The organism is Streptomyces sp. NPDC052040, from assembly GCF_044548405.1.
GTDB lineage: Bacteria > Actinomycetota > Actinomycetes > Streptomycetales > Streptomycetaceae > Streptomyces.
The window spans coordinates 169518-225756 of sequence record NZ_JBIUBV010000009.1; the positions used below are offsets into that span (position 1 = coordinate 169518).

Genomic DNA, 56239 nt, shown 5'->3' on the forward strand with positions numbered 1-56239 from the left:
CCGGGTTCGGGGGCCCCCCCCCGCCGGGGGGGCCCCCCCCCCCCCCGGGGCGGGCCGCCGGGGGGGGGGGGGGCGCCCGCCCCCCGGCCCCCCCCCCCGCCCCCCACACCCCCACTTTTCTCGCCTCAGCGGCTGACGACCACCGTGTCTCCCGTCCTCACCTGCGAGAACAGCGCCGCGATCGCGGTCTCGTCCCGTACGTTCACACATCCGTGGGAGCCACCGGCGTATCCGCGCGCCGCGAAGTCGTAGGAGTAGTGCACCGCCTCGCCGCCGCTGAAGAACATCGCGTACGGCATGGGGGCGTCGTAGAGCGTGGACACATGGTGGCGCGACTTCCAGTAGACGTGGAACACGCCCTCGCGGGTCGGTGAGTTCTCCGTGCCGAAGCGGACCGCCATCGTCGACAGCGTCCGCCCGTCGATCATCCAGCGCAGGGTCCGGCTCCGCTTGCTGATGCACAGCACCCGGCCCGTCAGGCAGCGCGGGTCCGGTGGAGCGGCGGGCTGCCCGCCCATCAGATACAGCTCCCACGTCCCGGGCCGGTGCGTCATGCCCAGCATCCGCTGCCAGGTGACCCGGTCCACCGCGCCCGTCGGCGGCAGCCCCCGCTTGCCCTGGAAGCCCCGTACCGCGTCCTCGGTGAGATCGTCGTACGTCCCCGTCGGCCCGTCGAACAACCAGTCGAGCTGGCGCAGCCGGGCCTGGAGTTCCCGTACTCCGGCGCCCGAGTCCCCGGGCGCCCACAGGGCGGTGGACGGCCGCGCCGGGGCGGCGGGGGTGGCATCACGCCCCGGGGTCCCCGTGCCGGAGGACGCCCCCGGGAGCGAGATGTGCACCGGTGAACGGTGCTTGCCGTCGCCGTCCAGGGGCCCCGCCGTACATCCGGCCGCCGCTGCCACCACGGCGGCCGCCACGCCCACCGCCGCCAGCGACCGACCCCAGCGCTCGGTCCGCATGCCCCGCCCCCTCCGCCGCCCACCGCTCCCGGCCGCCCGCAGTGCCGTAGCGCCGCGATGTCCCCGAGATGCTCCCCCCGCATGACCGCCGCCGAACCAAGGAGCATCGTGGTGTGCAAGGAGCACGGTGGTGGCGGGCGCCCGCCCGGTGGCCGCCACCGGGCCGGGCGGCGGGGCGACGCGGAGGCGGACACCATGGCGCGCGAGTCGGAGTCGGGGCTGCCCGTCGAACCGGTGTACGGGCCGGATGCGCTGGCAGGCTGGGACCCGGCCGAACAGCTGGGCGAGCCGGGCGCCTATCCCTTCACCCGGGGCGTGTATCCGACCATGTACACCGGCCGCCCCTGGACGATGCGCCAGTACGCGGGGTTCGGCACGGCGGAGGAGTCCAACGCGCGCTACCGGCGGCTGATCGCGCACGGGACGACGGGACTGTCGGTCGCCTTCGACCTGCCGACGCAGCTGGGCCACGACTCCGACACCCCGCTCGCGCACGGCGAGGTCGGCCGGGTGGGCGTGGCCGTGGACTCGGTCGAGGACATGCGGGCGCTGTTCCGGGGGATCCCGCTGGACCGGGTGTCGACCTCGATGACGATCAACGCCCCGGCGGCACTGCTGCTCCTGCTGTACCAACTCGTCGCGGAGGAACAGGGCGTTCCGGCCGGGACGCTGACGGGCACGGTCCAGAACGACGTACTCAAGGAGTACATCGCCCGCGGGACCTATATCTTCCCGCCCCGGCCCTCGCTGCGGCTGACCGCCGACATCTTCGGCTACTGCCGGGCCGTGATGCCCCGCTGGAACACCATCTCGATCTCCGGCTACCACATGGCCGAGGCCGGGGCCTCGCCCGCGCAGGAGATCGCCTTCACCCTGGCGGACGGCATCGCCTACGTACGGACCGCGCTCGCCGCCGGGATGGACGTGGACGACTTCGCGCCGCGCCTGTCGTTCTTCTTCGTGGCGCGGACCACGCTCCTGGAGGAGGTGGCCAAGTTCCGGGCGGCACGGCGGCTCTGGGCCCGGGTGATGCGGGAGGAGTTCGGGGCGCGCGACCCGCGGTCGATGATGCTGCGGTTCCACACCCAGACGGCGGGGGTGCAGCTCACGGCGCAGCAGCCGGAGGTGAATCTCGTCCGGGTCGCGGTGCAGGCCCTCGGCGCGGTGCTGGGCGGGACGCAGTCGCTGCACACCAACGCCTTCGACGAGGCGATCGCCCTGCCGACGGAGAAGTCCGCCCGCCTCGCGCTGCGCACCCAGCAGGTGCTGGCCCATGAGACGGATGTGACGGCGACGGTCGACCCGTTCGCGGGGTCCTACGCCGTGGAGAGCCTGACGGACGGGGTGGAGGCGGCGGCGCGGGAGCTGATGGACCGGGTCGAGGAGCTGGGCGGCGCGGTCACGGCCATCGAACAGAGTTTCCAGAAGCGGGAGATCGAGCGCAATGCCTACCGGATCGCCCGGGAGACCGACGCGGGCCTGCGGACCGTGGTGGGCGTCAACCGCTTCCGGCTCGACGAGGAGGAGCCCTATGAGCCGCTGCGGGTGGACCCGGCGATCGAGGCACGGCAGGCCGGACGCCTGGCGGTGCTCCGCGCGGAACGCGACCGGCGGGCCGTGGCCACCGCCCTGGCCGACCTGCGGAGGGCCGCCGCGGGCCGGGACAATGTCCTCCCCCCGATGAAGGACGCCCTCCGGGCCCGCGCCACGGTCGGCGAGGTCTGCGACGCCCTGCGCGAGGTGTGGGGCACCTACACCCCCGCGGACACCTTCTGAACCGAGCCCGGAGTCCCGGAAGCCCCAGGTCCAGTCGCCCCACCCCGCCGACCGCCGCCCCCGGCCGTCTCACCCGCCGGAAACCCGGGCCGCGTTGTCAGACCCCCGTGCGAGACTCCTTGCCATGTTCGGTGTCATCGACCTCCCCACCTATCTGGCGGGCCTCGTCCTGATCGTGCTCCTGCCCGGGCCCAACTCGCTGTACGTGCTCTCCGTCGCGGCTCGGCGCGGTGTGCGCGCGGGCTACACGGCCGCGGCCGGAGTCTGGTGCGGGGACACCGTGCTGATGACCCTGTCCGCGGCCGGGGTCGCCTCCCTGCTCCAGGCGAACGCCCTGCTGTTCGGGATCGTGAAGTACGCCGGGGCCGGGTATCTCACCTGGCTCGCGATCGGCATGCTGCGCGCCGCGTGGGGGATGTGGCGGACCCGGCGGGAGCGGGCCGCGGAGGAGCAGGCACCGGCCGCCGCTCCGGCCGCCGGGGAGCGGCCCTTCCGCCGTGCGCTGGTGGTCAGCCTGTTCAACCCCAAGGCGATCCTGTTCTTCGTCGCCTTCTTCGTCCAGTTCGTCGACCCGGCCTACGCCTACCCGGCGCTGTCCTTCGTCGTCCTCGGCGCCTTCGCCCAGCTCGCCAGCTTCCTCTATCTGACCGCCCTGATATTCAGCGGCACCCGTCTGGCCACGGCCTTCCGCCGCCGCAAGCGCCTGGCGGCGGGCGCCACCTCGGCCGCCGGCGCCCTCTTCCTCGGCTTCGCGGTGAAGCTCACACTGGCGAGCGCCTAGCGGTCCCTCCCGGCCGTGGTCACAGCAGCCGTGGCCGGGTCAGGGCCTTGCGGAGCCTCGGGGTGAAGCGGTCCTCCACGAACCGGTTGAGCAGCCAGGCCAGCAGCAGCATCGAGGCGACCGTCAGCAGGAAGGTGCCGTAGGACGGTATGCCGAGGCCTTGGTGCAGGGCGTGTATGACGACCCAGCCCAGATGCTCATGGACGAGGTAGAAGGGGTACGTCAGCGCGCCCGCGACCGTCAGCCAGCGCCAGTTGGCCCAGTCGAGGCGGCCCAGCGCTATCGCCGCGACGGCGAGGAAGCCCAGGGTGACCACCAGGACGATGCCGGAGCTGGTGCGGTAGGAGAAGCCGTGCGCGCCCTCGGCGTGCCACAGCCCGCGCACCGCGTAGTGCTGGCCGATGAGCCAGCTCACCACGGTGATGCCCCAGCCGTAGGGGTCGCGCCGGTCGCGGTGCAGCAGATACAGGCCGATGCCGCCGATGAAGAACGGCGCGTACTCGGGCATCAGCACGACGTCGAGGAGGGGCTGCTTGGCGCTCTGGGTGACGGCCGCCGCCAGGGTCCAGCAGGCGCAGAACAGGACCACCCGCCGCCGGTTCGCGCCCGGCAGCACGATGCACAGGGCGAACAGCGCGTAGAAACGTATCTCCGCCCACAGGGTCCAGCAGACGCCGAGGACGCGGTCCACCCCGAGGGGCTGCTGCAACAGGGTCAGATTGACCAGCGCGTCGCTCGGCGAGACCGCCCGGTACGCCACCATCGGCAGGGCGAACACGCCCGTCACCAGGATGATCGCGGCCCAGTACGAGGGCATCAGCCGGGAGACCCGGGAGGCGAAGAAGGAGCGCAGCGGGCGCCCCCAGCCGCTCATGCAGATGACGAAGCCGCTGATCACAAAGAAGATCTGCACCCCCAGGCAGCCGTAGGCGAAGTAGGAGTGCAGAAAGGGGAACTGGTGCCGGGGGGAGGTGCCCCAGGCCTGGGAGACCTCGCCGTCGCGGCCGCCGTAGTGGTAGCCCGCGACCATCAGCGCGGCCACCAGCCGCAGCCCGTCGAGGGCGCGCAGCCGGGATCCGCCGCCGCGCGGCCGGGCGGGGGCGGCCGGTCCGGGCGGGACGTCGGCGGCCGGGGGCCGGGCGGGTATGGAATTCCTCAGGCCGCTGGGGGCCGTGGACTGTTCGGATGTGGTCATGCCGGACTCTCTCGGCGAGGCAGCGGATGCGGGGCGGTGCTGTCACGGGATGCTGTGCGGGGCGGGCGTGGCGCGCCCGCCCGGTGGGCTCCGGACCGTGACGCCCGGGGACACGTTCCTGCGGTGCGGCGGGCCGGTAGGGCGTCCCCGTCCCGCCGGGGAACGGGGACGGCCCGGAGCACGGGGCGCCTCAGCGCTTGGGGCCCGCGCCCCGGCGCAGCTCGCGGGCGCGGCGGGCCACCCTGCGGACGGTGGCGTTGCGCGGGATGAACGCCAGCTGGACGGGGATGCCGCCGGGCAGCGCCAGCGAGGTGAGCCGCCGCCGCTTGAAGTACCGCCAGGTGTGCGGCCCGAGACGCTTGGCCAGATAGGCTTCGGCCTCGGCGCGCAGCCCCGGGTAGATCTTCGGCTGCATCGCGAATCCCACGGCGCGCACCAGGGCGTTGAGCGAGTCGACGTCCATGCCCTGCCGTCGGCTCTCGACCGCCTTGCGGTGGGTCAGCTCGGGCAGCAGCGCGTCCACGACCGTGACGGGGATGCGGTTGCTGTTCTCGTACGGTGTCAGACGCTCCAGCAGGGCCTCGGTGCCGATGCGGGCGACCGGGAGGCCGTAGAACGCGGAGGCGGTGAGCAGGGCGGTGGAGAAGCAGCCCACGACCAGCGACGGACGCATGCGCTGGTAGAGGACCTCGGCGAGGACGGGGGTGTCGAGCACCGTCAGATCGGCACCGAGCCTGTCCGCCTCCTTCTCCAGGATGCGCGACCAGCGGGCCGGGGCCGTCGGGTGCGGTTTGAACACCACCCGGGTGTGCCCGAGCGCGACCGCGCCCTTCAGCATCCGCACATGGAGGTCCTCCTCTTCCTCGGCGGTGAGGATGCCGAGCGCGGAGAGGTACTGGCCGAGCAGCAGTGCCGGTGCCTCGATGGAGGGCAGCGAGTCGCCGGTGTTCTCCAGTTCGGTCAGGACCTTGGCGAACGCGTCCGTCGGCACGAGTTCCGGCTCGACCCCGAACTCGGTGAGCAGCAGCGGCCTCAGACCGGGCACCAGGTCCAGGTGGAGCAGGCGGTCGACGCGGGTGCCGACCAGCGGGTCGATCTTGTTGCGGGTGGGGCCGTAGCTCATCAGGCCGTCGGCGTAGACCGTGACGGGCGCGCCCAGGAAGATCTGGCAGACCCCGAGCGCCGGGTTGACCTGGATCGACTCGACGGCCAGTTCGATGTCGTCGTCGCCGAGGTTCCAGGAGAGCCGGAGGTGGCGCTCCCACAGCGGGACGTCGTCCGGGCGCGGGGCCCAGCCGCCCGGGTGGAAGGGCGAGATGGTCTCGTTCCAGGAGATGACGTCGTCGAAGCGGTCGCGCAGCTGCTCGAAGCCGGGCATCTCGTCCAGGCCGGGTGTCGTCTCGGGCGTCGCGGCGTTGTTGCAGACGAGGAGTATGCGCCGGTCGGCGGGCGCGAAGCAGTCGCTGTCCAGCGCCGCGGCCAGGGTCGCCGTGCCGTAGAGGGTCGACGCCAGGAAGATCTGCGTCGTCACGCCGCCACCCCCGAGGAGGTGGGACGGCGGCGCAGCCGTCGCAGGCGGGAGGCCCGCTGGATGTCCATGGAATCGAGGGCCTCGTCGAGGACGTCCTGCGGCATGCGCCGAAGCGCGGCAGCACTCATCGACTTCAGTTTCCGTGCCACCGCCGGCTCGAACCTTTCGATGGATCCCAGATGATGAGAAATAATTGCGCAATATGTGCGAACGGCTTTGGGGAGCAGTTTATCCGCGTCGGGGTCCTGTGCAGTTTCGGCCACCACCTGGTCGAACGCACGAATGAAGTCCAGCTGGCGCACATCACCGATCTGGGTGAGAGAGGAGGCGACACCGCGCCGGTAGTAGACGCCGAGCAGATCCACCGTGGCGAAGGATTCGGCCTCCCGGTGGAGTTTCCAGATCCAGGGCCGGTCCTCGGCCGTGCGCAGACCGTCGGTGAAGTGCAGCAGACCCCGGTCGACGAGCCTGCGGTGGTAGATACCCGCCCAGGCGTAGGCGTAGTCGACGGAGGTGGAGCGGTCGGCGGGCAGGATCGCGTCGCGGGGGTTCATCACCACCTTGCGGCGGCCCTGCGGCACCCGGTGGATGGCACGCGCCCGCGCGGTGCACTGGACATGGTCGGTGCGGATGAAGTCGCAGCCCAACTCCTCCATGGCGGAGACCAGTTGGGGGTAGTAGTCGGGGGCGAGCCAGTCGTCGCCGTCGAGAAACGTGAGGTACTCGCCGCGCGCCTTGTCGATGCCCGTGTTGCGCGCGGTCGCCAGCCCCCCGTTCTTCTCGTGGCGGACATGCACCGCGCCGGGCAGCTCGCGCTCGGCGCGCGCGAGGATGTCCGGCGTCTCGTCACGCGAGCAGTCGTCGACGAGAATGAATTCGAAGTCCTCACGTGCGTTCGCACGCAGGCTCTTCAGGGTGTCTGGCGCGTATTGCTGCACGTTGTAGAACGGCACGATGACGGAGAGCTTGACCACCCCTGTGACGTTAGGCGGCGGCCCGGCATTCGTCTTGGCCGTCGGCTGGATGTCAGGTGAACGACGCGTGGCAGAACAGTGAACCACATAGTTTCATCGGAGTTTCGCGGCCCGATTCTCCGTCCGGCGGTGTGCTGTTAACCCTTTGTTGCATTTCGGTTGGGCTGGTCCTTGGAATCGCTTCCTAGCGTCTTCGGTGTGCCAGCAAGTACCGCGAAGTCCCTTCGGGTCGCCGTCCTAGCCGATTCCGACACCCGGTGGAAATGGGGCGCGCTCACCGCGAACCGTATCTCGCCGTCGGAATTCACCGATTCCAGCGAATCCCTCGAAAGAGGTGAATCGGACATACGGCTTGACGGCTTCCTGCTCAGGGGCCGTGCCACCCCCACCGCCCGCCAGCTCGAAGAAGTCGGCGTCCGCGCGGACTCCCTCCGCGAGGTGACCGCCGTCGAGTTCCTGCGCGAGATGACGAAGGAGAGCTACGACATCCTCGTACTCGCCCTCGTCGGCGGCGGTGTCCAGGCGATGCTGCACGGGCTCGCCCACGCCTGGCAGGGGCGCGCCCGGCGTCCCGTGGTCGTCACCGGCTATGTCGGTGTCGTCTACGAGAAGCTGGCCGACGGCCTGCTGCTGCGGCACGGCGCCGACCTGGTGCTCGCCAACTCCCGCCAGGACGCCGAGCGTTTCCGCGCGGTGTACGGGGGAGTGGGCGCCGACGCCTCCTCGGTGACCGAGGTGGCGCTGCCCTTCCTCGGCGGCGCCGCCTACCGGAAGAAGGACCCCTACACGGTCGTCTTCGCCGCGCAGCCCTCCGTGCCCGAGAGCCGCAAGGACCGTGCCTACCTGCTGGACCGGCTGGTCCGCCACGCCCGCAGGCACCCGGAGCGCGAGGTGCTCCTCAAGCTCCGCTCCAAGCCGGGCGAGCACACCACCCACATCGAGGAGCTGCCGTACCAGAAGCTGGCCCAGAAGGAGGACCTCCCGGCCAACTTCCGCCTGGTGTACGGGAACATGGGCGAGGTCCTCGACCGCACCGACCTCCTGGTCACGGTCAGCTCGACGGCCGCCCTGGAGTCGCTGCACCGCCGTATCCCCACCGTCGTGCTCACCGACCTCGGGGTGCGCGAGGCGCTCGGCAACCACCACTTCGTGGGTTCCGGCTGCCTCGCCTCCTGGGACAAGCTCGACGACGGGCACGAGCCCGCCCCGGACCCGGAGTGGGTGGCCCGCCAGGGCGTCGCCGCCGAGGGCGGCTCCTACGCCACCGCCTTCGACGAGGCGCGCCGGCGCATTACCGGGCTGCTCGCCGCCGGTGAACTCCCGCCCCTCGCGCCCTACTACACCCCGGTGACCGCGCCCGGCTATCTGCCCGGCGTCCTCGCCCGGCACCACCTCGCCCCGGACGGCAGCCCGCTGCCCGGCGCGCCCGCGGCCGACCGGGCGCCCAGCCCCGTACGCCAGATTGTCCGCCGCGCCGCCCGCGGTGCCTACCGCCACGGAGTGCAGCGCGTGGCGCCCGTGATCCGACGGATGGGGGAGCTGTGAGCGAGCGGTTCCCACGCCAAGGACTCCAAGGAGCTGAACCCATGTCCAACCCGGAAGCGGGACAGGTGGCGCCGGTGCGCCGCGTGCTCGCGGTGATCCCCGCGCGCGGCGGCTCCAAGGGCGTGCCCGCGAAGAACCTCGCCCCCGTCGGCGGGATCCCGCTGGTGGCCCGCGCGGTGCGCGAGTGCCGGGCTGCCCGGCTCGTCACCGACGTCGTGGTCTCCACCGACGACCAGGCGATCGCCGCCGCCGCCCGTGAGGCGGGCGCCGAGGTCGTGCTGCGGCCCGCCGCCATCGCCGGGGACACCGCCACCTCCGAGGCCGCAGTCCTGCACGCCATGGACGCCCACGAGGCGCTGCACGGCTCGCCCGTGGACGTGGTGCTGCTGGTCCAGTGCACCAGCCCCTTCCTGGTCCGCGAGGACGTCGACGGGGTGGCCGCCGCGGTGGTCCGGAACGGCGCCGACACCGCGCTGACCGTCGCCCCCTTCCACGGCTTCATCTGGCGCGACGCCGCCGACGAGCCCGCGCCCGCCATCGGCTCCCAGCGCACCGGCGAGGCGGGCGAGGCTGCCTGGACGGCACCGCGCCCCCAGGACGGCACCGGCTCCACCCGCGTCGCCGACGCCACCGGCGGCTACGGCGTCAACCACGACAAGTCCTTCCGGCCGCGCCGCCAGGACCGCCCCCAGGACCTGCTGGAGACCGGCGCCGCCTACGCCATGGACGCGGCCGGACTGCGCGAGCACCGGCACCGCTTCTTCGGCCGCACCGAACTCGTGCGCACCGACCCGGCCCGGGTGCTGGAGATCGACGACCCGCACGACCTGGCCCGCGCCCGCGCCCTCGCACCGCACTTCGACGCCGCGCGGCCCGGCGCACTCCCGACCCGCGACGACATCGACGCGGTCGTACTCGACTTCGACGGCACCCAGACCGACGACAGGGTGCTGATCGACTCCGACGGACGCGAGTTCGTCTCCGTGCACCGCGGGGACGGCCTCGGCATCGCAGCGCTGCGCAGAAGCAGTCTCGCGATGCTCATCCTGTCCACGGAGCAGAACCCGGTCGTCGCCGCACGGGCCCGGAAGCTCAAGATCCCGGTCCTGCACGGCATCGACCGCAAAGACCTCGCACTGAAGCAGTGGTGCGAGGAGCAGGGCATCGCGCCTGAGCGCGTGCTCTACGTCGGCAACGACGTCAACGACCTCCCGTGCTTCGCCCTCGTGGGCTGGCCCGTGGCGGTCGCGAGCGCCCACGACGTCGTGCGCGGCGCCGCACGCGCGGTCACCACCGTCCCAGGCGGTGACGGCGCGATCCGAGAGATCGCCAGCTGGATCCTCGGCCCCTCTCTCGACTCCCTCGACACGTAAGGAATTTCTCTGCCATGAGCAGCAACTCCCGTCTCCGTCAGTTCGGTTCGCGCACGGCCGGTCCCGGTCGGCCCGTCTACGTCTGCGGCGAGATCGGCATCAACCACAACGGTGAGCTGGAGAACGCCTTCAAGCTGATCGACGTGGCCGCCGAGGCCGGCTGCGACGCGGTCAAGTTCCAGAAGCGCACCCCGGAGATCTGCACCCCGCGCGACCAGTGGGACATCGAGCGCGACACCCCCTGGGGCCGGATGACCTACATCGACTACCGCCACCGCGTGGAGTTCGGTGAGGACGAGTACCGCCAGATCGACGAGTACTGCAAGTCCAAGAACATCGACTGGTTCGCCTCCCCGTGGGACACCGAGGCCGTCGCCTTCCTGGAGAAGTTCGGCGTCCCGGCGCACAAGGTGGCCTCCGCCTCCCTCACCGACGACGAGCTGCTGAAGGCCCTGCGTGCCACCGGCCGCACCGTCATCCTGTCCACCGGCATGTCGACCCCGAAGCAGATCCGCCACGCGGTCGAGGTCCTCGGCTCGGACAACATCCTGCTCTGCCACGCCACCTCGACCTACCCGGCCAAGGCCGAGGAGCTCAACCTGCGCGTGATCAACACCCTCCAGCAGGAGTACCCCAACGTCCCGATCGGCTACTCCGGCCACGAGACCGGCCTCCAGACCACCCTCGCGGCGGTCGCCCTCGGCGCCACCTTCGTCGAGCGCCACATCACCCTCGACCGCGCGATGTGGGGCTCCGACCAGGCCGCCTCGGTGGAGCCGCAGGGCCTCACCCGCCTGGTCCGCGACATCCGCACCATCGAGGCCTCCCTCGGCGACGGCGTGAAGAAGGTCTACGACTCCGAGCTGGGCCCGATGAAGAAGCTGCGCCGTGTCGCCGGTGTGGTCGCCGAGGCGGAGATCGCCGCGGCCGCCGGCGAGCCGGTGTCGGTCTGAGCGCCTTACGGGACGGTCTGACGCCGATGAACCCCCGCGCCGGATCCGCCGGCCAGCGCACCCTCGCCTTCGTGGAGAGCCCCGTCCAGCTCCTGAACGTCCTGGAATGGGCGCACGCGCACACGCTCCGGACCAAGGGGAGCGGTGCGGCCGAGCGCGGGGCGGCGATCCCCGCGCAGGGCGGACCCCGGTGGTCCGGTGCGGGGCGCACGGCGGCGATAGGCGCGGGGGTCCTCGGCGCGGGGCGCACGGCGCCCGACGGTCCGGCCGGGGCCGGACCGCGGGGCACCGTCCCCGGGGGGACCGGCCTCCGACCGGCGCCCGACGGGCTCACCCTGGTGGTGCTGTCGCCCACCGACCCGATGACCCGCGGCCAGTTGCGCCGGATGGCCGAACTGGCCCGCGACGAGGGCCACGAGGTCCGCTGGGAGGAGGCCCGGGGCGGCACCACGGCGCCCTTCCGGACCGTCGGTGGCCTCGCCCCGCTGCTGCGCCGGGCGGACCGGGTGGTGATGGGGGACCCCTTCTCCCGCTACGTACAGCTGCTGCTGACCATCACCCGGGCCGAGGAGCTGGTGGTGGTCGACGACGGCACGGCCACCATGGAGTTCGTCGCCCAGCTCGCCCGCGGTGAACGCCTGGTGCGCTGGCACCGCAAGGGCGGCCGCCCGCGCCCCCGCGACCTGCTCTTCGCCCCGGTGTCCGCGGTGGCCCGGCGACGGCTGAGACCGGGCGTTCAGCGCGCCGTGGAGGTCTTCTCCTCGATGCCGATCGAAGAGGTCCCGGACGGGGTCACGGTCACCCCCAACGACTTCGCCTGGACCCGGGCGCGCTTCGGGCCGCCGCGCCTGACGAAGGGCGCGGACCTGGTGGGCACCTCCCTGGTGGAGACGGGCGTGGTGGACGGCGAACGCTATCTGGAGGCCGTCCGCGCGCTCGCCGCGGCGCACGGCGCGCGGCGCTACTTCGCCCACCGCCGGGAGAGCCCCGACAAGCTGCACCGGCTGGCGACCGAGGCGGGCCTCGAAGTGGTCCGCCCGGATCTGCCCCTGGAGCTGATCGCCCGGCGTGGCCCGATCGGGCGTACGATCCTCAGTTTTCCTTCCACGGTCGTGCACACCCTCCCGCTGGCCCTGGTCGGCACCGAGGTGCGGGTCGCGGTGTGCGACATCGACCCGGCCTGGCTGACGGACCGGGCCTCGCCCCGGGCCCAGGGCTTTCTGTCCGGCGTGACCGGGACGGCCCGCGACGTGGACCGGCTGTCGGCGATGAACCCGGCCGAATCCCCGACCTCGGCGGGCACGGCGTAGCGGACGGGGCTTGGGGGCGCCGCCCGGTGGACGGGGCTTGCGGGCACCGCCCAGCGGGCCGGAATTGGCGGACCGGCCCCGGACCCCGACGCGCGCGGGCCCCTGGCAGGCGGTACTTCCGACCGCCTGCCAGGGGCCCGCGCGGCATGCCGGTCGCCGGGGGCGGATGGGCCCGCCGGGGCGTGGACGGTCCGGCACCGGAGGAGCGCCGGGGGCGACGGGTCCGGCGCCGCCGAGGCGGCCGGGGCGTGGGCGCGGCTGGTGCCGGGAGGGGGCGCCGTGAGGGGCTGCCGGTGCGCGGGCGAGAGCGCGTCGCCCGGCGGGGTAACCCGTGGGGCGGCTGGGTACCCGTGCGGCAGCGGCGGTTCGGCCGGTCGGCGGTGTGTCCGAGGGAGGAGACGGAGGTGCGGCGCTCCAGGCGGAGAGGAACGGATCGGGGTCCTTGAGCGTTGCACTGGTCGGGACCCCCGGACGCGAGGGCGGTCCCGGCAGGGATCCACCGGGCGCCTTCGGCGGCGCCGCGACGGCACCGCCCCCACCCCGGCGGACTGCTCACGGCCTACCCAAGGATCCATCGTCCGGAAAAGGTGGACGAGTTTACCCATCGTCACAGCCGACTATGCGGCGTGCGGTCACTTTTTTCTTCCCCTGACGGGCTGAAGTTTTGTCGTTCCAGGGAGCGGTGCCGCCCGATCGCCCTACCCTTCAAAGGGTGAACCAATTGATGTCCCGAGAGTCAGAGGCCGACCACCCCGGGGACACGCTCCCCGGTTCCCTCCCCGAGCTGCTGCGTGCCGAACTCGTCGCCTTCCGCCGCGACCTGCACATGCACCCGGAGCTCGGAAACCAGGAGTTCCGCACGACCGCCGCGCTCAAGGCCCGCCTGGAGCAGGCGGGACTCGCGCCGCGCGTACTCCCGGCCGGCACCGGGCTCATCTGCGACATCGGCGAACCGGACCCCCTGCGACCGGCCCTCGCGCTGCGCGGTGACATCGACGCCCTGCCGATCCCCGACACCAAGGCCGACTGCGCCTACCGGTCCACCGTGCCCGACCGGGCGCACGCCTGCGGACACGACGTTCACACCACGGTGGTGCTCGGGGCCGGGCTCGTCCTCGCCGAGCTGCACCGCGAGGGCAGGCTGCCCCGGCCGGTCCGGCTGATCTTCCAGCCCGCCGAGGAGGTCCTGCCGGGCGGCGCCACCGACGTGATCGCCGCCGGTGCGCTCGACGGGGTCGGCCGGATCATCGCCGTGCACTGCGACCCGCGGGTCGACGCGGGGCGCATCGGGCTGCGGCACGGCCCCATCACCTCCGCCTGCGACCGGCTGGAGGTCATGCTCGCCGGGGCGGGCGGCCACACCGCCCGCCCGCATCTGACCACCGATCTGGTCACGGCCGTGGCCCGGGTAGCGGCCGACGTACCGGGCCTGGTCGCCCGGCGTGTCGACGCCCGCAGCGGGCTGTCGGTGACCTGGGGGCGCATCGAGTCCGGGCACGCCTGCAACGTCATCCCGCAACACGCGGAGCTGGCCGGGACCGTGCGCTGCCTGGACCTGGAGACCTGGCGGCACGCGCCCGACGTCGTCCATGCGGCCATCGACGAGATCGCCAACCTCTACAAGGCCAAGTCGGAGATCAACTATGTGCGGGGCGTGCCGCCGGTGGTCAACGACATGGCCGTGACCGAACTGCTGCACGACGCCATGGCCGCACGCCGCGGCGTCCACTCCGTCGAGGACACCCAGCAGAGCCTGGGCGGCGAGGACTTCTCCTGGTATCTGGAGCGCGTCCCGGGCGCCATGGCCCGCCTCGGCGTCCGCCGCCCGGGCGAGCGGACCGTCCGCGACCTCCACCAGGGCGACTTCGACGTGGACGAGTACGCGATCACCGTCGGGGTGGAGCTGTTCACGGCGGCCGCGCTGCTGGACACGGGCACGGACCACTGACCCGAGCGGCCTTGCACGGAGGGGCGCCCGGCGGACCGGGCCCCTCCCCGGCGGCGGCACGAATCGATAACGGCCGCGAGGAACCCCGTTCCCCCGCCCTTCTACGCGCGTTACTGTGCGCCGCACATCGCTGCGGTAGCGGCGCATTGGGGAAGCGGACCGGTCACGGTGCCGTGGGGATGAATGGGGTGCTCGCTGTGCGTCTGAACTCTCGGAGGACGAAGTTCTCCCAAGCTGCGGTGGCCGTCGCGGTGGTCGCCCTCGCGGCCGCCGGGTGCGGCAAGTCCAGCACCGACTCCGCCGGAAGCTCGGGCGGCAAGAACTCCTCGGGCTACTCGGGCAAGGGCATCGGCCTCGCCTACGACATCGGCGGCAAGGGCGACCAGTCCTTCAACGACGCCGCCTTCGCCGGTTTCCAGAAGGCCGAGCAGGAGTTCAAGATCGGCGGGCGGGACATCGAGCCGCAGGACGGCGAGTCCGACGCGGACAAGGTGCAGCGTCTGGAGCAGCTCGCCAAGGGCGGCTACAACCCGATCATCGGGGTCGGCTTCGTCTACGCGCCTGCCGTCAAGGAGGTCGCGGCCAAGTACCCGAAGATCACCTTCGGCATCATCGACGACGACACGGTCAAGGCGCCCAACGTCGCCGACCTGGTCTTCCACGAGGAGCAGTCCTCCTACCTCGCCGGGGTCGCCGCCGCGAAGGCCACCAAGAAGAACCACATCGGCTTCATCGGCGGCGTGGACATCCCGCTCATCCACAAGTTCGGGGCGGGCTTCGCCCAGGGCGCCAAGTCCGTCAACCCGAAGATCAGGATCGAGTCGCAGTATCTGACGCAGACGGCTCAGGAGGGCGGCTTCTCCAGCCCCGACAAGGGCAAGGACGCGGCGAACGGCCAGATCGAGGCGGGCGCCGATGTGATCTACCAGGCGGCCGGGCTGTCGGGCCAGGGCGTTATCCAGGCGGCCGCCGCGCACAAGGTGTGGGCGATCGGCGTCGACTCCGACCAGTACCGGCAGACCGCCCTCGCCAAGTACAAGGACTTCATCCTCGGCTCGGCCCTGAAGAACGTCGGCGGCGCGGTCTACGACCTGACCAAGTCCGTCGTCGACGGCAAGCCCCTGAGCGGCGAACAGCGCGGCGACCTGGCGTCGGGCGGCGTGGGCTTCGCCGACTCCAACCCCAAGTACCAGGCGATGAAGGACGTGGTGGCCGCGGTCGACAAGGCCAAGCAGGACATCACCTCCGGCAAGGTCACCGTCGCCACGCAGTAACCCTCACCTCCGACCCGAAGCCCCGGACACCTGCGCCGCCCCGCCGCTCAGGCCCGGAGCCCCGGACACGCCTTCCGCCCCGCCGGGAACCTCCCGGCGGGGCGGAGCGCTGCCTGCGGCCATCCGCAGGAGCGCGTCGCTTGCGGCTGTCCGCGGCGGGGTTGCGTCGCGCGCCCCGTCCGCGGGGGAGCGTCGCCTGCGGCCGTCCGCAGGGGTGCACCGCTTGCCGCCGCCTGCGGAGCGCCCCCGGCCTGCGGCCGCCGTGCACCGGCAGCCTCTCCCGGCGCCGGGGCCGCCTGCGGTCCGTCCCCCTCCGGCACCGATCCCGCCCGTGCCCGGCCGCCCCCGGCCTGCGGCCGCCCGTGCACCGGCAGCCTCTCCCGGCGCCGGGCCCGCCTGCGGTCCGTCCCCCTCCGGCACCGATCCCGCCCGTGCCCGGCCGCCCCCGGCCTGCGGCCGCCGTGCACCGGCAGCCTCTCCCGGCGCCAGGCCCGCCTGCGGCCCCGCCCCCTCCGGCACCGATCCCGCCCGTGCCCCGGCGGCCCCGGCCGCTCCTCTGCCCCCGGACCGCTCGCCCCGTCCACGCGGGGCGCCCCCGCCCCCGGCCCTCCACCTGTCAGGCGCGCCCCCGCGGACGGGCTGCCCACCCGCTAGGGCGCGGGACGACCCTCCACCCGCAAGCCGCGCCCCCGCGAACGCCCCTCCACCCACCAGCCCCGCGAACGCCCCTCCACCCACCAGCCCCGCGAACGACCGTCCCCCCACCAGCCGCGCCCCCGCGAACGACCCTCCACCCGCCAGCCGCGCCCCCCACGACCCGCGCCCCCCAGCCGTAGCGGACAAACCGTCCATCACGCAGAGCTACCCTGAAGCTGTCGGCCGCGGCGGGAATCCGGGTCCGTGGCACCGGTCACACGAGTTCCCTGACGCCTTCGTCGCACGTTCACACCGCGCCCCTACGCTGGTCTGTGATGCCCCCCACGCCCGTCTTTCACAAGCGCCGCACCGCTCTCCGTAATGTGTTCGCCAACTGTGGCCACAGCTCGATAACGGACCGGACAGAAGGGGTTTTCCGTCCGGTCTACGCGCGTTACGCTGCCGCGGAACCAGCGCCTGGTATGGGCGCTTGCACAAAGGAGTCAAGTTCCATGCGCCGGGTGTCTCGTATCGCCGTCGCGGGGGTTGCCACCGCAGCCCTCGCCGTCACCGTATCCGCCTGCGGCAGCTCGTCCACCGAGTCCACCGGTGGCGGCAAGAGCAAGGGCATAGGCCTCGCCTACGACGTCGGCGGCAAGGGCGACCAGTCCTTCAACGACGCCGCCTACGCGGGCTTCCAGAAGGCCGAGAAGGACTTCGGTGTCGGCGGACGTGACATCGAGCCGCAGGACGGCGAGTCGGACGCGGACAAGGTGCAGCGCCTGGAGACGCTGGCCAAGGCCGGTTACAACCCGGTGATCGGTGTCGGCTTCGCCTACGCCCCCGCCGTAAACGAGGCCGCCAGCAAGTACCCGAAGGTCACCTTCGGCATCATCGACGACAACACGGTCCAGCGGAAGAACGTCGCCGACCTGGTCTTCCACGAGGAGGAGTCCTCCTACCTCGCGGGTGTCGCGGCCGCCAAGACGACCAAGAAGAACCACATCGGCTTCATCGGCGGCGTGGACGTTCCGCTGATCCACAAGTTCGAGGCCGGTTTCGTCCAGGGTGCCCAGTCGGTCAACCCGAAGATCAAGATCGAGACCCAGTACCTGACGCAGACCGCGCAGGAGGGCGGCTTCTCCAGCCCCGACAAGGGCGAGAACGCCGCCAACGGCCAGATCGACGCGGGCGCGGACGTGATCTACCACGCCGCCGGCCTCTCCGGCCAGGGTGTCATCAAGGCCGCCGCCACCCACAAGGTGTGGGCGATCGGCGTCGACTCCGACCAGTACAGCCAGAGCGCTCTGGCCACGTACAAGAACTACATCCTCACCTCGGCGCTGAAGAACGTCTCCGGTGCGGTGTACGACCTCGCCAAGTCTGTTATCAAGGACGACAAGCCGCTGACCGGCGACGTCCGTGGCAGCCTGGCCAACAGCGGCGTCGGCCTCGCCGACTCCAACCCGGTGTTCAAGAACAACGCCGACCTCCAGGCCGCCCTGAAGAAGGCCGAGCAGGGCATCAAGGACGGCTCGATCAAGGTCAAGACCTCCTGACCCGACGATCGCGGTCGGCCAGGAGCATGGTCGACGGAGCGCTGTAATGGCAGCGTTACGGTCACGGAACGGGGCGCGGGGAGGATGACCGACTCGCGCCCCGTTCGCGCGGCAGAATGCTCGGAACGGATCGGCAACGATCAGGTCCGAGCACTATTTAAAGCAGGGGCGCTACGCGCGTAGAGTGGCCCCTTTCCCAAGGAGAGTGCGCCATCGACGCGTCCAGCAGCCCTCCGCTCACCGCACCGTCGACGACCGCGGTAGAGCTGGCGGGCATCACCAAGCGGTTCCCCGGTGTCGTCGCCAACCACGACATCCACCTCACGGTCCGCAAGGGCACCGTGCACGCCCTCGTCGGCGAGAACGGGGCCGGCAAGTCCACCCTGATGAAGATCCTCTACGGCATGCAGAAGCCGGACGAGGGGACCATCAGCATCGACGGCGAGCCGGTGACCTTCAACAGCCCCGCCGACGCCATCCAGCGCGGCATCGGCATGGTCCACCAGCACTTCATGCTCGCCGACAACCTCACGGTCCTGGAGAACGTGGCGCTCGGCAGCGAGAAGCTCTACGGCATCGGCGGCGGCGCCCGCAAGAAGATCAAGGAGATCTCCGAGCGCTACGGCCTCGGCGTACGCCCCGACGTCCTCGTCGAGGACCTCGGTGTCGCCGACCGTCAGCGCGTGGAGATCCTCAAGGTCCTCTACCGCGGCGCCAAGACCCTCATCCTCGACGAGCCGACCGCCGTGCTCGTCCCGCAGGAGGTCGACGCGCTCTTCGACAACCTGCGCGAGCTGAAGTCCGAGGGCCTCTCCGTCATCTTCATCTCCCACAAGCTGGGCGAGGTCCTGTCGGTCGCCGACGACATCACCGTCATAAGGCGCGGCACGACGGTCGGTACCGCCGTGCCCTCCGAGACGACCCCGCGCCAGCTCGCCGAGCTGATGGTCGGCAGCGAGCTGCCCACCCCGGAGACCGCCGAGTCGACGGTGACCGACCGCCCGGTGATCGAGGTCAAGGGCCTCACCGTGCACGCCGGCGGCGGCCCCTCCCTCGGCGACCTCGCCGAGCCCGCCCCCACCGGCCTGCTCACCGAGGCGACCGCCGAGAGCGCGGCCACGGTGCGCCGCGTCCTCGACGACGTCACCTTCACCATCCACGCCGGTGAGGTCATGGGCATCGCCGGTGTCGAGGGCAACGGCCAGACCGAGCTGATCGACGCACTGATCGGCCTGAAGAACGCCGACTCCGGCTCCATCGCCTTCCTCGGCGAGGACATCACCTCCTGGGCCACCCGCAAGCGCCGCGAGCAGGGCGTCGGCTACATCCCCGAGGACCGCCACCGCCACGGCCTCCTGCTGGAAGCCCCGCTGTGGGAGAACCGCATCCTCGGCCATGTCACCGAGCGCCCCAACGCCAAGGGCTTCTGGCTCGACCCCAAGGGCGCCCAGGAGGACACCCGGCGGATCGTCGAGGAGTACGACGTCCGTACGCCCGGCATCGACGTCACCGCCGCCTCCCTGTCCGGCGGCAACCAGCAGAAGCTGATCGTCGGCCGGGAGATGAGCCACAACCCGAAGTTCCTGATCGCCGCCCACCCCACCCGCGGTGTGGACGTCGGCGCGCAGGCACAGATCTGGGACCAGATCCGCGCGGCCCGCCGCGAAGGCCTGGCCGTGCTGCTGATCTCCGCCGACCTGGACGAGCTGATCGGTCTCTCCGACACCCTGCGGGTGATCTACAACGGCCGCCTGGTCGCCGACGCCGACCCCGCCACGATCACCCCGGAGGAACTGGGCTCGGCGATGACCGGTGCTGCCTCCGGTCACCTGGAACACGAAGAAAGCGCCACAGAAGGCGACGCAGCGGCCGGCCCGGAGGACGACGCCCGATGAAGAAGTTCGACAAGGAGCGGGTGCTCCTCGCAGTGGCCGGTCCGGTCATCGCGCTCGTCTCGGCGATCCTGCTCACCTCGGTCGTGCTGGTCGCCTCCGGCAAGAACCCCTTCGAGCCGTACCGGCTGATGCTCCAGCAGATCGGCTACTCCGACGTCCAGGTGCTGATCGTCAACCAGGCGTCGATGTACTACCTGGCGGCCCTCGCGGTGGCCGTCGGCTTCCGTATGAACCTGTTCAACATCGGCGTCGACGGCCAGTACCGCCTGGCCGCGATGATGACGGCGGTGGTCGGCGCGCACCTCGCGCTGCCGTCCTTCCTCCAGATCCCGGTGCTGATGCTGGTCGCCATGCTCACCGGCGCCTTCTGGGCCGGTATCGCGGGCGTCCTGAAGACCACCCGCGGGGTGAGCGAGGTCGTCGCGACGATCATGCTCAACGCGATCGCCACCAGCCTCATCGGCTACCTCACCCTCTCCAACATGTGGGGTGTGCAGGTCGGCAACAACATGACGACCGGCACCATGAAGAAGTCCGGCTGGTTCCCGGGCATCAACCTGGGCTCCGACGTCGGCGAGATCTACGGCCTGGTCTTCCTCGCCGTCCTCGCGGGCATCCTGTACTGGCTGGTCCTCAACCGCACCCGCTTCGGCTTCGACCTGCGCGCCACCGGCGCCTCCGAGACCGCGGCCGCCGCCTCCGGCGTCAACGCCAAGCGCATGGTGCTCACCGCGATGCTGATCTCCGGCGCGGTCGCGGGCCTGTCCGGCCTGCCGCTGCTGCTCGGCGACGCCCACACCTACAGCCTGAGCTTCCCGACGGGCCTCGGCTTCACCGGTATCACCATCGCCCTGCTCGGCCGCAACAACCCGGCCGGCATCGCCTTCGCCGCACTGCTGATCGCCTTCCTGGACAAGGCGTCCCCCGCCCTCGACTACGCGACCCCGGTCGCGTACGAGAAGGAGATCGCCACGATCATGCAGGGCCTGATCGTCTTCGCGGTCGTCATCTCCTACGAGGCCGTACGCCAGTGGGGTCTGCGCCGCCAGCAGAAGCGGGTGGGCGCCGAGCTGGCCGCCCAGGCCGCCAACAACACGCACAAGAAGGAGGTGGCTGCCTGATGACCACCGCGACCGTCGCCAAGCCGAAGGCGCAGCAGCCCGGCAGGGGCAGCCGCCGTATGTCGCTCCCGGTACTTCTGCTGATCGTCGCCGGAGTACTGGTCCTGACCTCGATCGTCCGGCTGATCACCGGCGCGGACGGCATCACGTCGACCGGGCAGATGTCCACCGCGCTGCGCCTCGCCGTGCCGATCGGCCTCGCGGGCCTCGGCGGCCTGTGGGCCGAGCGCTCCGGCGTCGTCAACATCGGCCTTGAAGGCATGATGATCCTCGGCACCTGGTTCGGTGCCTGGGCCGGCTACCAGTGGGGCCCGTGGACCGGTGTGGTCTTCGGGATCATCGGCGGCGCGCTCGGCGCCGTCCTGCACGCCATCGCCACCGTCACCTTCAATGTGAACCACATCGTCTCCGGTGTGGCGATCAACATCCTGGCCCTCGGCACCACCCGCTACCTCTCGAAGTTCACCTTCGAGAACGCGCCCCAGGGCTCCGCCAAGCAGTCCCCGCCGATCGACTCGCTCGGCACCTTCGACATCCCGGGACTGTCCAGCTGGCTGGACACGCTCAACCAGAAGCACTGGTTCCTGGTGTCCGACATCGCGGGCCTGGTCGGCGGACTGGTCACCGACCTGTCCCCGCTGACCGTGATCGCGGTGGCCCTGGTCCCGTTCACCTGGTGGGTGCTGTGGCGCACGGCCTTCGGCCTGCGGCTGCGCTCCTGCGGTGAGAACCCCGTGGCGGCGGAGTCCCTCGGCGTCAACGTGTACAAGTACAAGTACATCGCCGTGATCATCTCGGGCGGCTTCGCGGGCCTCGGCGGCGCGTTCCTGTCCATCGTGGCCTCCAACGTCTACCTGGACGGCCAGACCGCGGGCCGCGGCTACATCGGTCTCGCCGCGATGATCTTCGGTAACTGGATGCCGGGCGGACTCGCCCTCGGCGCCGGTCTGTTCGGCTACACCGACAGCCTGAACCTGCGCGGCGGCACCACCAACGTGCACGCCCTGATCCTGCTGCTCGGCATCCTCGTGGTGTTCGGCGCGGCCTACCTGGCCTGGAAGAAGCGCTACGTCCCCGCGGTGCTCACCGCCGTGGCCTCCGCGCTGCTCTTCGTCTGGTACGCCACCACCCACGAGGTCCCCGCGCAGCTGGTGACCGCCACCCCGTACCTCGTCACCCTGCTGGTGCTCTCGCTGTCCGCGCAGAGCCTCAGGATGCCCAAGGCGGACGGCATGCCGTACCGGAAGGGACAGGGCAAGTGACCACGCCCGCCCCGGTCGACTGGGCGGCCCTGCGGGAGCTGGCGCGCGCGGCGATGGCCCGCGCGTACGCTCCCTACTCGGGCTACCCGGTCGGTGTCGCGGCCCTGGTCGACGACGGACGCACCGTCACCGGCTGCAATGTCGAGAACGCCTCCTACGGCCTCGGGCTGTGCGCGGAGTGCGGACTCGTCTCCCAGTTGCAGAACACCGGGGGCGGCCGGCTGACGCACTTCACCTGCGTCGACGGCAAGGGGGACATCCTCGTGCCGTGCGGCCGCTGCCGCCAGCTGCTCTACGAGTTCGGCGGCCCGGATCTGCTGCTCGAAACCCCGGCGGGCATCCTGCCGCTGTCCGAGATGCTGCCCCAGGCCTTCGGCCCGGACCATCTCACCAAGTAACTCCCGTGCGGCCCCCCGAGTCGACCGACCTGGCTCAGGGGGCCGCACACCTTCGTACCTCCGGAAGGAAACCATGGCCATGGACGCCATCTCCGTCATCCGCACCAAGCGGGACCGCGGTGAGCTGACCGACGAGCAGATCGACTGGGTCATCGACGCGTACACGCGGGGCGCGGTCGCCGACGAGCAGATGTCCGCGCTCGCGATGGCCATCCTGCTCAACGGCATGAACCGGCGGGAGATCGCCCGCTGGACCGCCGCGATGATCGCCTCGGGCGAGCGGATGGACTTCTCGTCGCTCTCCCTGCCGACGGCCGACAAGCACTCCACCGGCGGCGTGGGCGACAAGATCACCCTTCCGCTGGCACCGCTGGTCGCCGCCTGCGGCGCGGCCGTCCCGCAGCTGTCCGGCCGCGGCCTCGGCCACACCGGCGGCACCCTGGACAAGCTGGAGTCGATCCCCGGCTGGCGCGCGCTGCTGTCGAACGAGGAGATGCTGCACGTCCTCGACACCACGGGCGCGGTGATCTGCGCGGCGGGCGACGGCCTGGCCCCCGCCGACAAGAAGCTCTACGCGCTGCGCGACGTCACCGGCACGGTCGAGGCGATCCCGCTGATCGCCTCCTCGATCATGTCGAAGAAGATCGCCGAGGGCACCGGCTCGCTGGTCCTGGACGTGAAGGTCGGCTCCGGCGCCTTCATGAAGACCATCGAGGACGCGCGCGAGCTGGCGTCCACCATGGTGGGTCTCGGCACCGACCACGGGGTGAAGACGGTGGCGCTGCTCACCGACATGTCCACCCCGCTGGGCCTGACCGCGGGCAACGCCCTCGAGGTCCGCGAGTCGGTCGAGGTCCTGGCGGGCGGCGGCCCGGCGGACGTCGTGGAACTCACCGTCGCCCTGGCGCGGGAGATGCTCGACGCGGCCGGTGTGAAGGACGCGGACCCGGCGAAGGCGCTGGCCGACGGCTCGGCGATGGACGTCTGGCGCCGGATGATCGCGGCCCAGGGCGGCGACCCGGACGCGGTGCTGCCCACGTCGAAGGAGCAGCATGTGGTGAAGGCCCCCTCCTCGGGCGTCCTGACCCGCCTCGACGCCTACGGTGTCGGCGTCGCCGCCTGGCGTCTCGGTGCGGGCCGCGCCCGCAAGGAGGACCCGGTGCAGGCCGGTGCGGGCGTCGAGATGCACGCCAAGCCGGGCGACACCGTGACCGCGGGCCAGCCCCTGCTGACCCTGCACACGGACACCCCCGAGCGCTTCGAGTACGCCCTTGAGGCCATCGAGGGCTCCTACGACGTCGCAGCCCCGGGCACGGACTTCACCGCCTCCCCGGTGGTGCTGGAGCGTATCGCCTGACCTGGGCTGTCATCGCTCGGACGAACGGGACCGGTGGACCTCCACCGGTCCCGTTGCCGTGGGTCAGGCGGTGGCGGGGCGGCGTTCGGCCCGGGCCGCTCGGGTGCCGAGGAGGGTGATCGCGACGACGCCGAGGATCGCCAGGACGCCGAGGCACACCGTCCCGGCCCAGCCGTCCGCGTGGAAGGCCACCGCGCCGAGCGTGCTGCCCGTGCTGGAGCCGATGTAGTACGAGGACTGGTACAGCGCGGAGGCCTGGGCGCGGCCCCGTTGTGCCGTGTGGCTGACCGCCGACGACGCCACCGCGTGGCCCGCGAAGAAACCGGCCGTGATCAGGACCAGGCCGAGCAGCACCAGCGGCAGGGTAGAGGCCAGGGACAGCAGCAGGCCCGCTGTGGTGGTGCCGCCCGCCAGGTAGAGCGCCCCGCGGCGGCCCAGGCGGCTCACCAGGCGCCCGGCCGCCGAGGCCGAGACCGTGCCGACCAGGTACACCAGAAAGACCGAGCCGATGATGCCCTGCGGCAGCCCGAACGGCTCCTCGGTCAGGCGGTAGCCGATCACGGTGTAGACACCGCCGAACACCACCATGAACAGGGCGCCGATCGCGTAGAGGCGGCGCAGCAGCGGATTGGCCAGATGGTCGCGGACCGAGCGGGCCAGCACCCGCGGGCGCAGCGACCCGGCGGTGAAGTGCTTCGGTGCCGGAAGCAGCAGCCGGAAGGCCACCGCGCAGGCCACCGCGATCACCCCGACGGTGGCGACGGCGGCCCGCCAGCCCCACTCCTGGGCGACCCAGCCGGTGATGATCCGGCCGCTCATCCCGCCGACGCTGTTGCCGGCCACGAACAGGCCGATCGCCGTGATCAGTGCCTTGGGGCTGACCTCCTCGGCCAGATACGCGGTCGCCGACGCGGGCAGCCCGGCCAGCGCCGCGCCCTGGACCACCCGCAGCGCGATCAGCGCGCCGATCGAGGGGGCGAAGGGCACCAGCAGACCCACCGTCACCGCGACCGCCAGCGACGCCGTCATCAGCGTCCGCCGCCCGAACCGCTCCGAGAGCGCGCTCATGGGCAGGACGAACAGCGCCAGTCCGCCGGTCGCGCCCGACACCGTCCAGCTCGCCGCGCTCGCCGTCACCCCGAAGTCGCGGGAGACGAGGGGCAGCAGGGCCTGCGTGGAGTAGAGAAGGGCGAAGGTCGCGACCCCGGCGAGGAAGAGGGCGAAGCTCATCCGGCGGTAGCCGGGGCCGCCGGGGGTCAGACGGGAGTCGGAGGAGGGGACGCTTACGGTGTCGGCGCCCACGATGGTGGACGCCCCGGTATCGGCGGCAGGCATATGTCGACCGTACGGACGCGGCCATTCATCCGTCCAATGCATGGAACCGCCATAATCGTTCCCATGGTGCATCAGCAGAGGTCAGCGTCACGGCTGTCACCGTCCGGTGACACAAGTGATGCAGAAGACATCGTCGCGCTGCTCGCGCCGCGCCTCGCGCACTTCGCGGGTGTGGCCCGGAACGAGCATGTCACCCGGGCCGCGCGGGAGATGAAAGTCCCCCAGTCCACCCTGTCCCGCGGACTCGTACGCCTCGAAGAGGATCTGGGCGTCCAGTTGTTCGCCCGCCGCGGTCGCACGGTCGCCCTCACCCCCGCCGGGCGGACCTTCCTCGGGTCCGTGGAGCGCGCCCTCGCGGAGATCGAGCGGGCCGCCGAGGAGGTCCGCGCGGACGCCGACCCGGCCACCGGCAAGGTCGCCTTCGGGTTTCTGCACACGATGGGCGCCGAGACCGTGCCCGGACTGCTGCACGCCTTCCGCGCGGATCATCCGAAGGTGCGCTTCAGCCTGGTGCAGAACTACGGCGAGGCGATGCTGGAGCGGCTGCGCGCGGGCGACCTCGACCTGTGTCTGACCTCCCCGGTGCCGGACGCCCCGGACCTGGTCGCCCGCCGTCTGGACGAGCAGAAGCTGCGGCTCGTGGTCCCCGCCGACCACCGGCTCGCCCGCCGTCGGCGCATCCGCCTCGCCGAGGCGGCGGAGGAGACCTTTGTGACCCTGGAGCCCGGCTACGGGCTGCGCCGCATCACCGACGACGTGTGCCGCGAGGCCGGGTTCACCCCGCGGATCGCCTTCGAGGGCGAGGAGGCCGAGACCCTGCGGGGCCTGGTCGCGGCGGGGCTGGGCGTCGCGCTGCTGCCGCCGCCCGCGGTGCCCCGGCCCGGGGTCGTGGAGCTGACGGTCACGGCGCCCCGGGCGGTGCGGGAGATCGGCGTCGCCTGGCTGGCGGGGCAGGTGGACACACCCCCGGTGGCCGCCTTCAAGAAGTTCCTGCTGTCCCGGCGGGGGCGGCTGCTGCCGGACTGAGCGCCGCCCCGGGGCGCTACCTCTTGTGCAGCGAACTGCCGAAGCCCGCCGCCAGCGGCATCCGCAGCCCGATGGGCGGGGGCGCAGCGAGCGCGTCCTCCACCGGCCGGGAGAGCGGCCGCCCGAACAGCGTGCCCATCACGAAGTCCTCGGCGAGCGCCTGTACTTCGGAGCGGTACTGGCGCAACCCGTGCCCGTCGGAGTGCACTTCGAAGCGGCAGATGTCACGGTTGGCCTTCTTCGAACGGGCGGCCAGCCGGAAGGACAGCTCGGGGTCGGTGCGTTCGTCGTTGGTGCCGTGCACGATCAGCACCCGCCGCCCGACGAGCTGTTTCACCGGTTCGGGGGATGCGGCCATGTCCTCCTCGGGCAGCCAGGGGGACAGCGCGAGCACCGAGCTGACGGCCGGATGCCCGGCCGCGTGCAGCGCCGCCCGGCCGCCCATGCCCACCCCGGCCAGGCACACCGGAACGTCGCCATGGCGTCGTACGACCTCGTCGGCGGCCCAGGCGGCGTCCTGCGCGGGATGCGCCTCGCTGCCGTTCCACCCCCGGTAGCGGTAGTGCACGACATGGGTGACCAGGCCCTCGTCGTGGCCCGCCCGGGCCAGGCGGCGGCCGAGGGCGTGGACGGAGGCGGTCGCGAACAGGGCGGAGGGTCTGCGGGCGGAGACCTCGTCGCCGCCCGGGAGCAGCAGCACCACGCCGCTCACCGTCGTCGGCTCCGGGCCGAGCACCCGCCCCAGCCGGGCCCTGCGCAGCGGCGTCGCTTGGTGTGCCATGACAGAACAGTGTCAGAAGCGACGGTGTCCGCGACCCGTCCTGTGGGTCACCTTTGCGTATCGACGTCCCGGCCCTTCCCGGGCTCTACGCGCGTAGGGCCTATGGTGCGGAAATGACGAGCCAGCACCGGAACACCCCGAACCCGGACCAGATCCGCCGGGCGCCCAAGGTCCTGCTGCACGATCACCTCGACGGCGGGCTGCGCCCCGCCACCGTCGTCGAACTCGCCCGGGAGACCGGGTACGGGAACCTGCCCGAGACCGAACCGGACAAGCTCGGTCTCTGGTTCCGCGAGGCCGCCGACTCCGGCTCCCTGGAGCGGTATCTGGAGACCTTCTCGCACACCGTCGGAGTGATGCAGACCCGGGACGCGCTGGTCCGGGTCGCCGCGGAGTGCGCCGAGGACCTCGCCGCGGACGGGGTCGTCTACGCCGAGGTGCGCTACGCCCCCGAACAGCATCTGGAGGCCGGGCTCACCCTGGAGGAGGTCGTCGAGGCGGTCAACGAGGGCTTCCGCGAGGGCGAACGGCGGGCGGCCGCGGACGGCCGCCGCATCCGGGTCGGCGCCCTGCTCACCGCCATGCGGCATGCGGCCCGGGCCCTGGAGATCGCCGAACTGGCCAACCGCTACCGCGATCTGGGCGTGGTGGGCTTCGACATCGCGGGCGCCGAGGCCGGTTTCCCGCCCACCCGGCACCTGGACGCCTTCGAGTACCTCAAGCGCGAGAACAACCACTTCACCATCCACGCCGGGGAGGCCTTCGGACTGCCGTCCATCTGGCAGGCGTTGCAGTGGTGCGGCGCCGACCGGCTCGGGCACGGGGTACGCATCATCGACGACATCGAGGTCCTCGACGACGGCTCGGTGAGGCTCGGCCGCCTCGCCTCCTACGTCCGCGACAAGCGCATCCCGCTGGAGCTGTGCCCCAGCTCCAACCTCCAGACCGGCGCCGCCACCTCGTACGCCGACCACCCCATCGGGCTGCTGCGGCGGCTGCACTTCCGGGCCACGGTGAACACCGACAACCGGCTGATGTCGGGCACGAGCATGAGCCGGGAGTGCGAGCATCTGGTCGACGCCTTCGGCTACACACTCGACGATCTCCAGTGGTTCACGGTCAACGCCATGAAGTCGGCGTTCATCCCTTTCGATGAACGACTGGCGATGATCAACGACGTCATCAAGCCCGGATACGCCGAGCTGAAGTCCGAATGGCTGTTCAAGGGAACCGCTTCCACCAGCGCTTCGAGGGCCGACGAGGGCTGAGCGGGTCCGCCGACCGGCGGCCGGGCGCCACCGTCCATGGCGTCCGGGGGTGTTTGCGGAGCCCGTCGGCGCGTGCCTACGGTTCCGGAACCGCTCGTACCCCTCCCCGTCATCCGAGCCAAGGACGCACTCACCATGAAGCAGTCTGCTGCCAGAACCCTCGGGGTCGCCGCCCTCGGTGCCGCCTTCGCCGCCGCGGGCGCGGGTGTCGCGAGCGCGGCCCCCGCCGTGCAGGACATCACCGGGCCCGACGCCGTGGCCCACGCGGTGCCGTTGGGCAAGGTCACCGGAACGGTCCCCGGCGCGGGCCAGGTGCTCGGCCGGGGACAGCACGCCCTCGGCACCGCGGTGCCGACCGTCGGGAAGGCCGCCGCCCACGGACCGGCCGCACCGGTCGGGCGGCTGCTCGGCGGACTGCCCGTCAGCTCGTCGCCGACCACCCGGGACGTGCCGCTGAACGGCATCCCGCTGGCCTGACGCACACCGTCCGTGACGCCGTGGGGCGGCCCCTCGCCGGGGCCGCCCCACGGCGTCGTCCGCGTCCGGGGGCCGCGCCCCAAGGGCCGGGCCGCACCGGGTCACCGGGCCGGGTCACCGCGCCGTGTCACCAGGCCGCGGAAGCACCCGCCTTGTCCTCAGCGGGAAGCAGGATCCACAGGGCTATGTAGAGCAGGAACTGCGGGCCCGGAAGCAGGCAGGACAGCAGGAAGATCACCCGCATCGTGGTCGCGGAGGTGCCGAAGCGCCGTGCCAGCGCTGCGCACACTCCGCCGATCATCCGTCCGTGGGTGGGGCGGGCAAGGGCGGTCATGGTGGCTCCTTCGCGAACCGTGGCGGGAAGCGGTCCCGGCTTCTGCCGGGAGTCCGGTCGGCGCCCGGGCCCTCGGCGATGTCCGCCTCTGGTACCCGTTCCGACGTGTTCCACGCTACGGGGACGAAGCGGGAGAAGCGTCACTCTAAGGAGCTATTCCGACCCTGGGAATCGTCGGGGTCCGCCCCTGAGGCGTCTCCTCCCGGGGGTGGGCGGTCCGCCGCCGGGACACGAACCGGCGCAGCAGGACCCGGGCCGCGGGCAGGACCAGCACATGCGCCAGCGCCACCCCGGCGGTGTTCAGCAGCACCGAGTCGATGTCGGCGACCTGGCCGGGCACCCCCGTCTGGGCCAACTCGATGCCCAGGGAGACCAGGGTGCCCGTGGCGACCGTACGGACCAGGGAGGCGAACGGCGAGCCGTCGAGCCGTCCGCCCGCCATCGGCAGCAGCACCCCGAGCGGCGCCAGCAGCGCGAGCCCCTCGCCGAGCCGTCGGGCGGCCTCGGGCCACCCCAGGGCCAGATCGGCCCGGATCCCGGCCAGCGGCTGGAGGTTGGCGGGTCTGACCCAGGGCACGTCCAGCGGGCGCAGCGTGAGCCAGGCGACGAGGGCCAGATGCGCGACGAGGAGGACACTCCCGGCCACCCGGATGCGGAACGCGGCACTGCCGCCGTCTGAGCCTTGACGCTGCACGCCCCCCAAGACGCCACGCCCCGCGCAGTCGGTTCCGCCTCTGCCTCGCGGCTCGTATCGGCCGGGCTCTCCGCCTCCGCGGCGCCGCTCGGCGGGCCGGGGTCTCCGCGTCGGCCTCGTCCCCCGCACGAGGCGGGGCTCCGCTGCCGCCGGGGCGCGCCCGCGGCCTCAGTCCTCCAGGGCCTCCGTCGAGGGCGGGGTCACGGAACCCGGCCGGGAGCGCACTTCGCTCGTGCAGGTGTAGCGGCGCAGCGGCTGCCCCTCGGGGCCGCCGAGCACCACACTGCCGTCGTCGGCGGTGGTCGCCTCCGAGTCGGCGAACGTACACACGATCTGGGCGAGGGCGTAGGAGCCGAGCACCTCCGGACGGGTGCTCAGCCGGAAGGTGTCCGCCGGGTCCTTGCCACGCGGCCCGGCGACCTTGATCGTGCCGGTCACCCCGGTGGTGTACCCGGCCTGCTTCTCCGCGGGCGAGGGCGTCGCGGCGAGCTGGTCCAGCAGCCCCTGCGCGACCAGCACCCGGCGCTCCGCCTCCGCGGTGCCGTCGGGGATGCGGACGAAGCGGTCCACGGTGACCAGTTGGGAGGCGCACAGCAGGAACACCTGGACCGGGATGCCGCGGCCCGCCTGCGCCGAGGCGTCCGTGCCGGACAGCGCGCAGGGCATCCGGGAGGGCGCGGCGCCGAAGTCCGTCGGCACCTGGGTGGCGCGGATGCCGCAGCCGGACAGCAGCGCCGCCAGCACCCCGGCGGCGGCGAGGCAGCGCCCGGCTCGTGTGCTCATCGGGCGTTCCCCCTGGTGCCGTTGCCGTTGCCGTTCCGCAGCTCCTCCTCGACCAGCGGGGACGCGTCCCGCGGCAGCCGCAGCGTGAACACTGCCCCGCCCTCGGGGGAGTTGGCGGCGGTGATGCCGCCGCCGTGGATGTGCGCGTTCTCCATCGCGATGGACAGGCCGAGTCCGCTGCCCTCGGAGCGCGGCCTGGAGGCGCTGGCCTTGTAGAAGCGGTCGAAGACATGCGGCAGGACGTCCTCGGGGATGCCGGGGCCGTGGTCCCGTACCGCGATGACCAGTTCCTCGCCCTCCTCGCGCACCGACACCCGTACCGGCGAACCGCCGTGCTTGAGCGCGTTGCCGATCAGGTTCGCCAGGATGACGTCGAGGCGGCGCGGGTCCAGGCGGGCCATGAGGCCGCGCTCGGCGTCCAGTTCGACCGCGTCCAGCCAGGCGCGGGCGTCGATGCACGCGGTGATCTGGTCGGCGAGGTCCACGTAGTCCAGGACCAGCCGGGCCGTCCCCGCGTCGAAGCGGGTGACCTCCATCAGGTTCTCGACCAGGTCGTTCAGCCGCCGGGTCTCGCTGACCACGAGCCGTACGGCCGGTTCGATCATCGGGTCGACGCTGCCGGTCTCGGCGTCCAGTTCCTCTTCCAGCACCTCGGTGACCGCGGTGATCGCCGTCAGCGGCGTCCGCAGCTCGTGGGACATGTCGGCGACGAAGCGCCGGGAGGCCTCCTCGCGGGCGCTCATGTCCGCGACCGTCTTCTCCAGGGACTCGGCGGCGCGGTTGAACGTCCGGGACAGATCGGCCAGTTCGTCGGTGCCCGACACCCGCAGCCGGGTGTCGAGCTTGCCCTCACCCAGACGCCGGGCCGCGATGCCGAGGCGGTGCACCGGCTTCAGCACGGTCGTGGCGGCGGCCTGGGCGAGCAGCGCCGAGCCGATCAGCGCCAGACCGGTCGCGATGCCGAGCGACCAGGCGAGCGAGTTGAGGTCCTTGGCCTCCGGCTCCAGGGACTTGAGCATGTAGCCGGTCGCGCCGCCGCCCGTCACCCTGGCGCCGCCCACCAGATACGGCTTGTCGTCCTCGACGATCCGCTGCCAGTACAGGTGGTAGGCGGACGCCCCGCCGGACGACTTCTGCTGCTTGTCCACCGCCTTGCGCAGCGCGGCGGGCACGTCCTCCAGGGTGAAGGTGTCCAGGTCGGAGTTGCCGGTCACGGTCCTGCCGTGCTCGTCCTGGGCGGTGAGCAGCACACTGAAGCGCTGGCTGCTGTTCGCCATCTGCCCGGCGGTGTGCTGCAACTGGTCCCGCGTGGGATGGACCGGCAGCGCGCTCGCCCGGTTCTGCATCTCCTGCTGGAAGTCGCGCAGCACCGCGTCCTGGGTGCGGGTGAGCACGGCCTCGCGGTTCAGCCAGTAGGCGATCGCGGAGGCCGACACCGCCGCGGTCAGCGCGACGAGTCCGAAGACCACGACCAGGCGCAGCCGCAGGCTGGTGAAGCGCAGACGGGACTGGACGGTCCTGCGTGCGGCGGCCCAGCCGCGGGGTTCGGTGTGCGGATCGGTCACTGAGGGGCGTCCAGCCGGTATCCGACACCACGGACCGTACGGATCAGCGTGGGGGACGACGGAACGTCCTCCACCTTGGCGCGCAGCCGCTGCACACAGGCGTCGACCAGCCGCGAGTCGCCCAGGTAGTCGTGCTCCCACACCAGCCGCAGCAACTGCTGCCGGGACAGCGCCTGCCCGGGCCGCCGGCTCAGCTCCAGCAGCAGCCGCAGCTCGGTCGGGGTGAGCTGGAGGTCCTCGCCGTTCTTGGTGACCGTCATCGCCGACCGGTCGATGACCACGTTGCCGAAGGCCGCCGAGTCGCTGGACTCCCGCTCGCCGCGCCGCAGCACCGCCCGGATCCGGGCGTCGAGCACCCGGCCCTGCACGGGCTTGACCACATAGTCGTCGGCGCCGGACTCCAGCCCGACCACGACGTCGATGTCGTCGTTGCGCGCGGTCAGCAGGATGATCGGCAGCTGGTCGGTGCGCCGGATACGGCGGCACACCTCGAAACCGTCGATGCCGGGCAGCATGACGTCCAGCACGATCAGATCCGGCCGCTGTTCGCGCAGCAGCTTCAGGCCGTCCTCTCCGGTGGCAGCGGTGGCCACACGGTGTCCCTGGCGCGTCAGTGAGAGCTCCAGGGCCGTTCGGATGGCGTCGTCGTCCTCGATCAGCAACAGGGAAGGCACGGGGGCCATTCTGGCCCATGCCCCGGTGGTCTATCGACTGCGCGGAACGCCCCGGCCGAACCCGGCTGCTTCGCACCCCGGCGCCCGTACGGATGGGTGACCGTACCGCTCTGCTCCGTGACGGCCCGGCGCAACCGGGGCGGACGGGCCCTGTGACAGCTCTGTGACAGTCGGCGGACACGGCCATGAAGTGGCCCGGGCAGGCTTTTCGACACAAGCAGGGCCGCACAAACGACCGGGAATGCACCGACGGGGGGCACAGGATGAACACGCCGCACGGCACCAGCACGGGCGCAGTGATCACACGCCTCCACGACGTGACCCGGTACGGCGAGAGGTCCGGTGCTGTGAGCGGGCGGGGGTGCGCTCGCGGCGCCGGGCGTCAGCACACCGCGTACATGACGGTGGTTGACGCGCACACGGGGGAGGCTCACGGGGGAGCCGCGTACGGGGAGGTCCCGGGGGAGCGCCGTTCGGTGACGGAGGCGGAGTTCACCGCCTACGTCGAAGAGCGCCGCGCCTCCCTGTACGCCACCGCCTACCACCTGACCGGCGACCGGTTCGAGGCCGAGGACCTGCTCCAGAGCGCGCTGTTCTCGACCTACCGCGCCTGGGACCGGATCAGTGACAAGGCTGCCGTGGGCGGATACCTGCGGCGCACCATGACCAATCTGCACATCAGCGCGTGGCGCCGCCGCAAGCTGAACGAATACCCGACCGAGGAGCTGCCGGAGACCGCGGGCGACACGGACGCGATGCGCGGCACCGAACTGCGCGCCGTCCTGTGGCAGGCGCTGGCCCGGCTGCCCGAACTCCAGCGCACCATGCTGGTCCTGCGCTACTACGAGGGCCGCACGGACCCGGAGATCGCGGAGATCCTCGACATCAGCGTCGGCACGGTGAAGTCCAGCATCTGGCGGTCGCTCCGCCGGCTGCGCGAGGACGAGGTCCTCAGCTTCGGCCGTGACCAGGAGGAGTCCTTCGGCGAGCTCGTCGCCTGAAGGACGGGGGGAAACGGGGGAAAGCCGCCGCGGGGACTCGGGGGAGTCGTCACCGCGGGGGAAGCACGGGGGAGCGGTACCGGGGGGAACCGCGGGTCACGGGGGACCATGGGGAAACCCGGGGCCACAAGGGAGCGGGGCTGGAGGGCCGGGGGGTCCGTCCAGTCCCGCTTCTCGTGCTCAGACCGTGCTCAGACCGCGGCCCTCGCCGGGGCCCGCCGCCCCGCGGCCGCCGCGGCCAGCCGCCCCAGCGCCTCGTCCCGGTCGCAGGCATGGGCGCCGAGCGACGTCTGCCGGGACACGATCGACCGCTCCGCGCGCATCAGCCGCCAGCCGCGGCGCAGCAGGAACGGGACCGACTTGCGGCCCTCCTTGAGATCGCGCACAAAACGCCGCCGGAAGGTGGTCAGCGGACCCCGGGTCAGGCACAGTGCGTCGGCGAGCAGCCCCAGTTCGCGGCAGCGCTCCACGATCTCCGCGGCGAAGATGCCCTCCGCGATGAACACCGGCGTCCGCTCGATCTCCAGGGTCTCCTCACCCGCGCGGGCGCTGCGCGCGATGTCGTACACGGGGACCGTCGTCCGTCCCACCGCGCACAGTTCGCCGATGGCCGCGAGCGCGACCTCCGCGTCCCACGACTGCGGATGGTCCCAGTCGATGTCCGAACTCCCCTCCACCAGGGGCAGGGTCGGGTCGTCGCCCTCCTTGTAGAAGTCGTCGAGCCGGAGCACGGGCAGCCCGGACAGGGCGGCCACCAGGGACTTGCCGGAGCCGGAGGGGCCGCACAGGAGCACGACGCGGGCGGGGGCCGGAGGATGGAGACTCACGAGTCACCAGTCTGACGCATCCCGTACACCCTGCCGACCCCGCGGGTCGACGTTGGAGCGCACATCACACCTCAACTACCCTTCGTGTCGACAGCATTACGCTCCGAAGTGAAAAGGTGGCAGCAGCCATGGCACGACACGCCTCCCCCAAGTCCCCCACCGCCCGCCGCGTTCTCGTTCTTCTCGCGACCGCGGGCGCCACGCTGGGGGCGGGAGCGGCAGCGGCGTCGGCGGACAGCGCCCCGGTCCTCGGTGTGATGCGCACCCGGCCCGTGTCGCTCGACCAGGCCCAGGCCCAGGGGCTGCCGGAGCTGACCGGGGTCGTGGGGCGGGTCACCGGGCCGCTCGCGGACCTCAGGCCGAACCCGCTCGCGGGCACGGGTGTCGACCCGCTGGACAACGGGCTTGCCACCCGGATCGGCGACTTCAAGCCGCTGGGCACGCAGAGCCTGACCCGTCCGGTGGCCGAGGCGCAGTCGCTGGGCAGCGTTCCGGTCGTCGGCCAGGTGCTGCGCGGCACGCACTGACTGCCTTGCGGGGCCGCCTCCCGGACACGGCGAGAGCCGCGCCTGCCCCGGGCGGGGAGGCGCGGCTCTCGCCGTGTCCGGCCTAGTACGAGGAGCCGGAGGCGCCCAGCGAACCCGTGGGGTGCCAGACCGTCTTGGTCTCCAGGAAGGCCGTCAGGCGCTCGGTGCCCGGGGTCGCGGTGTGGTCCACGGCCTGGGGGCGCAGCACGCGCTTCAGGTTGTCCGCCGCCGCGATCTCCAGTTCCTTCGCCAGCACCTCGTCGGCGCCCGCGAGGTCGATCGCGTTGACGTCCTGGTGCGCGGCGAGCGGGGCCGCGATCTCCGCCGTACGGCCGGACAGGACGTTGACGACGCCGCCGGGCAGGTCGGAGGTGGCGAGCACCTCGCCGAGCGACAGCGCCGGAAGCGGGGCCTTCTCGCTCGCGACCACGACCGCGGTGTTGCCGGTCGCGATCACCGGGGCGATCACCGACACCAGCCCCAGGAAGGACGACTCCTGCGGGGCCAGCACCGCGACCACGCCGGTCGGCTCGGGGGAGGACAGGTTGAAGAAGGGGCCCGCGACCGGGTTCCCGCCGCCGACCACCTGGGCGATCTTGTCGGCCCAGCCCGCGTACCAGACCCAGCGGTCGATCGCCGCGTCGACCACGGCCGCCGCCTTCGCCTTCGACAGGCCCTCCGCGTCGGCCACTTCGCGCACGAACTGCTCGCGACGGCCCTCCAGCATCTCGGCGATGCGGTAGAGGATCTGCCCGCGGTTGTAGGCGGTCGCCCCCGACCAGCCGCCGAACGCCTTGCGCGCGGCGACCACGGCGTCCCGGGCGTCCTTGCGGGAGGACTGCGGAGCGTTCGCCAGCCAGTTGCCCTTGGAGTCCGTCACCTCGTACACCCGGCCGCTCTCGGAACGCGGGAACTTCCCGCCCACGTACAGCTTGTAGGTCTTGAAGACCGACAGCCGCTGCTCGGACTTCTCCGACCGCTCGGTCTTCTCCGTCTTATCGGACATCGAGGTACGCCTCCAGGCCGTGGCGGCCGCCCTCGCGGCCGAAGCCCGACTCCTTGTAACCGCCGAACGGCGAGGTCGGGTCGAACTTGTTGAACGTGTTGGACCAGACGACACCCGCGCGCAGCTTGTTCGCGATGGCCAGGATCCGGGAGCCCTTCTCCGTCCAGATACCGGCGGACAGGCCGTACGGGGTGTTGTTCGCCTTGGCCACGGCCTCGTCCGGGGTGCGGAAGGTGAGGACCGAGAGCACCGGGCCGAAGATCTCGTCACGGGCGATGGTGTGCGCCTGGGTGACACCGGTGAAGAGCGTCGGGGCGAACCAGTAGCCGGACGCGGGCAGTTCGCAGGCCGGGGACCAGCGCTCGGCGCCCTCCGCCTCGCCCTGCTCGGTGAGCGCGGTGATCCGGGCCAGCTGCTCGGCGGAGTTGATCGCGCCGATATCGGTGTTCTTGTCCAGCGGGTCGCCGAGGCGCAGCGTCGACAGGCGGCGCTTGAGGGAGTCCAGCAGCTCGTCGTGGACCGACTCCTGCACCAGCAGCCGGGAGCCCGCGCAGCAGACCTGGCCCTGGTTGAAGAAGATGCCGTTCACGATGCCCTCGACGGCCTGGTCGACGGGCGCGTCGTCGAAGACGATGTTGGCGCCCTTGCCGCCCAGTTCGAGGGTGAGCTTCTTGCTGGTGCCCGCCACCGTGCGGGCGATCTCCTTGCCCACGGCCGTGGAACCGGTGAAGGCGACCTTGTTCACGTCCTGGTGGGCGACGAGCGCGGCGCCCGCGTCGCCGTAGCCCGGAAGGATGTTGACGACACCCTTGGGCAGGCCCGCCTGGCGGCAGATGTCCGCGAAGAACAGCGCGGACAGGGGGGTGGTCTCGGCGGGCTTCAGTACGACCGTGTTGCCGGTCGCCAGCGCCGGGGCGATCTTCCACGCCAGCATCAGCAGGGGGAAGTTCCAGGGGATGACCTGGCCCGCAACGCCGAGCGGACGGGGGGCGCGGCCGAAGCCCGCGTGCTCCAGCTTGTCGGCCCAGCCCGCGTAGTAGAAGAAGTGTGCGGCGACCAGCGGGAGGTCGGAGTCGCGGGTCTCCCTGATCGGCTTGCCGTTGTCCAGCGTCTCCAGGACGGCCAGCTCACGGCTGCGCTCCTGGATGATGCGGGCGATGCGGAACAGGTACTTGGCGCGCTCGGAGCCGGGCAGCGCCGACCACTTCTCGAACGCCTTGCGGGCGGCCTTCACCGCGCGGTCGACATCGGCCTCTCCCGCCTGGGCGACCTCGGAGAGGACCTCCTCGGTGGACGGGCTGACCGTCTTGAAGACCTTGCCGTCGGCCGCCTCGGCGAACTCGCCGTCGATGAACAGGCCGTAGGAAGGGGCGATGTCGACGACCGAGCGGGACTCGGGCGCCGGTGCGTACTCGAACACGGATGACACGTTTTCCATGGGGGTCTCAGTCCACCGTCACGTAGTCGGGGCCGGAGTAGCGGCCGGTGGCCAGCTTCTGACGCTGCATCAGCAGGTCGTTGAGCAGCGAGGAGGCGCCGAAGCGGAACCAGTGGTTGTCGAGCCAGTCGGCGCCCGCGGTCTCGTTGACGAGGACCAGGAACTTGATCGCGTCCTTGGTGGTGCGGATGCCGCCGGCGGGCTTCACGCCGATCTGCACACCGGTCTGGGCGCGGAAGTCGCGGACGGCCTCCAGCATGAGGAGGGTGTTGGCCGGGGTCGCATTGACGGCGACCTTGCCGGTCGAGGTCTTGATGAAGTCCGCGCCCGCCAGCATGCCGAGCCAGCTGGCCCGCCGGATGTTGTCGTACGTGGACAGCTCGCCCGTCTCGAAGATGACCTTCAGCCGGGCGCTGGTCCCGCAGGCCTCCTTCACGGCGACGATCTCGTCGTACACCTTCAGGTACCGGCCCGCGAGGAACGCCCCGCGGTCGATGACCATGTCGATCTCGTCGGCGCCCGCGGCCACGGCGTCGCGCACATCGGCCAGCTTCACGTCCAGCGCGGCGCGGCCCGCGGGGAAGGCGGTGGCGACGGAGGCGACCTTCACTCCGGAGCCCGCCACGGCCTCCTTGGCGGTGGCCACCATGTCGGGGTAGACGCAGACGGCGGCGGTCGTGGGGGTCGTGCGGTCCGTGGGATCCGGGTGGACCGCCTTGGCGCCGAGCGCCCGGACCTTGCCCGGGGTGTCCGCGCCTTCCAGCGTCGTCAGATCGACCATCGAGATGGCCAGATCGATGGCGTACGCCTTCGCGGTGGTCTTGATGGAGCGGGTGCCGAGCGAGGCGGCGCGCGCCTCCAGGCCGACCGCGTCGACGCCGGGCAGCCCGTGGAGGAAGCGGCGCAGCGTGCTGTCGGACGCGGTGACGTCTGAGAGCGAGTGTGCTGGGGCATGGGTGGGCATGGTCACCAGAGGAGCATATCTACGCGCGTAGCGGCTGTACACCCCCCGGACCGCGTACGGCTCCCCGGCACCTTCCGGGGACCCTGACGCGCCGCCTTCCGCGGTCCTCCGGAACCCCCGCCGGGATGCCCTTCACGGGACCCCCTGCCCCCCGAAACCCGCCGCAGCCACGCCCTCCGTGGCCCCTCGCGCCCTCGAAGCCCTCTGCCGCGACGCCCTCCGAGCCCTCCGCGGATCCCGGCACCCCCGCCACGATGCCCTCCCTGCCGCCCGCGGGCCCCGGCCCCGGGCTTCCGGTTCCCCGGGTCCCGGTTCGACACCGCGTACGAGCTTCCGTACGCCCGTCGGGCACAATCGGGGCCATGACGACCCCTGATCGCCGACCGTCCGCGCCGGACCCCTCGGCATCCGCGTCCCGGGACCGGGTCTACCGGTCGCCCTCCGGTCTCGCGGCCGGTGTGCTGCTGCTCGGCATCGTCCTCTGGCTCGGCATCGACGCACTGGTCCGGGGTCACGGCCACACCCCCTGGCTGGCGCTGGCCGGGATGCTCCTGATGGTCCCGCTGGTCGTCGCCTTCACCCTGCGCCCGGCCGTCTTCGCCAACGAGGAACGGCTGCGCATCCGCAACCCCTTCCGGATCGTGGTGCTCCCCTGGGGTGCGCTCGCCTCCCTCCGCTCCCACTACTCCAACGAGGCCGTCGCCGCCTCCGGGACCAAGTACCAGCTGTGGGCGGTGCCGGTGTCGCTGCGGGCCCGCAAGAAGGCGACCCGGCAACCGGTGAAGCCGGCCGCCGGTGACCGCCGGGGCACCGGCCTCGCCGCCCGGCTGGGCGGCGCCCCGGGCGGCCCCGCCCCCGACCCGGTACCGAACGGCCCCACCCGCGCCCAGACCGACCGGATCATCGACGACCTGCGCGAACTCGCCGAGAGCCACGGCGCTTCCGAGACCGCCCAGGGCGAACCGACGGTCCGCTGGGCCTACGAGGTGATCGCCCCAGCGGCGGCCGGAGCGGTCCTGCTGGCGATCCTGCTGTCGGTGTGGTGAGGCCCGGCTCCCGTCTGTCGGCCTACCGGAGCAGCAACGCGACCGTGAGGGTGCGCGCGCCGAGGGCCTGTTTCTCCGCGGGGTAGATCTCACGGACAGCGGGGGGCTGCTGCCCCGTCAGGTCAGCGGATCGCCTCGTCCATGAGCACATAGAGCAGCCCCACGAGAGAGCCGCTGCTGACGATCTCGCGCCGGTCGATCATGCTCCGGACGTCGGCCAACGGGATCCACTCGATCCGGTCGGACTCGTTCTTCTCGGTCGGCGGTCCCTCATACGTCGCTCCGTCGGCCCGGAAGACGTGGTGCTGGGAGTCGGTGATGCCGTTGGCGGGCTCGGCGTAGATCAGCGGTGTGAGCGGGCCGGTCCGCCAGCCGGTCTCCTCCCGCACCTCACGGGCCGCCGCGTCGAGGGGTGATTCGCCGTCCTCGACCAGGCCCATGGGGAGTTCCCACGCCCAGGCGTTCGTGATGAAGCGGTGCCGCCACATCATCAGCACCTCGCGCCGCTCGTTGACGACGGCGGCCACGGCCAGGTGCCGGAGCTTGACGACGTGGTGCTCCCAGCGGTTGCCGTCCGGTGTCTCGACATCCGTGAGCCAGAGGTTCACCCAGCTGTTCTCGTAGATCGGACGTTCCCCGTGGATCTTCCACTGCATCACTGCGGCCCCTCTCGATGGGCTTCCAGCATCGCAGAGCTGCTGCCGCCGACAGCCAGGTTTCCATCCAATTCACGTCATCATGACGAGTAGAGGATCGACTTGTGGGGCGTGCAGAGGGTAATGATTCACCCTCGCTCGAAGCCGCGGGCGAGGGCCGCTCTGCTGTGTCTGATTTAGGAGGACCGTACAGAGCCGCCATGCAGGGGTACGCCACCCGCCAACGGTCGCTTTGCAGTGGTCTCGCGGCCGGTGAGCGCGGCCCTCGGTCTGCCCAGCGGATCGTCCCAGGACAAGACGCACGGACGGCCGGTGCGAACGCAACCCCTCAACGCACCCCGGCCCGCGGCCGGTCGGGCCGCGGGCCGGGGGAGCCGGGTGCGGGGGTGGGGGAGCCGGGTGCGGGGGCGGTCAGATGCCGGCCGCGGTCGACAGGTCCTGCTTGAGGGCGGCCAGGAGGTCCTTGGCCCTGATGCGGGCCGTCGGGAGGTCGGTGGGGGTGGCGACCGGGACCACGACCTCCAGGTAGCACTTCAGCTTCGGCTCGGTGCCGCTCGGGCGGACGATCACCCGGGCGCCGTCGAGCGTGTAGCGCAGGCCGTCGGTGGGCGGGAGCGTGTCCGTGCCCCGGGTCAGGTCCTCGGCGCGGGTGACCGGCAGACCGGCCAGCCGGGTCGGGGGCTCCTCGCGCAGGCGCCGCATCGCGTCCGCGATGACCGAGAGGTCCTCGACCCGCACCGAGAGCTGGTCCGTGGCGTGCAGCCCGTGCTCCACGGCGATGTCGTCGAGCAGGTCCAGCAGGGTGCGGCCCTCGGCCTTGAGCACGGAGGCCAGTTCGGTGATCAGGAGCGCGGCCGTGATGCCGTCCTTGTCGCGGACGCCCTCGGGGTCGACGCAGTAGCCGAGCGCCTCCTCGTAGCCGTAGCGCAGGCCGTCCACCCGGGCGATCCACTTGAAGCCGGTGAGGGTCTCCTCGTAGGGCAGGCCCGCCTTCTCGGCGATCCGGCCGAGGAGGGAGGAGGAGACGATCGACTCGGCGAAGGTGCCGGTGACCCCGCGGCGGACCAGATGGGTGGCGAGCAGGGCGCCCACCTCGTCGCCGCGCAGCATGCGCCAGTCGGAGCCGTCCTTGACGGCCACGGCGCAGCGGTCGGCGTCGGGGTCGTTGGCGATCACCAGATCGGGCTCGGTCTCGCGGGCCTTCGCGAAGGCGAGGTCCATGGCGCCGGGCTCTTCCGGGTTGGGGAAGGCGACGGTCGGGAAGTCCGGGTCGGGGTCGGCCTGTTCGGCGACCAGCTCGGGGGCGGGGAAACCGGCCCGGGCGAACGCCGCCAGGAGTACGTCGCGGCCGACACCGTGCATCGCCGTGTACACCGTACGGGCGGTACGCGGGGAACCGACGGAGAGAACGGCGTCCGTACGGGCGAGATAGGCGTTCAGCACACCCTCGTCCAGGATCTCCCAGCCGGAGTCCGGGCGGGGGACCGCGGTAAGCGTGGTGACCGCGTCGATCTCGGCCGCGATCCCGGCGTCGGCCGGGGGCACGATCTGGGAGCCGTCGCCGAGGTACACCTTGTAGCCGTTGTCGCGCGGCGGGTTGTGGCTGGCGGTGACCTCCACACCGGCCACCGCGCCGAGGTGGCGGATGGCGAAGGCGAGGACGGGGGTCGGCAGCGGGCGCGGGAGGACGGCCGCGCGCAGGCCCGCGCCCGTCATGACGGCCGCGGTGTCCCGGGCGAAGTCGGCGGACTTGTGGCGGGCGTCGTAGCCGACGACCACCAGGCCGTCGCCCTGGCCCCGGGCCTTCAGGTACGCGGCGAGACCGGCGGCGGCGCGGATGACCACCGAGCGGTTCATGCGCATGGGTCCGGCGCCCAGTTCGCCGCGCAGGCCCGCGGTGCCGAACTGGAGGGTGCCGCCGAAGCGTGCGGCGAGCTCGGCGTGGTCCCCGGCGTCGATCAGCTTGGCGAGTTCCTCACGGGTCTCCGCGTCGGGGTCCTCGGCCAGCCACGCCTGGGCCCGTGCGATGAGTTCGTCGTGCACGTCGGGTCAACCTCTCGTTGAGTGTCGGTGGGGCGGCACTGGTGCCTCGCCCGCGGCGGCCCGCAGCGGGAGCCGTGGCGGCGGTGGCCGGTGGGACGGGTTCCCCCGCCCGATTGCCCGCCGGTGGGGCGGGCAATCGGGCGGGGGAGGTGTGCCGCATCGTCTTGCCGTCCGGGACCCCGGGTGGTCCCGGGGCCGGTGGGTTCTACAGGCGGTTCAGCACCTTGGCGAGCAGGGTGCCCATGTGCAGCGCGCTGTCGCGGCCCGCCTGGAGGACCTCCTCGTGGTTCAGCGGCTCGCCCGTCATACCGGCGGCCAGGTTGGTGACCAGGGAGATGCCGAGGACCTCGGCGCCCGCCTCGCGTGCGGCGATGGCCTCCAGCACGGTGGACATGCCGACCAGGTCCGCGCCGATGGTGCGGGCCATGTGGATCTCGGCCGGGGTCTCGTAGTGCGGACCGGTGAACTGGGCGTAGACGCCCTCCTCCAGGGAGGGGTCGATCTCCTTGCACAGAGTGCGCAGGCGGTGCGAGTACAGGTCGGTCAGGTCGACGAAGTTGGCGCCGACGATCGGCGAGGTCGCCGTGAGGTTGATGTGGTCGCTGATCAGGACCGGCTGGCCGGGACGCATGGTCTCGCGCAGGCCGCCGCAGCCGTTGGTGAGGACCACGGTCTTGGCGCCCGCGGCGACGGCGGTGCGCACACCGTGGGCGACGGCGGCCACTCCGCGGCCCTCGTAGTAGTGGGTGCGGCCCAGGAAGACCAGGGCGCGCTTGTCGGCGAGCCGGTAGGAGCGGATCTTTCCGCCGTGGCCCGCGACGGCCGGGGGCGGGAAGCCCGGCAGCTCGGTGACCGGGAACTCGGCCTCGGCCTCGCCGAGGGCGTCGACGGCCGGAGCCCAGCCGGAGCCCATCACGAGGGCGACGTCGTGGGTCTCGGCACCCGTCAGCTCGCGCAGGCGGGCGGCGGCGGTGTCGGCGGCGGCGTAGGGGTCGCCCTGGATGTCGTCCGGAAGAAGAGATGCGTTCACGCGCACGAGGGTAGCCGCTCTCGGCCTACGCGCGTAGATGACGGAGGTCACGGGAATGCGATCGTTGTCTTGTCGTTTCCGACGAACGCTTCCGGCGTGGGTTTCCGGCGAACGCTTCCGGCGAAGGTTTCCGGCGACCGTTTCCCCCGCGTGACTCCCCTGAACGCTTCCGCGGAATGTGTCGCGGTGCCGGTGGGTGACCCGGCAGGCGGCCGCGGCCGCCTCAGCAGGGGCGCTTGCGCAGCTCCATCACATAGTCGTGCGGCGCCCCGGCCGACTCCGCCGCGTCCGCGATCTCGCCCAGGTAGCGGGCCGACGGGAGGCCGCCCTCGTAGCCGTTCAGGACGTAGGCCCAGGCCGTCTCCTCGCCGTCCAGGGTGTGCGCCCGCACCCGCATCCGGCGGTATATGTCGAGGCCCACGCCCTCCCAGCGGTCCAGGGACTCCTCGTCCATGGGGGCGACCTCGTACAGCGCGACGAAGACCTGCGACAGCGGGTCCTCCACCAGTGTCGCGAGGGCGCCCTCCCAGCCCATGTGCTCGCCCCCGAAGGTCAGCCGCCAGCCGTTCAGCCAGCCGGTGGCGCGCAGCGGCGAGTGCGGTGCGCGGCGGGTCATCAGCCGCGCGTCGAGGTTGCCGGCGTACGCGGCGTAGAGCGACATGAGGTCGAGGGTACGACAGCGCCCCGGCGGCCACTTCCGTAACAGATCCGCCTCCGGGCGCCCCCGGAGGAGACGCACCCCCGGCGTGCGGGACAATGGGGTACGTGACTCGGATCGTGATCATCGGTGGCGGACCCGGCGGATATGAAGCGGCACTGGTGGCCGCACAGCTCGGCGCGGAGGTGACCGTCGTCGACTGCGACGGACTCGGCGGGGCGTCGGTACTCACCGACTGCGTCCCGTCGAAGACGCTCATCGCGACGGCCGAGGTGATGACCACCTTCGACTCCTCCTACGAGGAGCTGGGCATCATCGTGGCGGACGACACCCCGCCGCTGGAGCAGGCTGCCAAGGTCGTCGGGGTCGACCTCGGCAAGGTCAACCGACGGGTGAAGCGCCTCGCGCTCGCCCAGTCCCACGACATCACCGCCTCCGTGACGCGCGCCGGGGCCCGGGTCATGCGCGGCCGCGGGCGGCTGGAGGGCATGCAGTCCCTGGACGGGTCGCGCAAGGTCGTCGTGCGGGCCGCGGACGGCAGCGAGGAGACCCTCACCGCCGACGCCGTGCTCATCGCCACCGGCGGTCACCCGCGCGAGCTGCCCGACGCCCAGCCCGACGGGGAGCGCATCCTCAACTGGACCCAGGTCTACGACCTCGACGAGCTGCCCGAGGAACTCATCGTGGTCGGCTCCGGTGTCACCGGTGCCGAGTTCGCCGGTGCCTACCAGGCCCTCGGCTCCAAGGTCACCCTCGTCTCCTCGCGCGACCGGGTGCTGCCCGGCGAGGACCCCGACGCGGCGGCCGTGCTGGAGGACGTCTTCCGGCGCCGCGGTATGAACGTCATGGCCCGCTCGCGCGCCCAGTCCGCCAAGCGGGTCGGCGACCGGGTCGAGGTCACCCTCGCCGACGGGCGCGTGATCACCGGCACCCACTGCCTCATGGCGGTCGGCGCGATCCCCAACAGCAGTGGGATGGGCCTGGAGGAGGCCGGGGTCAAGCTCCGCGAGTCCGGGCACATATGGACCGACAAGGTCTCCCGTACGACGGCGCCGGGCGTGTACGCCGCGGGTGACGTGACCGGTGTCTTCGCCCTCGCCTCGGTCGCCGCCATGCAGGGACGCATCGCGATGTACCACTTCCTCGGCGACGCGGTGGCCCCGCTCAACCTGAAGACCGTCTCCTCGAACGTCTTCACCGACCCCGAGATCGCCACCGTCGGCTACACCCAGGCCGATGTGGACGCGGGCAAGATCGACGCACGGGTGGTCAAGCTGCCGCTGCTGCGCAACCCCCGCGCCAAGATGCAGGGCATCCGGGACGGCTTCGTCAAGATCTTCTGCCGCCCCGGCACCGGGATCGTCGTGGGCGGCGTGATCGTCGCACCGCGCGCCTCCGAACTGATCCATCCCATCTCGATCGCGGTCGACAACAATCTGACGGTCGAGCAGATCGCGAAGGCTTTCACCGTGTACCCGTCGCTGTCCGGCTCCATCGCCGAGGTGGCGCGGCAGTTGCACACCCGGAAGGCGGGCCTGGAGGCCTGACGGCCGCGGCGCGGGGCCGCAGGTCAGGGCCACCGGGCGCGGGGCGCGGCCGGTGGCGGTCGGGGCATGGGTGCCGCAAGTGGGCGCCTATACCACTTTCCGACCCGCCATGCGAACAACTTCTGTTATTCGGCGCATACTGCTGAAAGCAGACGGTCGTTGGGGTTACTGTCAGTTTCGTGTTCGCTGCAGAACGTCGCCAATTGATCCTCGAAATGGTGCGAGCGAACGGTGCCGTGTCGCTCCGTGAGCTCGCCCGCGTCGTCCAGACCTCCGAAGTGACCGTACGGCGGGACGTGCGCGCGCTGGAGGCAGAAGGACTCCTCGACCGCCGCCACGGCGGTGCGGTGTTGCCGGGCGGCTTCACGCGGGAGTCCGGCTTCCCGCAGAAGTCCCACCTCGCGACCGCCGAGAAGACTGCCATCGCCGACCTCGCCGCGGGCCTCGTGGAGGAGGGCGAGGCCATCGTGGTGGGAGCGGGTACCACCACGCAGGAGCTGGCGCGCCGGCTCGCGCGGGTCCCCGGGCTGACCGTCGTCACCAACTCCCTGCTGGTGGCCCAGGCCCTGGCCCATGCCAACCGGGTGGAGGTGGTGATGACCGGCGGCACCCTGCGCGGTTCCAACTACGCCCTCGTCGGCAGCGGTGCCGAGCAGTCGCTCCAGGGCCTGAGGGTCTCCAAGGCCTTCCTGTCCGGGAGCGGGCTCACCGCCGAACGCGGGCTGTCCACGTCCAACATGCTGTCGGCGTCCGTGGACCGTGCGCTGGTGCAGGCGGCGGCGGAGGTCGTCGTCCTCGCCGACCACACCAAGCTGGGTACGGACACGATGTTCCAGACCGTTCCTACGGACCTGATCACCCGGCTGGTCACGGACGAGCCGCCCCCGCACGACGACCGCGCGGCCACCGAACTCCAGGCCCTGGCCGACCAGGGCGTGCAGATCGCCGTCTCGGGAGCCTCGGGAGCCACGGGAGGCGGTGCTCCGGGGGGCGACCCGGCCCCGGCGGGCCGGCCCCCGCGCCGTGATGTGTCCCTGCCGGGCCCACGCCGCGGGCAGGTCCCGGGCGGCGGCCCCCAGCTGCGCACCGCCGCGGTCCTCGGCGAACAGCCCACGGGGGAACGCGCCCGCGTGGCGGACCTGCGCCGCCGCTGACGGTCCCTGTCTGTAGGGGCGGGGGCGGGCGTGGGCGCGCTGCGCTCCCTCCCCCCTCCAGCCTCCGCACCCGGGTGCCGCGGGGTGCCGCCTGGTGGGGTACGCCGTCGCGGTACCGGGGTGCTTCGGTGCTGCACCCGGGCACTCGGGCACCTGGGCATCCGGGTCGAGTGGACCTGCCCCGAGCGGGCCTGCCCCGACGGGCGGACGCCCCGTCAGCCGTGCTCGGGGGCGACCCACCCGACGAACTGGACCACCACGCCGTTGGGGTCGGCAACCTGGAACAGGCGTTCGCCCCAGGGCCCCTGGCGCAGCGGCATGGTGATGCCGACCCCGGCGTCCCGCAGCCGCTTCTCCTGCTCCTCCAGCCCCGCCGTCGAGAGTGAAGGCCAGGATCACACCGTCGGCGCGCCGGTCGCGCTGCTCGGGCGGCAGCACCTCGGTGCCGCGGGCGAGCAGGACGGCATGGACCGTGTCATGGCGGAGCCATGGCAACCGACGACAACGCCGCGAGGCGCGGTGCCAGGGCCCGCGAGCCCGGCATGATCCAAACGAGAGGGCCTAGGGGCCGCGGCGGCGAGGAGGGCCGAGGGTACCCACGCGGAACCGCCCGACAGGGGCCTCGCTGTCGGCATCCGGACATTCCAGTCGGCCGCCGCCGGGACCCGGGCGGCGGGGCGTCTGGGGAAGGACGGGAGGCCGGACGCGGCCCGAACCCGGGAGCCCCGGTGGGCCGAAGGCCGAGAAGCCCGGCGGACCGTGAGCGGTCGGCCGGGCTTCTTCGTGTCGTACGTCGGCTCAGTCCTTGATCTCGCAGATCAGGGCGCCGGAGGTGATGGACGCGCCGACCTCGGCGGTGAGGCCCTTGATGGTGCCCGCGCGGTGCGCGTTCAGGGGCTGCTCCATCTTCATCGCCTCCAGGACGACCACGAGGTCGCCCTCCTTGACCTCCTGGCCCTCCTCGACCGCGACCTTGACGATCGTGCCCTGCATCGGAGAGGCGAGGGTGTCGCCGGAGGCCGCCGGGCCGGACTTCTTGGCCGCGCGGCGCTTGGGCTTGGCGCCCGCCGCCAGGCCCGTGCGGGCCAGGGACATGCCGAGCGAGGAGGGCAGCGAGACCTCCAGGCGCTTGCCGCCGACCTCCACCACGACCGTCTCGCGGCCCGTCTCGTCCTCGGCGTCCGCCTCGGCGGGGGCCGTGAACGGCTTGATCTCATTGACGAACCCGGTCTCGATCCACCGGGTGTGCACGGTGAACGGGTCGTCCGATCCGGTCAGTTCGGGCGCGAACGCCGGGTCCCTGACCACCGCGCGGTGGAACGGGATCGCCGTCGCCATGCCCTCGACCTGGAACTCCTCCAGCGCACGGGAAGCGCGCTCCAGCGCCTCCTTGCGGGTGCGGCCCGTGACGATCAGCTTGGCCAGCAGCGAGTCCCACGCCGGGCCGATGACACTGCCCGACTCCACGCCCGCGTCCAGCCGGACACCGGGGCCCGACGGCGGCGCGAACGTCGTCACCGTGCCGGGGGCGGGCAGGAAGTTGCGGCCGGGGTCCTCGCCGTTGATACGGAACTCGAAGGAGTGACCGCGCAGTTCGGGGTCGCCGTAGCCCAGTTCCTCGCCGTCGGCGATGCGGAACATCTCGCGGACCAGGTCGATGCCGGCGACCTCCTCGGTGACCGGGTGCTCGACCTGGAGCCGGGTGTTGACCTCCAGGAAGGAGATCGTCCCGTCGTTGCCGACGAGGAACTCCACGGTGCCCGCGCCGACGTAGCCGGCCTCCTTGAGGATGGCCTTGGAGGAGCTGTACAGCTCGTCGAGCTGCGCCTGGCTCAGGAAGGGGGCCGGGGCCTCCTCCACCAGCTTCTGGTGGCGGCGCTGGAGCGAGCAGTCACGGGTGGAGACGACCACCACATTGCCGTGGCTGTCGGCCAGGCACTGGGTCTCCACATGGCGGGGCCGGTCGAGGTAGCGCTCGACGAAGCACTCGCCGCGGCCGAAGGCGGCGACCGCCTCGCGCACCGCGGACTCGTACAGCTCGGGGACCTCGTCGAGGGTGCGGGCGACCTTCAGACCGCGTCCGCCACCGCCGAAGGCGGCCTTGATGGCGATGGGCAGGCCGTGCGCCTCGGCGAACGCCACGACCTCGTCCGCGCCGGACACCGGGTCGGGTGTGCCGGCGACCAGCGGGGCACCGGCGCGCTGGGCGATGTGCCGGGCCGCGACCTTGTCGCCGAGGTCGCGGATGGCCTGTGGCGGGGGACCGATCCAGATCAGCCCGGCGTCCAGGACCGCCTGGGCGAAGTGGGCGTTCTCGGAGAGGAAGCCGTAGCCGGGGTGGACGGCGTCCGCTCCGGAGTCCTTGGCCGCCTGGAGCACCTTCTCGATGTCCAGGTAGCTGGTGGCGGGGGTGTCACCGCCCAGGGCGAACGCCTCGTCCGCCACGCGGACGTGCAGGGCGTCCCGGTCCGGGTCGGCATACACGGCCACGCTCGCGATCCCGGCGTCACGGCAGGCCCTGGCGACACGGACAGCGATTTCGCCACGGTTGGCGATCAACACCTTGCGCACGATGGCTCCCTCTCCTTGAAACAAGCCGAGTTTAGGGACTGCCGACACGACGTTTCGACCCGTCCCCAGTGGTGAGCTTGCCCACACGGAGCGTGAAACCAGGCTCACTCAACCTGTGAATTCCCTTGTCGCACCGCCGTACAGGGGAATCCACCGGAAAACCCTAGCCCTCCGGTGTGGCCGAGGTCTCTATGAGGTAGTCCTGCTGCCGGTCGTGTTTCTTTGTGGAGTCCCTACTAATGGCCCAACGAAAGTTTGCCCTCGACCGACCTCTTGTCCCCGGGTTTACCCGTTAGTAGCGTTCGCGATGTCCCGAAGGTACCCGGAGTAACACGCAGGACGCTCGAAGGTGGGTGGAGCCGGTGGTCCGCAGACCGGTGGCATGGATCGTGGCGGTGCTCCTCCTGCTGGAGGCCTTCGGCATCGCCCTGCTGAACTGGGTCCTCGGCACCGTCGTGGACCGGCAGAACATGTCCCTGGCGGGGCTCGACCCCGAGGCGATGTCCACCTCCTCGAAGGCGGGCGGGGTGGTCTTCGGCCTCTACTTCGCGCTGTGCTCGCTCGCCGCCCTGCTGGTGGCCCTGCGCGGCCGTACCCCCGTCGGCTTCTGGCGCATCGTGCTGATCAGCGCGGCCGTGGTGCACGCCGTGCTGGCCGCCTTCACGGTCGGCCTGGTCGGCTGGGGAGCCTTTGTCTTCCTGATGGTGGTGTTCGGGCTGATACTGCTCACCCTCATGACGTACGACCGTCCGGGCGCGGCCCCGGACGGTCGGCCCGGGCCCGGCGCGGGCGGCGACCCCGGCAAGGGCGGGCGCGCGCCGGGCCAGGACACGGACCGGGACCGTACGGCACCGGAGGGCCCCGCACCCGTCACACCCTGAGCCCGGCCCCCGTCGGCTCACTTCTTCCGGGGCGCCCACAACTCGGTGATCCCGACGCCCAGTTCGGCCAGCAGGCGGCGGATCAGGGGCAGCGAGATGCCGATGACATTGCCGTGGTCGCCGTCGATGCCGTCGATGAAGGGGGCCGAACGGCCGTCCAGGGTGAACGCACCCGCCACATGCAGGGGCTCGCCCGAGGCCACATAGGCGGCGATCTCCTGGTCCGTCGGCTCACCGAAGCGGACCACGGTGGACGCGGTGGCCGACGCGTACCGGCCGCTGACCGTGTCGTAGACGCAGTGCCCGGTCTGGAGCGTGCCCGCCCGGCCGCGCATGGACTTCCAGCGGGCCGTCGCCTCCTCCGGGTCCGCGGGCTTGCCGAGGGCCTGCCCGTCCAGGTCGAGCACCGAGTCGCAGCCGATCACCAGGGCGCCCTTCACCTCGGGGCGCGCCGCGACGACGGAGGCCTTGGCCTCGGCCAGGGCGAGTGCGAGTTCCGCGGGGGTGGGGGCGGTGACGGCGTCCTCGTCGACCCCGCTGACGATGACCTCGGGGTCGAGCCCGGCCTGCCGGAGCAGTCCGAGGCGGGCGGGGGACTGGGATGCGAGCACCAGACGGCGCCGGGAGGGATCGGTCATGCGCTCAGCGTATCGGCGCGCCTCATCTGGTGCCGATGACGATCAGCACCACCAGGCTGGCCACCGCCATCAGGACCCCGAGCCGCCGCAACATCTCCTGCATGTCGCGCAGTTCCTTCGGCGGCTCGTTCTCGGGGTCGGACCACAGCATGCCCTCGATCGTGCGCCGGGGCGCGTCCGGCCGCCTGAGTACACGTACTCAACTTCGACCAGCGGTTTCGCCCCCTCCGTGAGGCCGGTCCGCCAGACCGCCCGGGCGGTCGGTCCGCCCGGGCGGTCGGAGGGCTGCCGGGCGAACCGGCGGACGGCCTACGACGGTGCGGCGGACGGCCTACGACGGTGCCGTGGATGGCGGCGCGCCGGGCCGTCAGGCGGGCCAGTAGGTGCGGCGCCAGGCCGCCGGGCCCGGCTGGGGCAGCCGGTGGGCGGCTACTCGGGCCGGGTCGGCCCAGGAGTCCTCGTCCCGGGCCGCGCCGGGCGGCACCGAGGCCGCCGCCACGGCGCGGGCCCGCACCACCGCCAGTGCGGCGGCCAGCTCCTCCGGGGTCGGATTGCCCCGTACCACCTTGATCGTCATGTCGTCGCTCCCAAGGCTCGGGGGTCTACAGCGGAATGTTGCCGTGCTTCTTCGGAGGCAGTGATTCCCGCTTGGTGCGCAGCTGACGCAGCGCCCGTACGACATGGCGGCGGGTGTCGGAGGGCCGGATCACCGCGTCGACATAGCCGCGCTCGGCGGCCACGTAGGGGTTGAGCAGGGTGTCCTCGTACTCCTGGATCAGCCGGGCGCGGGTTGCCTCCGGGTCGTCCGCCTCGGCGATGGTGCGGCGGTGCAGGATGTTCACCGCGCCCTGCGCGCCCATCACCGCGATCTGCGCGGTCGGCCAGGCCAGGTTCACGTCCGCGCCCAGGTGCTTGGAGCCCATGACGTCGTAGGCGCCGCCGAACGCCTTGCGGGTGATCACCGTGATCAGCGGGACGGTGGCCTCGGCGTAGGCGAAGATCAGCTTGGCGCCGCGGCGGATGATGCCGGTGTGCTCCTGGTCGACGCCGGGCAGGAAGCCGGGCACGTCGACGAAGGTGAGCACCGGCACGTTGAAGGCGTCGCAGGTGCGGACGAAGCGGGCCGCCTTCTCGCTCGCGTCGATGTCCAGGCACCCGGCGAACTGCATGGGCTGGTTGGCGACGATGCCCACCGGACGGCCCTCGACCCGGCCGAAGCCGGTGACGATGTTCGGCGCGAACAGCGCCTGGGTCTCCAGGAACTCGCCGTCGTCCAGGACGTGTTCGATCACCGTGTGCATGTCGTACGGCTGGTTGGCGCTGTCCGGCACGACCACGTCCAGCTCGCGGTCCTCGTCGCTGATCGCGAGGTCCGCCTCCTCCGGGAACACCGGGGGCTCGGACAGGTTGTTGGACGGCAGATACGACAGCAGCTGCTTGACGTAGTCGATCGCGTCCTTCTCGTCCCCGGCCATGTGGTGCGCCACGCCGGAGGCGGTGTTGTGGGTGCGGGCGCCGCCCAGCTCCTCGAAACCGACGTCCTCACCGGTCACGGTCTTGATGACGTCCGGTCCCGTGATGAACATGTGCGAGGTCTGGTCGACCATCACCGTGAAGTCGGTGATCGCGGGGGAGTAGACCGCGCCGCCCGCGCAGGGGCCGACGACCAGGCTGATCTGCGGGATCACCCCGGAGGCATGGGTGTTGCGGCGGAAGATCTCGCCGTAGGCGCCGAGGGAGGCGACGCCCTCCTGGATCCGGGCGCCGCCGGAGTCGTTGATCCCGATGACCGGGCAGCCGGTCTTCAGGGCGAAGTCCATGACCTTGACGATCTTCTGGCCGTAGACCTCGCCCAGAGCCCCGCCGAAGACCGTGAAGTCCTGGGAGAACACCGCGACCGGACGGCCGTCCACGGTGCCGTAGCCGGTCACCACACCGTCCCCGTAGGGGCGGTTCTGCTCCAGTCCGAAGTTCGTCGAGCGGTGCCGGGCGAACTCGTCCAGCTCGATGAACGAGCCCTCGTCCAGCAGCAGTTCGATCCGCTCACGGGCCGTCAGCTTGCCCTTGGCGTGCTGCTTCTCGACCGCGCGCTCCGATCCGGCGTGCGTGGCCTCCTCGACGCGCCGCTGGAGGTCCGCCAGCTTGCCCGCGGTGGTGTGAATGTCGATCTCTTCCGGCTCCGACATCGGGATGCGGCTCCCTGCCTGCTCAGTAAGGACGCTCGGGTAGGACGTGAGGGGTGGAACAAGAGTGCTCAGAAGAACGAACGGTTACTCATCCGTAGCGTAGTGGGGTGCCCAACGATCGGCAGTGCGGCGTTGACCACACCCAGGGCCTCTCGTCTGGATCATGCCGGGCTCGCGGGGTCCGGCCTGCTCCCCACGAAAGACCCTAGGGTGGCTTGCATGATGCCTCCGGATTCCTCAGACGAGAACCGCCCCGGGAACGATTCCGCGGGCGGCGGCAGCCGCTGGTCCGACCTGGAGCGGCCGCCCCTGAACGCCGTCGCGCTGCGCCGGGCGCTGGTGCGCGAGGGCGGTCTGTGGTCCGGGATCGAGGTGGTGCAGCGCACCGGGTCCACCAACTCCGACCTGGTGGCGCTCACCGAGGCGGGACGGGCCGCCGAGGGGGCCGTCCTGGTCGCCGAGGAGCAGAACGCGGCGCGCGGGCGGCTGGACCGGGTCTGGAGCGCCCCGGCCCGCTCCGGCCTGTTCTTCTCGGTGCTGCTTCGGCCCGCCGGGGTGCCGGTGGCCCGCTGGGGCTGGCTGTCGCTGCTCGCCGGGGTCGCCGTCGCGACGGCGCTCAGCCGGGCCGCGGGCGTCGACACGGCACTCAAGTGGCCCAACGACGTGCTGATCACCGTCGGTGACGAGGAGCGCAAGACGGGCGGGATCCTCGCGGAGCGCGCGGGCGAGGACGGGATCGTCGTCGGCATCGGCATCAATGTCACGCTGCGCCGGGACGAACTGCCGGTGCCCACCGCGGGCTCCCTGGCGCTCGCGGGCGCCCTCACCACCGACCGGGACCCGCTGCTGCGGGCGGTGCTGCGCTCCCTGGAGGACTGGTACGGCCGGTGGCGCGCGGCGGGCGGCGACCCGGTGGCCAGCGGCCTCCAGGAGACATACGCGGCCGGGAGCGCCACCCTCGGCCGCCTGGTCCGCGCCGAACTGCCCGGCGACCGCTCCCTCACCGGGGAGGCGGTGGCCATCGACGGCGACGGGCGGCTGGTGCTGGCGACGGGGGACGGCGTGCAGGAGCCGGTGGGCGCCGGGGACATCGTGCATCTGCGCCCCGCGTGAGCATCCGTGAGCCCCTGCCGGACGCCCTTCCTGGAGGAGTGAGCTACCGCACACCTGCCGTAGAGTTGACCGCGGTCGATACCTGACCGCGGCAGATCGGAAGGGCAGCACGCGTGACCGTCGACGACACGGGCTCGGGCACGGGCGTGGACCCCGCCCCCGACGGTGGACCGGGGCGGGACGCTCATGCCGGGCCCGAGGGGGACCCCCTCGCGCTCCGTCTGGAGCAGCTCATCCTGGGGGCCCAGCGCCGGTACACCCCCTTCCAGGCGGCGCGCAGCGCGGGCGTCTCGATGGAGCTGGCGTCCCGTTTCTGGCGGGCGATGGGCTTCGCGGACATAGGGCAGGCCAAGGCGCTCACGGAGGCGGACGTGCTGGCCCTGCGGCGGCTGGCCGGTCTGGTCGAGGCGGGGCTGCTGAGCGAGGCGATGGCGGTGCAGGTGGCCCGGTCCACCGGGCAGACCACCGCGCGGCTGGCGGAGTGGCAGATCGACTCCTTCCTGGAGGGCCTCACCGAGCCCCCGGAACCCGGCATGACCCGTACCGAGGTCACCTATCCCCTGATCGAACTGCTGCTGCCGGAGCTGGAGGAGTTCCTCATCTATGTGTGGCGGCGCCAGCTGGCCGCCGCCACCGGCCGGGTCGTCCAGGCCGCCGACGACGAGGAGATGGTCGACCGGCGCCTCGCCGTCGGCTTCGCCGACCTCGTCGGCTTCACCCGCCTGACGCGCCGCATGGAGGAGGAGGAACTCGGCGAGCTGGTCGAGGCGTTCGAGACCACCGCGGCCGACCTGGTCGCCGCGCACGGCGGCCGCCTCATCAAGACGCTGGGCGACGAGGTGCTGTTCGCGGCCGACGACGCCGGTACGGCCGCGGAGATCGCCCTGCGCCTCATCGAGACGATGGCCAACGACGAGACGATGCCGGAGCTGCGCGTGGGCATCGCCTTCGGCACGGTGACCACCCGGATGGGCGATGTCTTCGGCACCACGGTGAATCTGGCGAGCCGGCTCACCTCGATAGCGCCCCGGGACGCGGTCCTGGTCGACGGCGCCTTCGCGGAGGAGCTGATCCGCACGGCGGAGGCGCCCGTCTCCGAGACGGAGGCCGCGGAGGCGGCGGCCGCGGCGGAGAAGGAGGGCGAGGAGCCGCCCGTGTACCGCTTCGCGCTCCAGCCCATGTGGCAGCGCCCGGTGCGCGGCCTCGGCGTGGTCGAACCCTGGCTGCTGACCCGCCGGGAGGGGACCCCGTAGGTCCCGTGGGCCGCGTGGGCCGCGTAATCCTTGGAGCCCGCGTAGTCGTCGTGGTCCGCGCAGCCCCCACAGGCCGTGCAGTCCTTCCGGTCCTTCCAGTCCGCTCAGGCCGTAGGGCATTCAACCGCCCAGGCTCAGGCCGCCGACGCACAGCCCGATGATCGGCACGCACAGGCCCGGGTCGTGCGGTGCGGGCGCGGGCGTCCGGGCGGGGGCGGTCGTGGAGGGCGCGGCCCGTGGCGCGGTGGGTGCCGGGGCCGCCCGGGTGCCTGGCGCCCGGGAGGCGGTGGGCACCCGGGGGATCTGCGGGATACCGGTCGGCGGGTCGGTCTCCGCGGCCGCCGGGGCGGCGGCCCCGTCGGAGGCCCGGGCGGAAGGCCCCGCGGTGGTCTCCATGGCGGCCTTCCCGGCCTTCCCAGTCGTCCCCGCCGACCCGGCCGTCTCCGGTACGGCGGAGGCGGCGCTCCCCGTGCGGAGGACGGAGGCGGTGGAGGGGCCGTCCGCGCCCCCGCCCGGCGCGGTGCGGAGCGTGGCTGCCGTGTCGGTGGCGTCGATCCGGGGCGCGGCCTCGGCCTGTCCGCCGCCGCCCGTCACCGCGTCCGGGGCGAGGCGTACCAGGCTCAGCACCCCGGCGGCCAGGGCGAACCCGCCGACCGCGAGGGCGATCCGCCGGGGGCGCGGCTTGCGGTGCCGCCCGGCGGGGCGGAACCGGAGGGGTCCCGGGGCCCCGGGCGCGATGGCCGTGGTCTCGCCGGTGCCGGTGTCCGTCGTCATGCTCGTCCCTCCCGGTGTGCCCGCGCGCCCCCGGTGCGCCCTGGCGGTGGGCAGGCTATGTGCCGCCCGGCGGGAGGCGCGGCGGAGAACAGGCGAATGTCACCCGAAAGAGGTCAGGCGACCGGATGGCGGCCGGGGCCCG

Annotated in this window: 51 protein-coding genes; 25 read left to right on the forward strand and 26 right to left on the reverse strand. The window is 72.1% G+C overall.

Features of this window, described 5'->3' with window-relative positions; all coding sequences use genetic code 11:
* Positions 1-125: 125 nt before the first annotated feature.
* Positions 126-959, reverse strand: coding sequence for a peptidoglycan-binding protein (locus tag ACIHAA_RS19915; RefSeq protein WP_399818830.1), 834 nt, complete (start codon positions 957-959; stop codon positions 126-128).
* Between the two features lie 195 nt (positions 960-1154).
* On the opposite strand from ACIHAA_RS19915, the gene ACIHAA_RS19920 reads away from it, so the two are divergent.
* Complete coding sequence (locus ACIHAA_RS19920) at positions 1155-2735, forward strand: methylmalonyl-CoA mutase (protein WP_399819087.1); 1581 nt, start codon at positions 1155-1157, stop codon at positions 2733-2735.
* Positions 2736-2859: 124 nt separating this feature from the next.
* On the forward strand, positions 2860-3516 hold the full coding sequence (leuE, locus tag ACIHAA_RS19925) for a leucine efflux protein LeuE (RefSeq protein WP_399818833.1): 657 nt from the start codon (positions 2860-2862) through the stop codon (positions 3514-3516).
* Between the two features lie 19 nt (positions 3517-3535).
* On the opposite strand, the gene ACIHAA_RS19930 is transcribed toward leuE, so the two are convergent.
* From ACIHAA_RS19930 to ACIHAA_RS19940, 3 genes are all read right to left on the reverse strand, one after another.
* Positions 3536-4711 (reverse strand): acyltransferase family protein, encoded by a 1176-nt coding sequence (locus tag ACIHAA_RS19930; protein ID WP_399818835.1) that lies wholly within the window; start codon positions 4709-4711, stop codon positions 3536-3538.
* Positions 4712-4901: 190 nt separating this feature from the next.
* Entirely contained in the window at positions 4902-6242 is a 1341-nt protein-coding gene (locus ACIHAA_RS19935; protein WP_399818837.1) for an alpha-2,8-polysialyltransferase family protein, read from the reverse strand.
* The gene (locus ACIHAA_RS19940; protein WP_399818839.1) at positions 6239-7216 is read right to left on the reverse strand and encodes a glycosyltransferase family 2 protein; all 978 of its coding nucleotides are present in this window, start codon (positions 7214-7216) and stop codon (positions 6239-6241) included. Before ACIHAA_RS19940 ends, ACIHAA_RS19935 begins: the two co-directional genes overlap by 4 nt.
* A gap of 198 nt (positions 7217-7414) precedes the next feature.
* Here ACIHAA_RS19940 and ACIHAA_RS19945 point away from each other — a divergent pair, with 198 nt between their 5' ends.
* From ACIHAA_RS19945 to ACIHAA_RS20000, 12 genes are all read left to right on the forward strand, one after another.
* The gene (locus ACIHAA_RS19945) at positions 7415-8761 is read left to right on the forward strand and encodes a DUF6716 putative glycosyltransferase (RefSeq protein WP_399818841.1); all 1347 of its coding nucleotides are present in this window, start codon (positions 7415-7417) and stop codon (positions 8759-8761) included.
* A 41-nt stretch (positions 8762-8802) separates the two neighbouring features.
* On the forward strand, positions 8803-10134 hold the full coding sequence (locus ACIHAA_RS19950) for a cytidylyltransferase domain-containing protein (RefSeq protein WP_399818843.1): 1332 nt from the start codon (positions 8803-8805) through the stop codon (positions 10132-10134).
* A 14-nt stretch (positions 10135-10148) separates the two neighbouring features.
* The gene (locus ACIHAA_RS19955; RefSeq protein WP_399818845.1) at positions 10149-11087 is read left to right on the forward strand and encodes an N-acetylneuraminate synthase family protein; all 939 of its coding nucleotides are present in this window, start codon (positions 10149-10151) and stop codon (positions 11085-11087) included.
* Positions 11088-11113: 26 nt separating this feature from the next.
* Complete coding sequence (locus ACIHAA_RS19960; RefSeq protein WP_399818846.1) at positions 11114-12397, forward strand: hypothetical protein; 1284 nt, start codon at positions 11114-11116, stop codon at positions 12395-12397.
* Between the two features lie 724 nt (positions 12398-13121).
* Positions 13122-14345: an amidohydrolase gene (locus ACIHAA_RS19965; RefSeq protein WP_399818848.1), complete on the forward strand. Its 1224-nt coding sequence runs from the start codon at positions 13122-13124 to the stop codon at positions 14343-14345.
* 179 nt (positions 14346-14524) lie between these two features.
* Positions 14525-15619 (forward strand): BMP family protein, encoded by a 1095-nt coding sequence (locus ACIHAA_RS19970; protein WP_399818850.1) that lies wholly within the window; start codon positions 14525-14527, stop codon positions 15617-15619.
* Positions 15620-16767: 1148 nt separating this feature from the next.
* Positions 16768-17814, forward strand: coding sequence for a BMP family protein (locus ACIHAA_RS19975; RefSeq protein WP_399818852.1), 1047 nt, complete (start codon positions 16768-16770; stop codon positions 17812-17814).
* A gap of 212 nt (positions 17815-18026) precedes the next feature.
* Complete coding sequence (locus ACIHAA_RS19980) at positions 18027-19709, forward strand: ABC transporter ATP-binding protein (RefSeq protein WP_399819089.1); 1683 nt, start codon at positions 18027-18029, stop codon at positions 19707-19709.
* Positions 19706-20830, forward strand: coding sequence for an ABC transporter permease (locus ACIHAA_RS19985; protein WP_399818854.1), 1125 nt, complete (start codon positions 19706-19708; stop codon positions 20828-20830). The genes ACIHAA_RS19980 and ACIHAA_RS19985 overlap by 4 nt, the downstream gene beginning before the upstream one ends.
* Positions 20830-22092 carry an ABC transporter permease gene (locus tag ACIHAA_RS19990; RefSeq protein WP_399818856.1) on the forward strand — a complete coding sequence of 421 codons (1263 nt, stop codon included), beginning with the start codon at positions 20830-20832 and terminating at the stop codon, positions 22090-22092. The genes ACIHAA_RS19985 and ACIHAA_RS19990 overlap by 1 nt, the downstream gene beginning before the upstream one ends.
* Positions 22089-22490 carry a cytidine deaminase gene (locus ACIHAA_RS19995; RefSeq protein WP_399818858.1) on the forward strand — a complete coding sequence of 134 codons (402 nt, stop codon included), beginning with the start codon at positions 22089-22091 and terminating at the stop codon, positions 22488-22490. The genes ACIHAA_RS19990 and ACIHAA_RS19995 overlap by 4 nt, the downstream gene beginning before the upstream one ends.
* A 73-nt stretch (positions 22491-22563) precedes the next feature.
* Positions 22564-23847, forward strand: coding sequence for a thymidine phosphorylase (locus ACIHAA_RS20000; RefSeq protein WP_399818860.1), 1284 nt, complete (start codon positions 22564-22566; stop codon positions 23845-23847).
* A gap of 63 nt (positions 23848-23910) precedes the next feature.
* Here the strand turns inward: ACIHAA_RS20000 and ACIHAA_RS20005 are convergent, their stop codons facing one another.
* Positions 23911-25182, reverse strand: a complete 1272-nt coding sequence (locus ACIHAA_RS20005) for an MFS transporter (RefSeq protein WP_399818861.1) — start codon at positions 25180-25182, stop codon at positions 23911-23913.
* A 63-nt stretch (positions 25183-25245) separates the two neighbouring features.
* Between ACIHAA_RS20005 and ACIHAA_RS20010 the strand changes: the two genes are divergently transcribed.
* Positions 25246-26208 carry a LysR substrate-binding domain-containing protein gene (locus ACIHAA_RS20010; RefSeq protein WP_399818863.1) on the forward strand — a complete coding sequence of 321 codons (963 nt, stop codon included), beginning with the start codon at positions 25246-25248 and terminating at the stop codon, positions 26206-26208.
* Positions 26209-26224: 16 nt separating this feature from the next.
* On the opposite strand, the gene ACIHAA_RS20015 is transcribed toward ACIHAA_RS20010, so the two are convergent.
* Positions 26225-26989, reverse strand: coding sequence for an alpha/beta hydrolase (locus ACIHAA_RS20015; RefSeq protein ID WP_399818864.1), 765 nt, complete (start codon positions 26987-26989; stop codon positions 26225-26227).
* A gap of 113 nt (positions 26990-27102) precedes the next feature.
* Between ACIHAA_RS20015 and ACIHAA_RS20020 the strand changes: the two genes are divergently transcribed.
* Both ACIHAA_RS20020 and ACIHAA_RS20025 read left to right on the forward strand, forming a co-directional pair.
* Complete coding sequence (locus ACIHAA_RS20020; protein WP_399818865.1) at positions 27103-28257, forward strand: adenosine deaminase; 1155 nt, start codon at positions 27103-27105, stop codon at positions 28255-28257.
* Positions 28258-28392: 135 nt separating this feature from the next.
* A complete protein-coding gene (locus ACIHAA_RS20025; RefSeq protein WP_399818868.1) occupies positions 28393-28734 on the forward strand; it encodes an ATP-binding protein in 342 nt (113 codons plus the stop codon).
* Between the two features lie 127 nt (positions 28735-28861).
* Here the strand turns inward: ACIHAA_RS20025 and ACIHAA_RS20030 are convergent, their stop codons facing one another.
* The 5 genes from ACIHAA_RS20030 to afsQ1 all read right to left on the reverse strand — a co-directional run bounded on the left by ACIHAA_RS20030 (position 28862) and on the right by afsQ1 (position 32784).
* Positions 28862-29068, reverse strand: a complete 207-nt coding sequence (locus ACIHAA_RS20030) for a PspC domain-containing protein (RefSeq protein ID WP_399818870.1) — start codon at positions 29066-29068, stop codon at positions 28862-28864.
* A 145-nt stretch (positions 29069-29213) separates the two neighbouring features.
* Positions 29214-29762, reverse strand: a complete 549-nt coding sequence (locus ACIHAA_RS20035; protein ID WP_399818872.1) for a VanZ family protein — start codon at positions 29760-29762, stop codon at positions 29214-29216.
* Between the two features lie 168 nt (positions 29763-29930).
* The gene (locus tag ACIHAA_RS20040) at positions 29931-30545 is read right to left on the reverse strand and encodes a hypothetical protein (RefSeq protein ID WP_399818873.1); all 615 of its coding nucleotides are present in this window, start codon (positions 30543-30545) and stop codon (positions 29931-29933) included.
* Positions 30542-32110, reverse strand: a complete 1569-nt coding sequence (locus tag ACIHAA_RS20045; RefSeq protein ID WP_399818876.1) for an ATP-binding protein — start codon at positions 32108-32110, stop codon at positions 30542-30544. Before ACIHAA_RS20045 ends, ACIHAA_RS20040 begins: the two co-directional genes overlap by 4 nt.
* Complete coding sequence (gene afsQ1 / locus ACIHAA_RS20050) at positions 32107-32784, reverse strand: two-component system response regulator AfsQ1 (RefSeq protein WP_399818878.1); 678 nt, start codon at positions 32782-32784, stop codon at positions 32107-32109. Before afsQ1 ends, ACIHAA_RS20045 begins: the two co-directional genes overlap by 4 nt.
* Positions 32785-33047: 263 nt before the next feature.
* On the opposite strand from afsQ1, the gene ACIHAA_RS20055 reads away from it, so the two are divergent.
* Positions 33048-33785: a SigE family RNA polymerase sigma factor gene (locus ACIHAA_RS20055; protein WP_399818880.1), complete on the forward strand. Its 738-nt coding sequence runs from the start codon at positions 33048-33050 to the stop codon at positions 33783-33785.
* Between the two features lie 191 nt (positions 33786-33976).
* Here the strand turns inward: ACIHAA_RS20055 and ACIHAA_RS20060 are convergent, their stop codons facing one another.
* On the reverse strand, positions 33977-34612 hold the full coding sequence (locus tag ACIHAA_RS20060) for a uridine kinase (protein ID WP_399818882.1): 636 nt from the start codon (positions 34610-34612) through the stop codon (positions 33977-33979).
* Between the two features lie 128 nt (positions 34613-34740).
* Between ACIHAA_RS20060 and ACIHAA_RS20065 the strand changes: the two genes are divergently transcribed.
* Positions 34741-35139, forward strand: a complete 399-nt coding sequence (locus ACIHAA_RS20065; RefSeq protein WP_399818885.1) for a hypothetical protein — start codon at positions 34741-34743, stop codon at positions 35137-35139.
* A gap of 82 nt (positions 35140-35221) precedes the next feature.
* On the opposite strand, the gene ACIHAA_RS20070 is transcribed toward ACIHAA_RS20065, so the two are convergent.
* Genes ACIHAA_RS20070 through deoC form a run of 3 tightly spaced genes read right to left on the reverse strand, consistent with a single transcriptional unit; the run spans position 35222 to position 38547 of the window.
* Positions 35222-36145 carry an aldehyde dehydrogenase family protein gene (locus ACIHAA_RS20070; RefSeq protein WP_399818887.1) on the reverse strand — a complete coding sequence of 308 codons (924 nt, stop codon included), beginning with the start codon at positions 36143-36145 and terminating at the stop codon, positions 35222-35224.
* Positions 36135-37574, reverse strand: a complete 1440-nt coding sequence (locus ACIHAA_RS20075) for an aldehyde dehydrogenase family protein (RefSeq protein ID WP_399819091.1) — start codon at positions 37572-37574, stop codon at positions 36135-36137. Before ACIHAA_RS20075 ends, ACIHAA_RS20070 begins: the two co-directional genes overlap by 11 nt.
* A gap of 16 nt (positions 37575-37590) precedes the next feature.
* The gene (gene deoC, locus ACIHAA_RS20080; RefSeq protein ID WP_399819093.1) at positions 37591-38547 is read right to left on the reverse strand and encodes a deoxyribose-phosphate aldolase; all 957 of its coding nucleotides are present in this window, start codon (positions 38545-38547) and stop codon (positions 37591-37593) included.
* Positions 38548-38909: 362 nt separating this feature from the next.
* Here deoC and ACIHAA_RS20085 point away from each other — a divergent pair, with 362 nt between their 5' ends.
* Positions 38910-39593: a PH domain-containing protein gene (locus ACIHAA_RS20085; protein ID WP_399818888.1), complete on the forward strand. Its 684-nt coding sequence runs from the start codon at positions 38910-38912 to the stop codon at positions 39591-39593.
* A gap of 122 nt (positions 39594-39715) precedes the next feature.
* Here the strand turns inward: ACIHAA_RS20085 and ACIHAA_RS20090 are convergent, their stop codons facing one another.
* The 4 genes from ACIHAA_RS20090 to ACIHAA_RS20105 form a co-directional block, all read right to left on the reverse strand.
* Complete coding sequence (locus ACIHAA_RS20090) at positions 39716-40249, reverse strand: NUDIX hydrolase (RefSeq protein WP_399818890.1); 534 nt, start codon at positions 40247-40249, stop codon at positions 39716-39718.
* Between the two features lie 411 nt (positions 40250-40660).
* The gene (locus tag ACIHAA_RS20095) at positions 40661-42292 is read right to left on the reverse strand and encodes a phospho-sugar mutase (RefSeq protein ID WP_399818892.1); all 1632 of its coding nucleotides are present in this window, start codon (positions 42290-42292) and stop codon (positions 40661-40663) included.
* 205 nt (positions 42293-42497) lie between these two features.
* Positions 42498-43322, reverse strand: coding sequence for a purine-nucleoside phosphorylase (locus ACIHAA_RS20100; RefSeq protein ID WP_399818894.1), 825 nt, complete (start codon positions 43320-43322; stop codon positions 42498-42500).
* 223 nt (positions 43323-43545) lie between these two features.
* Positions 43546-43983 carry a gamma-glutamylcyclotransferase gene (locus tag ACIHAA_RS20105; RefSeq protein ID WP_399818896.1) on the reverse strand — a complete coding sequence of 146 codons (438 nt, stop codon included), beginning with the start codon at positions 43981-43983 and terminating at the stop codon, positions 43546-43548.
* Positions 43984-44078: 95 nt separating this feature from the next.
* Between ACIHAA_RS20105 and ACIHAA_RS20110 the strand changes: the two genes are divergently transcribed.
* Positions 44079-45527, forward strand: coding sequence for an NAD(P)H-quinone dehydrogenase (locus tag ACIHAA_RS20110; protein WP_399818898.1), 1449 nt, complete (start codon positions 44079-44081; stop codon positions 45525-45527).
* A 179-nt stretch (positions 45528-45706) separates the two neighbouring features.
* Entirely contained in the window at positions 45707-46681 is a 975-nt protein-coding gene (locus ACIHAA_RS20115; protein WP_399818900.1) for a DeoR/GlpR family DNA-binding transcription regulator, read from the forward strand.
* A 215-nt stretch (positions 46682-46896) separates the two neighbouring features.
* Here ACIHAA_RS20115 and ACIHAA_RS20120 read toward each other — a convergent pair whose 3' ends face one another.
* Together ACIHAA_RS20120 and ACIHAA_RS20125 are read right to left on the reverse strand one after the other, a co-directional pair.
* Positions 46897-47001 (reverse strand): hypothetical protein, encoded by a 105-nt coding sequence (locus tag ACIHAA_RS20120; protein ID WP_399818902.1) that lies wholly within the window; start codon positions 46999-47001, stop codon positions 46897-46899.
* A gap of 478 nt (positions 47002-47479) precedes the next feature.
* Positions 47480-49252 carry an acetyl/propionyl/methylcrotonyl-CoA carboxylase subunit alpha gene (locus tag ACIHAA_RS20125; protein ID WP_399818905.1) on the reverse strand — a complete coding sequence of 591 codons (1773 nt, stop codon included), beginning with the start codon at positions 49250-49252 and terminating at the stop codon, positions 47480-47482.
* 362 nt (positions 49253-49614) lie between these two features.
* Between ACIHAA_RS20125 and ACIHAA_RS20130 the strand changes: the two genes are divergently transcribed.
* Positions 49615-50133 carry a hypothetical protein gene (locus ACIHAA_RS20130; protein ID WP_399818907.1) on the forward strand — a complete coding sequence of 173 codons (519 nt, stop codon included), beginning with the start codon at positions 49615-49617 and terminating at the stop codon, positions 50131-50133.
* A gap of 17 nt (positions 50134-50150) precedes the next feature.
* On the opposite strand, the gene ACIHAA_RS20135 is transcribed toward ACIHAA_RS20130, so the two are convergent.
* The 4 genes from ACIHAA_RS20135 to ACIHAA_RS20150 form a co-directional block, all read right to left on the reverse strand.
* The gene (locus ACIHAA_RS20135) at positions 50151-50771 is read right to left on the reverse strand and encodes a Maf family protein (RefSeq protein ID WP_399818909.1); all 621 of its coding nucleotides are present in this window, start codon (positions 50769-50771) and stop codon (positions 50151-50153) included.
* Positions 50772-50793: 22 nt separating this feature from the next.
* On the reverse strand, positions 50794-50922 hold the full coding sequence (gene mmpB, locus ACIHAA_RS20140; RefSeq protein WP_399818911.1) for a morphogenic membrane protein MmpB: 129 nt from the start codon (positions 50920-50922) through the stop codon (positions 50794-50796).
* Positions 50923-51138: 216 nt separating this feature from the next.
* Positions 51139-51348, reverse strand: a complete 210-nt coding sequence (locus tag ACIHAA_RS20145; protein ID WP_399818913.1) for an acyl-CoA carboxylase epsilon subunit — start codon at positions 51346-51348, stop codon at positions 51139-51141.
* Positions 51349-51373: 25 nt separating this feature from the next.
* On the reverse strand, positions 51374-52957 hold the full coding sequence (locus ACIHAA_RS20150) for an acyl-CoA carboxylase subunit beta (protein WP_399818915.1): 1584 nt from the start codon (positions 52955-52957) through the stop codon (positions 51374-51376).
* Between the two features lie 219 nt (positions 52958-53176).
* Between ACIHAA_RS20150 and ACIHAA_RS20155 the strand changes: the two genes are divergently transcribed.
* Together ACIHAA_RS20155 and ACIHAA_RS20160 are read left to right on the forward strand one after the other, a co-directional pair.
* Entirely contained in the window at positions 53177-54070 is an 894-nt protein-coding gene (locus ACIHAA_RS20155) for a biotin--[acetyl-CoA-carboxylase] ligase (protein ID WP_399818917.1), read from the forward strand.
* A gap of 113 nt (positions 54071-54183) precedes the next feature.
* A complete protein-coding gene (locus ACIHAA_RS20160) occupies positions 54184-55323 on the forward strand; it encodes an adenylate/guanylate cyclase domain-containing protein (protein ID WP_399818919.1) in 1140 nt (379 codons plus the stop codon).
* 120 nt (positions 55324-55443) lie between these two features.
* Here ACIHAA_RS20160 and ACIHAA_RS20165 read toward each other — a convergent pair whose 3' ends face one another.
* On the reverse strand, positions 55444-56097 hold the full coding sequence (locus tag ACIHAA_RS20165) for a hypothetical protein (protein WP_399818920.1): 654 nt from the start codon (positions 56095-56097) through the stop codon (positions 55444-55446).
* Positions 56098-56239: the final 142 nt, after the last annotated feature.

What these genes read in the sequence shown, in the direction of transcription:
- ACIHAA_RS19915 (WP_399818830.1), bottom strand. Translation starts at nt 959, where the DNA reads ATGCGGACCGAGCGCTGGGGTCGGTCGCTGGCGGCGGTGGGCGTGGCG.
- ACIHAA_RS19920 (WP_399819087.1), top strand. Translation starts at nt 1,155, where the DNA reads ATGGCGCGCGAGTCGGAGTCGGGGCTGCCCGTCGAACCGGTGTACGGG.
- leuE (WP_399818833.1), top strand. Translation starts at nt 2,860, where the DNA reads ATGTTCGGTGTCATCGACCTCCCCACCTATCTGGCGGGCCTCGTCCTG.
- ACIHAA_RS19930 (WP_399818835.1), bottom strand. Translation starts at nt 4,711, where the DNA reads ATGACCACATCCGAACAGTCCACGGCCCCCAGCGGCCTGAGGAATTCC.
- ACIHAA_RS19950 (WP_399818843.1), top strand. Translation starts at nt 8,803, where the DNA reads ATGTCCAACCCGGAAGCGGGACAGGTGGCGCCGGTGCGCCGCGTGCTC.
- ACIHAA_RS19955 (WP_399818845.1), top strand. Translation starts at nt 10,149, where the DNA reads ATGAGCAGCAACTCCCGTCTCCGTCAGTTCGGTTCGCGCACGGCCGGT.
- ACIHAA_RS19960 (WP_399818846.1), top strand. Translation starts at nt 11,114, where the DNA reads ATGAACCCCCGCGCCGGATCCGCCGGCCAGCGCACCCTCGCCTTCGTG.
- ACIHAA_RS19965 (WP_399818848.1), top strand. Translation starts at nt 13,122, where the DNA reads ATGTCCCGAGAGTCAGAGGCCGACCACCCCGGGGACACGCTCCCCGGT.
- ACIHAA_RS19970 (WP_399818850.1), top strand. Translation starts at nt 14,525, where the DNA reads ATGAATGGGGTGCTCGCTGTGCGTCTGAACTCTCGGAGGACGAAGTTC.
- ACIHAA_RS19975 (WP_399818852.1), top strand. Translation starts at nt 16,768, where the DNA reads ATGCGCCGGGTGTCTCGTATCGCCGTCGCGGGGGTTGCCACCGCAGCC.
- ACIHAA_RS19985 (WP_399818854.1), top strand. Translation starts at nt 19,706, where the DNA reads ATGAAGAAGTTCGACAAGGAGCGGGTGCTCCTCGCAGTGGCCGGTCCG.
- ACIHAA_RS19990 (WP_399818856.1), top strand. Translation starts at nt 20,830, where the DNA reads ATGACCACCGCGACCGTCGCCAAGCCGAAGGCGCAGCAGCCCGGCAGG.
- ACIHAA_RS20000 (WP_399818860.1), top strand. Translation starts at nt 22,564, where the DNA reads ATGGCCATGGACGCCATCTCCGTCATCCGCACCAAGCGGGACCGCGGT.
- ACIHAA_RS20005 (WP_399818861.1), bottom strand. Translation starts at nt 25,182, where the DNA reads ATGCCTGCCGCCGATACCGGGGCGTCCACCATCGTGGGCGCCGACACC.
- ACIHAA_RS20010 (WP_399818863.1), top strand. Translation starts at nt 25,246, where the DNA reads ATGGTGCATCAGCAGAGGTCAGCGTCACGGCTGTCACCGTCCGGTGAC.
- ACIHAA_RS20015 (WP_399818864.1), bottom strand. Translation starts at nt 26,989, where the DNA reads ATGGCACACCAAGCGACGCCGCTGCGCAGGGCCCGGCTGGGGCGGGTG.
- ACIHAA_RS20020 (WP_399818865.1), top strand. Translation starts at nt 27,103, where the DNA reads ATGACGAGCCAGCACCGGAACACCCCGAACCCGGACCAGATCCGCCGG.
- ACIHAA_RS20025 (WP_399818868.1), top strand. Translation starts at nt 28,393, where the DNA reads ATGAAGCAGTCTGCTGCCAGAACCCTCGGGGTCGCCGCCCTCGGTGCC.
- ACIHAA_RS20030 (WP_399818870.1), bottom strand. Translation starts at nt 29,068, where the DNA reads ATGACCGCCCTTGCCCGCCCCACCCACGGACGGATGATCGGCGGAGTG.
- ACIHAA_RS20040 (WP_399818873.1), bottom strand. Translation starts at nt 30,545, where the DNA reads ATGAGCACACGAGCCGGGCGCTGCCTCGCCGCCGCCGGGGTGCTGGCG.
- ACIHAA_RS20055 (WP_399818880.1), top strand. Translation starts at nt 33,048, where the DNA reads ATGAACACGCCGCACGGCACCAGCACGGGCGCAGTGATCACACGCCTC.
- ACIHAA_RS20065 (WP_399818885.1), top strand. Translation starts at nt 34,741, where the DNA reads ATGGCACGACACGCCTCCCCCAAGTCCCCCACCGCCCGCCGCGTTCTC.
- ACIHAA_RS20070 (WP_399818887.1), bottom strand. Translation starts at nt 36,145, where the DNA reads ATGTCCGATAAGACGGAGAAGACCGAGCGGTCGGAGAAGTCCGAGCAG.
- deoC (WP_399819093.1), bottom strand. Translation starts at nt 38,547, where the DNA reads ATGCCCACCCATGCCCCAGCACACTCGCTCTCAGACGTCACCGCGTCC.
- ACIHAA_RS20085 (WP_399818888.1), top strand. Translation starts at nt 38,910, where the DNA reads ATGACGACCCCTGATCGCCGACCGTCCGCGCCGGACCCCTCGGCATCC.
- ACIHAA_RS20090 (WP_399818890.1), bottom strand. Translation starts at nt 40,249, where the DNA reads ATGCAGTGGAAGATCCACGGGGAACGTCCGATCTACGAGAACAGCTGG.
- ACIHAA_RS20105 (WP_399818896.1), bottom strand. Translation starts at nt 43,983, where the DNA reads ATGTCGCTCTACGCCGCGTACGCCGGCAACCTCGACGCGCGGCTGATG.
- ACIHAA_RS20110 (WP_399818898.1), top strand. Translation starts at nt 44,079, where the DNA reads ATGGGGTACGTGACTCGGATCGTGATCATCGGTGGCGGACCCGGCGGA.
- ACIHAA_RS20120 (WP_399818902.1), bottom strand. Translation starts at nt 47,001, where the DNA reads ATGCCGCTGCGCCAGGGGCCCTGGGGCGAACGCCTGTTCCAGGTTGCC.
- ACIHAA_RS20135 (WP_399818909.1), bottom strand. Translation starts at nt 50,771, where the DNA reads ATGACCGATCCCTCCCGGCGCCGTCTGGTGCTCGCATCCCAGTCCCCC.
- mmpB (WP_399818911.1), bottom strand. Translation starts at nt 50,922, where the DNA reads ATGCTGTGGTCCGACCCCGAGAACGAGCCGCCGAAGGAACTGCGCGAC.
- ACIHAA_RS20145 (WP_399818913.1), bottom strand. Translation starts at nt 51,348, where the DNA reads ATGACGATCAAGGTGGTACGGGGCAATCCGACCCCGGAGGAGCTGGCC.
- ACIHAA_RS20150 (WP_399818915.1), bottom strand. Translation starts at nt 52,957, where the DNA reads ATGTCGGAGCCGGAAGAGATCGACATTCACACCACCGCGGGCAAGCTG.
- ACIHAA_RS20155 (WP_399818917.1), top strand. Translation starts at nt 53,177, where the DNA reads ATGATGCCTCCGGATTCCTCAGACGAGAACCGCCCCGGGAACGATTCC.
- ACIHAA_RS20165 (WP_399818920.1), bottom strand. Translation starts at nt 56,097, where the DNA reads ATGACGACGGACACCGGCACCGGCGAGACCACGGCCATCGCGCCCGGG.